At 71.2% G+C, this 56,891-nt stretch carries 47 protein-coding genes and 4 pseudogenes (2 of these 51 running past the window's edge); 26 read left to right on the top strand and 25 right to left on the bottom strand.

All coding sequences use genetic code 11. The features are described from left to right. Together ACWC1K_RS07285 and ACWC1K_RS07280 are read right to left on the bottom strand one after the other, a co-directional pair. On the bottom strand, positions 1-1,472 hold the 5' portion of the coding sequence (locus ACWC1K_RS07285; protein ID WP_450829260.1) for a DUF2264 domain-containing protein. Its footprint begins 235 nt before the window's first position; 1,472 of the gene's 1,707 nt are visible here — the first part of the coding sequence; its start codon is at positions 1,470-1,472; the stop codon falls past the left edge of the window. 92 nt (positions 1,473-1,564) lie between these two features. Next, positions 1,565-1,856: pseudogene (locus ACWC1K_RS07280) on the bottom strand (carbohydrate esterase); the annotation flags it as partial. 181 nt (positions 1,857-2,037) lie between these two features. Here ACWC1K_RS07280 and ACWC1K_RS07275 point away from each other — a divergent pair. Continuing rightward, complete coding sequence (locus ACWC1K_RS07275; protein WP_450829259.1) at positions 2,038-3,714, top strand: rhamnogalacturonan lyase B N-terminal domain-containing protein; 1,677 nt, start codon at positions 2,038-2,040, stop codon at positions 3,712-3,714. Between the two features lie 2 nt (positions 3,715-3,716). Here ACWC1K_RS07275 and ACWC1K_RS07270 read toward each other — a convergent pair whose 3' ends face one another. After that, complete coding sequence (locus tag ACWC1K_RS07270) at positions 3,717-5,129, bottom strand: RICIN domain-containing protein (protein ID WP_450829258.1); 1,413 nt, start codon at positions 5,127-5,129, stop codon at positions 3,717-3,719. A 1-nt stretch (position 5,130) separates the two neighbouring features. Then, on the bottom strand, positions 5,131-6,231 hold the full coding sequence (locus tag ACWC1K_RS07265; RefSeq protein WP_450829257.1) for a glycoside hydrolase family 43 protein: 1,101 nt from the start codon (positions 6,229-6,231) through the stop codon (positions 5,131-5,133). 187 nt (positions 6,232-6,418) lie between these two features. Between ACWC1K_RS07265 and ACWC1K_RS07260 the strand changes: the two genes are divergently transcribed. Next, positions 6,419-8,515 (top strand): autotransporter, encoded by a 2,097-nt coding sequence (locus ACWC1K_RS07260; RefSeq protein WP_450829256.1) that lies wholly within the window; start codon positions 6,419-6,421, stop codon positions 8,513-8,515. A 35-nt stretch (positions 8,516-8,550) separates the two neighbouring features. On the opposite strand, the pseudogene ACWC1K_RS07255 reads toward ACWC1K_RS07260, so the two are convergent. After that, positions 8,551-9,374, bottom strand: a pseudogene (locus tag ACWC1K_RS07255) (APC family permease); the annotation flags it as partial. A gap of 79 nt (positions 9,375-9,453) precedes the next feature. Here ACWC1K_RS07255 and mmuM point away from each other — a divergent pair. Next, positions 9,454-10,377: a homocysteine S-methyltransferase gene (mmuM, locus tag ACWC1K_RS07250; protein ID WP_450829255.1), complete on the top strand. Its 924-nt coding sequence runs from the start codon at positions 9,454-9,456 to the stop codon at positions 10,375-10,377. A 208-nt stretch (positions 10,378-10,585) separates the two neighbouring features. Here the strand turns inward: mmuM and ACWC1K_RS07245 are convergent, their stop codons facing one another. Beyond that, positions 10,586-12,172 (bottom strand): carboxylesterase/lipase family protein, encoded by a 1,587-nt coding sequence (locus ACWC1K_RS07245; RefSeq protein ID WP_450829254.1) that lies wholly within the window; start codon positions 12,170-12,172, stop codon positions 10,586-10,588. A 333-nt stretch (positions 12,173-12,505) separates the two neighbouring features. Between ACWC1K_RS07245 and ACWC1K_RS07240 the strand changes: the two genes are divergently transcribed. The 3 genes from ACWC1K_RS07240 to ACWC1K_RS07230 all read left to right on the top strand — a co-directional run bounded on the left by ACWC1K_RS07240 (position 12,506) and on the right by ACWC1K_RS07230 (position 14,788). Beyond that, a complete protein-coding gene (locus tag ACWC1K_RS07240; protein WP_450829253.1) occupies positions 12,506-13,549 on the top strand; it encodes a LacI family DNA-binding transcriptional regulator in 1,044 nt (347 codons plus the stop codon). Positions 13,550-13,701: 152 nt separating this feature from the next. Then, entirely contained in the window at positions 13,702-14,334 is a 633-nt protein-coding gene (locus ACWC1K_RS07235; protein ID WP_450829252.1) for a VOC family protein, read from the top strand. Positions 14,335-14,386: 52 nt separating this feature from the next. Then, the gene (locus ACWC1K_RS07230; protein WP_450829251.1) at positions 14,387-14,788 is read left to right on the top strand and encodes a VOC family protein; all 402 of its coding nucleotides are present in this window, start codon (positions 14,387-14,389) and stop codon (positions 14,786-14,788) included. On the opposite strand, the gene ACWC1K_RS07225 is transcribed toward ACWC1K_RS07230, so the two are convergent. Both ACWC1K_RS07225 and ACWC1K_RS07220 read right to left on the bottom strand, forming a co-directional pair. After that, positions 14,771-15,457: a DUF6597 domain-containing transcriptional factor gene (locus ACWC1K_RS07225; protein ID WP_450829250.1), complete on the bottom strand. Its 687-nt coding sequence runs from the start codon at positions 15,455-15,457 to the stop codon at positions 14,771-14,773. The genes ACWC1K_RS07230 and ACWC1K_RS07225 overlap by 18 nt on opposite strands. Before the next feature lie 332 nt (positions 15,458-15,789). Next, complete coding sequence (locus tag ACWC1K_RS07220) at positions 15,790-16,764, bottom strand: cupin domain-containing protein (protein WP_450829249.1); 975 nt, start codon at positions 16,762-16,764, stop codon at positions 15,790-15,792. Positions 16,765-16,844: 80 nt separating this feature from the next. On the opposite strand from ACWC1K_RS07220, the pseudogene ACWC1K_RS07215 reads away from it, so the two are divergent. Then, a pseudogene (locus ACWC1K_RS07215) lies at positions 16,845-17,676 on the top strand (NmrA family transcriptional regulator); the annotation flags it as partial. 50 nt (positions 17,677-17,726) lie between these two features. Here the strand turns inward: ACWC1K_RS07215 and ACWC1K_RS07210 are convergent. Next, positions 17,727-18,863: a YihY/virulence factor BrkB family protein gene (locus ACWC1K_RS07210; RefSeq protein WP_450829248.1), complete on the bottom strand. Its 1,137-nt coding sequence runs from the start codon at positions 18,861-18,863 to the stop codon at positions 17,727-17,729. Between the two features lie 529 nt (positions 18,864-19,392). On the opposite strand from ACWC1K_RS07210, the gene ACWC1K_RS07205 reads away from it, so the two are divergent. The 15 genes from ACWC1K_RS07205 (at position 19,393) to ACWC1K_RS07135 (ending at position 34,238) form a co-directional block, all read left to right on the top strand. After that, positions 19,393-21,027, top strand: a complete 1,635-nt coding sequence (locus tag ACWC1K_RS07205; RefSeq protein ID WP_450829247.1) for an acyl-CoA dehydrogenase family protein — start codon at positions 19,393-19,395, stop codon at positions 21,025-21,027. A gap of 294 nt (positions 21,028-21,321) precedes the next feature. Continuing rightward, a complete protein-coding gene (locus ACWC1K_RS07200) occupies positions 21,322-22,611 on the top strand; it encodes a GAF domain-containing protein (RefSeq protein WP_450829246.1) in 1,290 nt (429 codons plus the stop codon). Positions 22,612-22,785: 174 nt separating this feature from the next. Continuing rightward, positions 22,786-24,063, top strand: a complete 1,278-nt coding sequence (locus tag ACWC1K_RS07195) for a hypothetical protein (protein WP_450829245.1) — start codon at positions 22,786-22,788, stop codon at positions 24,061-24,063. Positions 24,064-24,148: 85 nt separating this feature from the next. Beyond that, complete coding sequence (locus tag ACWC1K_RS07190) at positions 24,149-24,721, top strand: GNAT family N-acetyltransferase (protein ID WP_450829244.1); 573 nt, start codon at positions 24,149-24,151, stop codon at positions 24,719-24,721. Between the two features lie 127 nt (positions 24,722-24,848). Continuing rightward, positions 24,849-24,932 (top strand): putative leader peptide, encoded by an 84-nt coding sequence (locus tag ACWC1K_RS07185; protein ID WP_309486338.1) that lies wholly within the window; start codon positions 24,849-24,851, stop codon positions 24,930-24,932. 127 nt (positions 24,933-25,059) lie between these two features. Then, a complete protein-coding gene (locus ACWC1K_RS07180; protein ID WP_450829243.1) occupies positions 25,060-26,757 on the top strand; it encodes a nitrite/sulfite reductase in 1,698 nt (565 codons plus the stop codon). Next, entirely contained in the window at positions 26,754-26,933 is a 180-nt protein-coding gene (locus ACWC1K_RS07175; RefSeq protein WP_099932046.1) for a hypothetical protein, read from the top strand. The genes ACWC1K_RS07180 and ACWC1K_RS07175 overlap by 4 nt, the downstream gene beginning before the upstream one ends. Then, positions 26,930-27,640, top strand: a complete 711-nt coding sequence (locus ACWC1K_RS07170; protein ID WP_450829242.1) for a phosphoadenylyl-sulfate reductase — start codon at positions 26,930-26,932, stop codon at positions 27,638-27,640. The genes ACWC1K_RS07175 and ACWC1K_RS07170 overlap by 4 nt, the downstream gene beginning before the upstream one ends. After that, positions 27,637-28,200 carry an adenylyl-sulfate kinase gene (gene cysC, locus ACWC1K_RS07165; protein WP_450829241.1) on the top strand — a complete coding sequence of 188 codons (564 nt, stop codon included), beginning with the start codon at positions 27,637-27,639 and terminating at the stop codon, positions 28,198-28,200. Before ACWC1K_RS07170 ends, cysC begins: the two co-directional genes overlap by 4 nt. Then, positions 28,197-29,135, top strand: coding sequence for a sulfate adenylyltransferase subunit CysD (cysD, locus tag ACWC1K_RS07160; protein ID WP_450829240.1), 939 nt, complete (start codon positions 28,197-28,199; stop codon positions 29,133-29,135). The genes cysC and cysD overlap by 4 nt, the downstream gene beginning before the upstream one ends. A 2-nt stretch (positions 29,136-29,137) precedes the next feature. Next, positions 29,138-30,466, top strand: coding sequence for a sulfate adenylyltransferase subunit 1 (locus ACWC1K_RS07155; RefSeq protein WP_450829239.1), 1,329 nt, complete (start codon positions 29,138-29,140; stop codon positions 30,464-30,466). 231 nt (positions 30,467-30,697) lie between these two features. Beyond that, positions 30,698-31,810 (top strand): aliphatic sulfonate ABC transporter substrate-binding protein, encoded by a 1,113-nt coding sequence (locus ACWC1K_RS07150; protein WP_450829238.1) that lies wholly within the window; start codon positions 30,698-30,700, stop codon positions 31,808-31,810. 10 nt (positions 31,811-31,820) lie between these two features. Continuing rightward, positions 31,821-32,624 carry an ABC transporter ATP-binding protein gene (locus ACWC1K_RS07145; RefSeq protein WP_450829237.1) on the top strand — a complete coding sequence of 268 codons (804 nt, stop codon included), beginning with the start codon at positions 31,821-31,823 and terminating at the stop codon, positions 32,622-32,624. Beyond that, positions 32,611-33,489, top strand: a complete 879-nt coding sequence (locus ACWC1K_RS07140; RefSeq protein WP_450829236.1) for an ABC transporter permease — start codon at positions 32,611-32,613, stop codon at positions 33,487-33,489. Before ACWC1K_RS07145 ends, ACWC1K_RS07140 begins: the two co-directional genes overlap by 14 nt. Before the next feature lie 5 nt (positions 33,490-33,494). Beyond that, positions 33,495-34,238 carry a sirohydrochlorin chelatase gene (locus ACWC1K_RS07135; RefSeq protein WP_450829235.1) on the top strand — a complete coding sequence of 248 codons (744 nt, stop codon included), beginning with the start codon at positions 33,495-33,497 and terminating at the stop codon, positions 34,236-34,238. A gap of 24 nt (positions 34,239-34,262) precedes the next feature. On the opposite strand, the gene ACWC1K_RS07130 is transcribed toward ACWC1K_RS07135, so the two are convergent. The 5 genes from ACWC1K_RS07130 to ACWC1K_RS07110 form a co-directional block, all read right to left on the bottom strand. Then, positions 34,263-34,733, bottom strand: coding sequence for a hypothetical protein (locus ACWC1K_RS07130; protein WP_450829234.1), 471 nt, complete (start codon positions 34,731-34,733; stop codon positions 34,263-34,265). Between the two features lie 126 nt (positions 34,734-34,859). Continuing rightward, positions 34,860-35,477, bottom strand: coding sequence for a mycothiol-dependent nitroreductase Rv2466c family protein (locus ACWC1K_RS07125; protein ID WP_450829233.1), 618 nt, complete (start codon positions 35,475-35,477; stop codon positions 34,860-34,862). A gap of 55 nt (positions 35,478-35,532) precedes the next feature. Further along, on the bottom strand, positions 35,533-36,129 hold the full coding sequence (locus ACWC1K_RS07120) for a TIGR03086 family metal-binding protein (protein ID WP_450829232.1): 597 nt from the start codon (positions 36,127-36,129) through the stop codon (positions 35,533-35,535). 25 nt (positions 36,130-36,154) lie between these two features. Next, complete coding sequence (locus tag ACWC1K_RS07115; RefSeq protein WP_450829231.1) at positions 36,155-37,180, bottom strand: ketopantoate reductase family protein; 1,026 nt, start codon at positions 37,178-37,180, stop codon at positions 36,155-36,157. 55 nt (positions 37,181-37,235) lie between these two features. Continuing rightward, on the bottom strand, positions 37,236-37,784 hold the full coding sequence (locus tag ACWC1K_RS07110; protein WP_450829230.1) for a DUF1697 domain-containing protein: 549 nt from the start codon (positions 37,782-37,784) through the stop codon (positions 37,236-37,238). Between the two features lie 389 nt (positions 37,785-38,173). Between ACWC1K_RS07110 and ACWC1K_RS07105 the strand changes: the two genes are divergently transcribed. Next, positions 38,174-40,432, top strand: a complete 2,259-nt coding sequence (locus ACWC1K_RS07105; RefSeq protein WP_450829229.1) for an MMPL family transporter — start codon at positions 38,174-38,176, stop codon at positions 40,430-40,432. Between the two features lie 88 nt (positions 40,433-40,520). On the opposite strand, the gene mgt is transcribed toward ACWC1K_RS07105, so the two are convergent. The 5 genes and pseudogenes from mgt to ACWC1K_RS07080 all read right to left on the bottom strand — a co-directional run bounded on the left by mgt (position 40,521) and on the right by ACWC1K_RS07080 (position 45,105). Then, positions 40,521-41,741 carry a macrolide-inactivating glycosyltransferase gene (mgt, locus tag ACWC1K_RS07100; RefSeq protein WP_450829342.1) on the bottom strand — a complete coding sequence of 407 codons (1,221 nt, stop codon included), beginning with the start codon at positions 41,739-41,741 and terminating at the stop codon, positions 40,521-40,523. 21 nt (positions 41,742-41,762) lie between these two features. Beyond that, positions 41,763-41,958: pseudogene (locus ACWC1K_RS07095) on the bottom strand (ErmE/ErmH/ErmO/ErmR family 23S rRNA (adenine(2058)-N(6))-methyltransferase); the annotation flags it as partial. Positions 41,959-42,032: 74 nt separating this feature from the next. Next, on the bottom strand, positions 42,033-43,340 hold the full coding sequence (locus ACWC1K_RS07090) for an ABC transporter substrate-binding protein (RefSeq protein ID WP_450829228.1): 1,308 nt from the start codon (positions 43,338-43,340) through the stop codon (positions 42,033-42,035). Beyond that, positions 43,340-44,173, bottom strand: a complete 834-nt coding sequence (locus ACWC1K_RS07085) for a carbohydrate ABC transporter permease (protein ID WP_450829227.1) — start codon at positions 44,171-44,173, stop codon at positions 43,340-43,342. Before ACWC1K_RS07085 ends, ACWC1K_RS07090 begins: the two co-directional genes overlap by 1 nt. After that, positions 44,170-45,105: a carbohydrate ABC transporter permease gene (locus ACWC1K_RS07080; protein ID WP_450829226.1), complete on the bottom strand. Its 936-nt coding sequence runs from the start codon at positions 45,103-45,105 to the stop codon at positions 44,170-44,172. The genes ACWC1K_RS07085 and ACWC1K_RS07080 overlap by 4 nt, the downstream gene beginning before the upstream one ends. Positions 45,106-45,292: 187 nt before the next feature. Between ACWC1K_RS07080 and ACWC1K_RS07075 the strand changes: the two genes are divergently transcribed. Further along, complete coding sequence (locus tag ACWC1K_RS07075) at positions 45,293-46,165, top strand: phosphotransferase enzyme family protein (protein ID WP_450829225.1); 873 nt, start codon at positions 45,293-45,295, stop codon at positions 46,163-46,165. 130 nt (positions 46,166-46,295) lie between these two features. Here ACWC1K_RS07075 and ACWC1K_RS07070 read toward each other — a convergent pair whose 3' ends face one another. The 4 genes from ACWC1K_RS07070 to ACWC1K_RS07055 form a co-directional block, all read right to left on the bottom strand. Next, complete coding sequence (locus ACWC1K_RS07070) at positions 46,296-47,018, bottom strand: exonuclease domain-containing protein (protein ID WP_450829224.1); 723 nt, start codon at positions 47,016-47,018, stop codon at positions 46,296-46,298. A gap of 102 nt (positions 47,019-47,120) precedes the next feature. Continuing rightward, positions 47,121-48,398 carry an SAV2148 family HEPN domain-containing protein gene (locus ACWC1K_RS07065; protein ID WP_450829341.1) on the bottom strand — a complete coding sequence of 426 codons (1,278 nt, stop codon included), beginning with the start codon at positions 48,396-48,398 and terminating at the stop codon, positions 47,121-47,123. Between the two features lie 80 nt (positions 48,399-48,478). Then, positions 48,479-49,801, bottom strand: a complete 1,323-nt coding sequence (locus ACWC1K_RS07060) for a copper amine oxidase (RefSeq protein WP_450829223.1) — start codon at positions 49,799-49,801, stop codon at positions 48,479-48,481. A gap of 54 nt (positions 49,802-49,855) precedes the next feature. Next, positions 49,856-50,656, bottom strand: a complete 801-nt coding sequence (locus tag ACWC1K_RS07055; protein ID WP_450829222.1) for a Tat pathway signal sequence domain protein — start codon at positions 50,654-50,656, stop codon at positions 49,856-49,858. A 193-nt stretch (positions 50,657-50,849) separates the two neighbouring features. On the opposite strand from ACWC1K_RS07055, the gene glgX reads away from it, so the two are divergent. Then, complete coding sequence (gene glgX / locus ACWC1K_RS07050; RefSeq protein WP_450829221.1) at positions 50,850-52,979, top strand: glycogen debranching protein GlgX; 2,130 nt, start codon at positions 50,850-50,852, stop codon at positions 52,977-52,979. Here the strand turns inward: glgX and ACWC1K_RS07045 are convergent. Then, the gene (locus ACWC1K_RS07045) at positions 52,976-53,416 is read right to left on the bottom strand and encodes a hypothetical protein (protein WP_450829220.1); all 441 of its coding nucleotides are present in this window, start codon (positions 53,414-53,416) and stop codon (positions 52,976-52,978) included. The genes glgX and ACWC1K_RS07045 overlap by 4 nt on opposite strands. A gap of 165 nt (positions 53,417-53,581) precedes the next feature. Between ACWC1K_RS07045 and treY the strand changes: the two genes are divergently transcribed. Continuing rightward, a complete protein-coding gene (treY, locus tag ACWC1K_RS07040) occupies positions 53,582-55,948 on the top strand; it encodes a malto-oligosyltrehalose synthase (protein WP_450829219.1) in 2,367 nt (788 codons plus the stop codon). A 161-nt stretch (positions 55,949-56,109) separates the two neighbouring features. Here the strand turns inward: treY and ACWC1K_RS07035 are convergent, their stop codons facing one another. Further along, positions 56,110-56,891 carry the 3' portion of a LysR family transcriptional regulator gene (locus ACWC1K_RS07035; RefSeq protein WP_450829218.1) on the bottom strand. It continues 133 nt past the right edge of the window, so only the last 782 of its 915 coding nucleotides appear in the window; its start codon lies off the right edge, out of view; the stop codon is at positions 56,110-56,112.

Raw genomic sequence — 56,891 nt, 5'->3', positions numbered from 1 at the left:
AGCGGCGACAACTCGGCGTGCAGGCCCACTTCCGCCGCCCATCCGGTCAGCCGCACGGTCGTCCCGGGCTCCGCCCCCGCCACCAGATGCGCTCGCACCTCCACGGCCCCGCGAGCCAGCACCACGCTGGTCACCCGGGCTCCGCCGCCCGCAGTGTGCCGGGAGGCAACCCACCCTTCCCCCACGCCCAACGGCTCGATGTCCGTCCGGCTCGGATCGCCGCCGAGGATCACGCTGTTGTCGTACGACGACGAGGGCCTGGTCACCGTCGAGTAGGCCAGGCGCGTGTAGTAGGGGTCGTAGCGGACGTCCTCGCTGCCGTGGTTGTGGAGGCGGACGATCCCGTCCGAACGCGTGGACTGCAGAAGCCAGTTGGGAGCCGCGATCGGGGTGAGTGCGTCGGAGCGCTCCGCCGGGCCCGGCTCCTCCGTTGCCGTCCACACCGGATGCTCCGGCGCCAGGAGCAGGCCGAGGAAGCCCTTGCTCGCCCAGTACGGGGAGGCGGGGCCCGAATAGCCTTGCAGGACGGCCTGGTCGGGGCCGTGCCAGCCGAGGGTGAGCAGGCCGCGGGAGTCCATCGCGCCGCGCTCCAGGAAGTACTTCAGGGCCCCCGAGGCCAGCCGGCGCGTCTCGCCCGGCGGCAGCGGAGTGTGTCCCGTCAGTGCGCCCAGCCACAGCGGGGCCGTCGTCGCGAAGCGGTAGGTGAGCGAGCGGCCCTGGTGCATCGGGGAGCCGTCGCCGCCGAACAGGCGGGCGTAATCGTCGAGATGGCGGGAGAGCCTGTTCCCGTACAGGTCGAGCAGGGCGGTGTCCTGCGCCAGCCAGGCGTGCAGCACCGGGTACAGGTGCATCGCCCAGCCGTTGTAGTAGTCGAACTTGCGGCCGTCGCCGTCGGTGTACCAGCCGTCGGCGACGTACCACGCCTCCGTGCGCTCCAGGCCGCGGTCGATCGCCTTGCGGGACGCCTCTGTCTCGTAACCGATTTCGGAGAGGAATCCGCCCACCGTCACCGGGAACAATTCCCAGTTGCAGGGCCAGGCTTCGGCGGTCAGCGCGTCCCCGAGCCAGGCGGCCGCCCGCTGTCGTACGCCGTCGTCGAGGCGGTCCCACAGCAGCGGGCGGGTCAGCCGCAGCGCGAGGGCGATCGACGCCGCCTCGACCAGGGGCTGGCCGCGGTCCTCGATCCGCGGCCAGACGCCCGCGACACCGGCCGCGAGCCCGTCGGCATAGCGCTGCAGCACGGTCTCGTCACGGCGGAAGGCCGCGGCGAGCAGCGTACGGGCGTAGCCCTCCAGGCCGTCGGAGAGCCGGCCGGACCAGCTCGTGCGGTCGCCCGGGAGGTGGTAGAGCGCGCCGCCCTCCGCGGCGTACGGCTCGACCGCGGCCAGCAGGGCGTCCGCGGTCGCCTCCCAGTGGGCACGGGTGTAGCCGGTGTGCGGACTCGCGGTGCGGTCCTCGGCGGGCAGGTGCATCGGTTCTCTTTCAGGAGCTGCGGCGACGGACGAGGGGGACCTGGGGCGCCCCGGTTCCGGTCGAGACGCCCCAGGAGTTCATCGCACCCGCATCAGACCCTCGGGACCAGATGCTGGGCGACAAGTGCGTCGCGGACAAGTCCCGCGTGCACTGTGGCTCCGTGGACGGAGGTGCGCCTTCGTCCTGGCCGTCAGGTCGACGAGTGGCGCGTGCTGCGCCGCGGCGACCGTGCGGATGACAGCAGGATGGTCCACTCCGAGGCCGTTGACCAGCAGTGCGGTGTTGTTGTTCAAAGTGCCGTCCGCATGGAACCAGCGCCGCACGACGGGAGTCACGAGCACCGGTTCGCCGCCCTTCTCCCGTACACCTGCCACCAGTGTTTCACCGTACTCTCGCCGGAGTCCGCGTAGTTGGCCGCTCTCGGCAAGCGCTCTCCAGACCCCCGGCCGATCTCTCAAGATGGCCAACCTCGCGCAGGCGAAAGCCCTTTCGCGAAATCGATTCAACTGTCACCCTCACAACCACTCGCTCCACCCCCACACCGCTTCCGGAGGAGGCACCCCCATGTCCGAAACCGCGAACAGACCGGTCGGCCGCCGTACCTTCGTCCTCGGTTCCGCCGCTGCCGCCGGGACGGCCGCCCTCGCCGGGCCGCTCGCCGCCACGGCGTCGGCCGCGGGCTTCGGCTACTCCGACGACGGGTCGAACTACGTCGTCGACACCGGCGCGAGCCTGGTCTTCAAGGTCAGCAAGACCAACGGCGACCTGACCTCGCTGGTCTACAAGGGCACGGAGTACCAGGGGTACGGAGGCAAGAACTCCCACATCGAGTCCGGTCTCGGCACCTCCACGGTGACGATCAAGCAGTCCGGTCCGACGATCCTGATCTCCGTCGCCCACGGCACCCTCAAGCACTACTACGCGGCCCGCAGCGGCGAGAACAACGTCTACCTGTGGACCAACAAGGCCGACGACTCGGTCAGCGCCACCCGCTACATCGTGCGCGTCAAGGCGGGCATGTTCCTCAACGACGAGCCCGACTCGTACACCTACGCGCCCACCACCATCGAGGCCTCGGACGTGTTCGAGAAGTCCGACGGCCAGACCCGCTCCAAGCACTACGCGAAGCTGCGGGTCATCGACTACGACTACATCGGCTGGTCCACGGGGAGCGTCGGTCTGTACGTGGTCCGCTCCAACCACGAGAAGGCCTCCGGCGGCCCCTTCTACCGCTCCCTCCTGCGCCACCAGAGCGCCGACGGCGGCGGCCTGTACGAGATCCTCTACTACGGCGAGAACCAGACGGAGGCCCAGCGCTTCGGCCTCCAGGGCCCGTACGTCATCGCCTTCACGGACGGCGGCGCACCCTCCCCCGCGCTGTACCACGCGAACCTCACCACCTCCTGGGCGGACTCGCTCGGCATCTCCGGATACGTCGCGGCGAGCGGACGCGGCAAGGTCGCCGGCGTCGGGATCACCGGGCGGAACACCGCGTTCCCGTACACCGTCGGGCTCGCCAACCCGGCCGCGCAGTACTGGGGTCCGGCCCGCTCCTCGGACGGCTACTTCTCCATACCGGGGGTGCTGCCGGGGACGTACACCCTGACCGTCTTCAAGGGTGAACTGGCCGTCCACACGGGCTCGGTGACGGTCACCGCGGGCGGTACGACCGCCCTCAACACCCTCGCGATCCCCTCGTCGAACGACCCCGGCAACGCGAGCGCCATCTGGCGGATCGGGGACTGGAACGGCTCGCCGAGCGGGTTCAAGAACGCGGACCTGATGACGTACGCGCATCCGTCCGACAGCCGGGCCGCGTCCTGGACCGGCAACGTCGTCATCGGCAGCGGGACGGAGACCTCGGCCTTCCCCTGCTACCTCTGGAAGGACGTCAACAGCGGCATCCTCGTCTACTTCAAGCTGACGGCCGCGCAGGCCGCCGCCGCGCACACCCTGCGCATCGGCGTGACGACGGCCTACGCCAACGGACGGCCGCAGATCAGCGTCAACGACTGGACGTCGTCGATCCCGTCGCCGCCCGGCCAGCCGAGCACCCGGTCGCTGACCGTGGGTTCGTACCGGGGCAACAACCACACGTTCACCTACAGCGTTCCGGCGAGTGCCTGGCTCACCGACACCAGCCGGTACAACGTGCTGAAGATCAACGTGGTGAGCGGTTCGGGGACGACGTCCTTCCTCAGTGCGGGTACGTCGATCGACGCGATCGATCTTCTGACCTGACGTCAGGTTCCGCGCGTCCACTGCTGGTTGGTGCCTCCGTTGCAGGTGTACGTGATGATCGCGGCGGAGTTGGCGGTGGACGCGCCGGACACGTCCAGGCACTCGCCGCTCGCGCGGGACGTGACGCTGACAGAGGAGCCGGAGGTGGTCAGTGACCACTGCTGGGTGGCGGCCGAGCCGCTGCAGTTCTCCTGGGTGACCGTGCTCGCGTTCTCCTGCACGCACAGGGAGCTGTTCCTGACCACCAGCTGGTAGTAGCCGCTGCCGAGGGACTTGAACCAGTACTTCTGGTTGGTGCCGCCGTTGCAGTCGTACTGCTTGATCTGGGCGCCCTGCCACAGCGACTGGCTGGTCACGTCGGCGCACCTGCCGCTGTGCCGCGCGATCAGCGTGTTGTACGTGGCGCCGGTGCCGGTGACGGTCCCGGCGGCCGTGTCGACGGTGAGCTCCGGGGACCAGGACAGGGACATCGAGGTGGAGCTCGGGAAGGTCAGCGGCAGCCAGACGTACCGGGAGTCGTTGACGGTGCCGCCGAAGGAGTTGCCCCAGCGGTCGCCCATGTAGAGGTACGAGGTGCCCGAAGTCCCCTGGACGGGAAGGACGTACGCGGTCTGCGAGCCGTAGGCGGTGGAGTCGCCGACGTTCGTCATCGAGGTCCACGGGCCGGAGAGGCTGGTCGCGGTGGCGTACTGCTGCTGGTTGGGGCTCCAGCCGGTGGCGCCCGAAGTCAGCATGAAGTAGACGCCGTCCCGCTTGAACAGGGCCGGGGCCTCGCGGTGGCCGCCCGGCCACGGGTTGGCGACCAGGGAGGCGATCCCGGTGTAGTCGGCGGTGAGCTGGTAGATGTGCAGGTCGTAGTTCTCGTTGGCGGCCGAGACCATGTAGGCCGTGCCGTCGGTGTCGACGAACGTGGTGATGTCCCGGGACATGTACTGGCCGAGCGGCTGGAAGCTGCCCTGGTAGGTGTAGCTCCCGTCGACGGTGTCGGAGACGGCGACGGCCGCGCGGGCCTGGCTGTAGTCGACGCCGTTCTCCTTGTGCATCCACAGGACGAACTTGCCGGTGGTGGCGTTGTAGATGACCTTCGGGCGCTCGATGTAGGCGGTGCCGAGCTCGGCGGCGGACGACTGGGTCAGGACGTGGTTCCTGAACTCCCAGTTCCTCAGGTCGGTGGAGCGGTAGGCGTCCACGTACCTGAAGGTGTTGTCGCTGTTGCGGTCCTCGCCGAACCAGTAGTAGTACGCGCCGACCTTGATGACGCCGCCGCCGTGGGCGTGCACCGGGTTGCCCGAAGTGTCGGTGAACTGGACGCCGTTGGGGACGGTCTGGGCGGCGGCCTGCGCCGGGCCGGCGGCCGCGAGGGCGCCGACCAGGGACAGGCAGAGGGCGAGCAGTACCGCGTAGGCACGTCTCATGTCATGCCCTCTCCTTCGCGGAGCCGGCCACCGAGGCGGCGACCGTGTCGGCCACGGGCACGCCGAAGTGGGGGGTGCCGTCCTGGTTCCAGCCCAGCTTCTGGATCCGGGTGTGGCGGTTGGGGTCGTTCAGGGGGTCGCCGGTGATCTCCTTGTACTGGCGGGCGTGGTAGACGAGGACGTCACTGCGGCCGTCCTCGGCCACCGTGAAGCAGTTGTGGCCGGGGCCGTACTGCTGGGTGGTGTCGTTGCTGGTGAAGACGGGCGTCGGTGACTTGGACCAGTTGGCGGGGTCCATCAGGTCGGCGTTGGCGTCGACGGTCAGCAGGCCCATGCAGTAGTGGTAGTCGGTGGCGCTGGCCGAGTAGGAGAGGAAGAGGCGGCCGCCCCGGGCGAGGACCGCGGGGCCCTCGTTGACCTTGTACCCGACGGTCTCCCAGTCGTACTCCGGGGTGGAGAGCCTGATCTGAGGGCCCGTCAGGGTCCAGGGGTTCGCCATCCTCGACAGCCACAGGGCGGTGTTGTTGTCCATGCCGGGCTCGTGCTGGGCCCAGACGAGATAGCGGGTGCCGCGGTGGCTGAAGGTGGTGGCGTCCAGGGAGAAGGTCTCCCAGGCGGTCTTCACCTGGCCCTTCTCCACCCAGGTCCCCTTGAAGGGGTCGGGGCTCGCGTTCTCCAGGACCCAGATGCGGATGTCCCAGATGCTCTCGGCGGGCGCGGAGGCGAAGTAGATGTACCACTTGCCGCCGATGCGGTGGATCTCCGGCGCCCAGATGTGGGCGCCCATGGCGCCCGTGGCGTGCTTGGTCCAGATGACGGACTCGGGGGCGGTCGCAAGGCCGTTCAGGGTGCGGGAGCGGCGCAGGATGATGCGGTCGTACTCGGGGACGGTGGCCGTGAAGTAGTAGTGGCCGTCGGCGTGGCGGTGGATGTACGGGTCGGCGCGCTGACGGACGAGGGGGTTCACGAACGGGGCCGCCTTCGCTGTCGGCGCGGCGGTGGCCACGGTGGGGGTGGCCGCCAGGGCGCCCGCGGCGAGGGCGGCTCCCTTCAGCATCAGGCGACGGCTGGCTACTTGGGGCAGGTCGTTGTTGCGGCTCATGCGGCTGCCTCTCAGGGGGGACGTTCGAGGTAGCGAACACCATCTGTCATGACGAACGCCGAAAAGGTAAGGGTGCGGAACGAGGAGGTCAACGGGTCTGACGTGACGGGCAGACAGCGCTTTCTCCATTTCGGCCGTACGGCAGCTTTTCTGTTATCGGCGGCCCTCCCCGGCCGTCTCCTCTGACGTGCGCAGCCATACCCCCCACCAGACAGCAGCCGTCGCCGGAGCCCTCGCGGCCGTCGCCGCCCTGCTCTCCACCGCTCCTCCCGCAGCCGCCGCCGGTACCCGCGACGTCACCGCCGAGGTGCTCGCCGACCGGGACGTGACGCTCACCGGCGACGCCGTGGTCACCGTGCCGTCCGGGACGACCAGGTACGACGGGGTGTTCCGCGGCGAGGGCACGCTCACGGTGCGCGGCGGCGGGACGCTGGTCCTCACCAAGGACAGCGACTTCACGCTCCCGAGGTCCCGTCAGCGGCAGGTCGTGCGGACGCAGGGCGGCAACCACCCGTACGTCACCACGGCCGACGCCGACCCGCCCGCCATCACCGTCGAGCGGGGCGCGACCCTGCAGTACGGCGACGGCGGGACGACCGGGCTGATCGGGCACTTCCCCTACAACACCCCGGCGTTCCGGCTCAACCAGGACAACATCCGGGTCGACGGCACGCTGCGGCTGTCGCTGACGAGCGCCTACAACCTGGGCACGATCAGCGGCTCGGGCCTGATCACACAGCCGCGCTTCCTGTGGGGCAGCTGGGCCCTGTCGGGCACCCACTCCTTCTCGGGGGTGATCGACAACGGCACGCAACTGAGCGCCGGCGCGCCGGAGTTCGCCACATCGCTGCCGAACGTGCGCAAGGTCCTCAACCAGGGCACCTGGACCGTGGACACGCCTCTCGGTCAGACCGTCACCATGGGCATGGACTTCTACCAGCGCGAGTACGGCAGTGACATCAACGTCCAGTCCCGGCCCGGCAGCAAGGTGATCCTGACCGGCCAGTACAGCTGGTCGAACCAGGGCGGCGACACCGACCCCTCACTCAGCGACCCGTCCCTGAACTGGACACCCGCGCACAAGAACGTCAACAAGCGCGGCACCAACATCAAGGGCGCGAACGTCCAGTGGGGCGACGGCACGACCCACAAGATCTTCATGCCGGGCACGGCAGAGACCGTTTACATCAACTTGCTCGCGGCGCGCTTCCGTTCGCTGCTCACGTTCGACTACGACGGGCCGGTGACGCTGGGCGCCCCCATCGGCGGCGGCAGGTTCCACGACACGCTGGCCGCGCCCGGCGCCGGGGACATCGTCATCAAGGGGACGAAGGGCAACGACGTGACCTTCGCCGCCGTCCAGTACTACAACGGCTCGACGACGGTCGAGAAGGGCGCGGTGCTGCGACTGGGCAGCGGCAGGCCGGGAGGGGACAGCGGGCTCTACACCAAGGGTGACCTCTACAAGGTGGTCGACAACGGCTCGCTGGTGCTGAACAACACGGGCAAGTCCCTGGCGCTGTCCCGGATCAGCGGCAGCGGATCCCTGACGCAGACCGGGGCCGCCACGGCCACCCTGACGGGAAGCCAGGTGACGTACACCGGCACGACGACGGTCGGGAAGGGCACCCTGGCACTGCGCTCCGGCGCGACCCTCGTCCACAGCAAGGCGATCAGACTCGACTCGACGAGCTCGCGGCTCGACCCCGGACCGTCCGGACTGCGCGTGGCCACCACCCTGACCGGCAAGGGCACCGTGAAGGGGGCCGTGACCAACGACGGTGTCGTGGCGGGCGGGGTCACGGTCTCCGGGAGCTACACACAGAGCGCGAAGGGCGAACTGGTCCTGGGCGCCGCGCCGTTGAAGGTGACGGGATCATCGGTCCGACTGGCCGGAGACCTCGACCTGTCGGCCGCCGGGACGAAACCGGCCCCCGCGATCACCGTCATCGAGCACTCGGGGAGGTCGAGGACCACCGGCGCCTTCAAGGGGCTCAAGGAAGGCACACGCCTGAAGCTCGCCGACACCACGTACCGGATCAGTTACCACGGCGGCGACGGCAATGACGTCACCCTGACCGCGGCCACCGGGAGCCACTCCCCGACCGCCACCCACCCGGACACGGCATCGTCCGGCGTGGCGGCGGGCGGCACCGCGAACAGCGGCCTCGGTTGGTGGCCGTATGTGCTGGCGGCGGGGCTGCTCGTCGGGCTCGTGGTGCCGGCGGTGATGCGCGGGCGCAGCGGCGGGCGGAGGGGTGGACGGCATGCGGCGCACGGTTAGCCGGCGCCTCACCGGCTCACCGGCTCACCGGCTCACCGGCTCACCGGGACAGCGTGGACGCGCTCGCGGGTGCGCTGGGCCGGCCAGTACAACTGCGCGGCGGCCGACAGGAGGTAGGGCACGCAGCCGGTGAACGTCGCGATCAGGACGAGGACGCGGAAGGTGGTGTCCGGGCCCGCCGTGTAGTTCAGGGCGATCAGGAGCGTGCCGAGGAGGGCCACGGCCCAGACCCCGAAGCCGGGCACCCCGCCCTTGCCGACCCTGGGGATCGGTGCCGGGAGGAGGCCGTCGCGGGCGGCGGCGTACGGCATCTGCGCGGCCCTCAGGATCCAGCCGTTGAGGCAGCCGGTGATCGCGTTCACGACGTCGGCGAAGGGGGCGCCCGAAGTCACCAGCCGGTCGTGCGGGACGAGACCGAAGACGGCGACCGTGCCGAGGAGGGGGACGAGGGCGGAGCCCAGGGTGCGGAGGAGGCTCGCCCGGCCCACGGGGCGCTCCGGGTTCTCGACCTCGCCCGCGTGGCCTGCGGCCGACTCGACGCCGAGGAAGCTGTAGAGCAGCAGGGCGGCGGCGAGCGCGCCGGGCGTGCTGTCGCCCGAGGGGTTGAACGGGCCGAAATTGCCGTCGACACCGCCTGGACCGCGCCGACCCAGCGGGTCCCGGCGAAGTTCGCGGCCGCGGGCAGCCGCAGCGCGGCGAGGGCCACGACCGCTTCGGGGGCGTGGTTGCCGTGCAGGGGGACGAGGACGTCGACGTATGCGACGACCGCGGCGGCGAGCGCGGCGATGCTGAGCCAGCACATCGTCCAGTACGACCAGGCCGACACGAACCCGGCGCACGGGCCGACCGCGTCGCGCGGGTCCTCCCACATGCTGGGCAACCTGTTCACGTGATGGACATGAACGGTCGTCACCGGCCCCTTCGGTTAGCGTCTTCCCATGACCAGCGACACCCCGTCCTCCCTAGCCGAGGCCCTCGCCACCGGAACCGTCGTGCTCGACGGCGGCATGTCCAACCAGCTGGAGTCCGCCGGGCACGACCTGAGCGACGAGCTGTGGTCGGCGCGGCTGCTCGCCGAGCGGCCCGAGGCGATCACGGAGGCGCACCTCGCGTACTACGAGGCGGGTGCGGACGTGGCGATCACGTCGAGCTACCAGGCCACGTTCGAGGGGTTCGCGAAGCGCGGGATCGGGCGCGAGAAGGCGGCCGAACTGCTTTCCCTGAGCGTGGAGTTGGCGCGTGAGGCGGCACGGCAGGCGCAGGCCGAGGGGGTCACGCGGCCGCTCTGGGTGGCCGCGTCCGTCGGCCCGTACGGGGCGATGCTCGCGGACGGCTCCGAGTACCGGGGGCGGTACGGGCTGAGCGTCGACGAACTGGAGCGCTTCCACCGGCCCCGGCTGGAGGTGCTGGCCGCCGCCCGTCCCGACGTGCTGGCGCTGGAGACGGTGCCGGATTCCGACGAGGCGGGGGCGTTGCTGCGGGCGGTGCGTGGACTTGGCGTCCCCGCCTGGCTTTCGTACACGGTGGACGGTGATCGCACCCGTGCGGGGCAGTCGCTGGAGGAGGCCTTCGGGCTTGCCGCCGACGTGGACGAAGTGATCGCTGTCGGCGTCAATTGCTGTGCGCCGGAGGATGTCGACGGTGCGGTGCGGACTGCCGTCCGGGTCACTGGCAAACCGGTCGTCGTCTACCCCAACAGTGGGGAGGCCTGGGATGCGGAGGGTCGCACCTGGGCGGGGCGGTCTTCCTTCGCCGCCGAGCAGGTGTCCGGGTGGCGGGGCGCCGGGGCGCGGCTGATCGGTGGTTGCTGCCGGGTGGGGCCGGAGGCCATCGCGGGGATTGCCGGGGCGCTGGGTCGCTGAAGCGTTCGCCTTCTCGCCGTGGGGGTTCTGTGTGTCGCGGCTGCCGCTTGTCTGTGGTTGTTCGCGCCGTTCCCCGCGCCCCTTTCGGGACGCCGGCCCCGGCCCCCGGGAACCGGTTGCCGATGACCAGGAAGAGCCAGGACTGCGCTGCACGAGGCGGGCCTGGACGGACTCGGTGGCGGCAGTCCGGCGGTAGCCGCCCCCATGGTCACTGCCTGCGGACCGAGCCGGGCAGCCGCAGCCGGCGCACGACGGACCGCAGTTCCGTGCCGCGCATGGGCGTACCGTCGACCGGGACCGCTGCGGGCATCGACGGCGGGGTCCTGAGCGCGTCGGCCGTCCACAGGGCGATCTCGGCGTCCCGCGGCCCGTGGACCGTGCGGGGCTCGCCCGCGTCGAAGATCCGCACCGGATGCGTGGCGTCCCAGGGCTCCCAGCCGGGTTTCCCGTCGGCCGCGAACCGCACCCACGCCGCGTGCATGGCGTCGGCCAGTTCCTGGGGCGCGCCCTCACCTGCCAGTTTGCGCGATTCCGGGACATCGCCGGTGTCGAAGACGAACCCGAGCTCCAGGGCGTGGCAGGCACCGAGGTCGGGGAGGCTGGAGGGCCAGCCGAACTCGTACACGTACGAGGTGCCGGGGCGGGCGTCGGCCAGGCGGTGCAGCGGGAGGCGCAGCAGATGGTCGGTGACCATCTGGCCGACGATCTCGGCGGTGCCGGCCTCGGGGTGCAGGGTGCGGTAGCCGCGGGGCACCTCGGTGTTGCAGTGGCAGCGGGCCATGGCTCCGGCGAGGGCGACCGCGCCCAGGTGATCGACGCGTTCCAGGAGGCCGCCGGGGACGAGCCAGAGCCGGTACTCGTCGCTGGTCCAGCCCATCATCAGGTCGACGCCCCGCGCCGCGTCACCCTCGACGAGCGCCTCCAGCGGATCGCGCGGCACCAGGTCGCCGTCGACGACGATCCCGAAGGAGGGGCCGCCGAGCACCGGGCTGCTGAGTTTGCCCACGTCGGCCTGGGTGCGCAGGAGCAGGTCGCGGTCGACCTCGGCGAAGGCCGCGGCGGTGGCGGGGATCTTCAGGCGGGTGGCCATGCGGCGCACCATGCGCCGTACCTTGTCCCGTTCGAACGCCTCGGGCGGCCCGCTCTGCAGGACCGCCCGCCGTACCAGCCCCTGCGCCTGCGGGGCGGCCAGCAGGGCGCCGATGCTGATCGCCCCCGCGGACTGCCCGGCGACGGTGATCCGGTCGGGGTCTCCGCCGAAGGCCCCGATCGACTCGTGCACCCACTGGAGGGCGGCGAGCTGGTCGCGCAGACCGGGGTTGGCGGGGGCGTCCGGGAACAGTCCGTAGCCCTCGACGCCCAGCCGGTAGTTGATCGAGACCAGGACGACGCCGTCCCGGGCGAAGTTCCGTCCGTCGTAGACGGGCACCGCGGAGGATCCCCTGGTCAGGGCGCCGCCGTGCAGCCACACGAGAACGGGGAGCCGGGCCCCGGGGCCCGGCTCCGGCGTCCACACGTTCAGATTGAGGCAGTCGTCACCGGGGACGACCGGGTCGGACAGGTACTTCTCGAAGGCCTCGGAGTACGGCGGCTTCGGCGGCGTCGGCCCGAACGCGCCGGCGTCGCGCACTCCGTCCCAGGGTTCGGGCGGCACGGGCGGCCGGAACCTGCGGGGGCCGAAGGGGGGTGCGGCGTACGGGATGCCCCGGAACACCGCGATGCCGTGCTCGTACCGGCCTCGTACGGCCCCGTACGGTGTGTTCACCACCGGGTCTGCCTGGACTGCTGTCGTCATACGACCATCAGCCTCCTCACCGCGCCACTGCACCGGTAACAACAGAGCACCACAGATCGCTCCGGTATTCCGGTGCAGAGCGCGATTCACCGGCTACCTGGCGTACATCAGGGTGCCGAAGCCGAGCCGGTCCCCGCCGCCGCTGGTGGAGCCGTGGTCACCTCCTCCTCCCCCCGCCGCGTTCGAAGTTTCGAAAGTCTGAAACCGCGTGGACCTGAGAAGTCCGGCCCCTTCCCGACGTGATCGGGTGAACCTAGTGTAGGAAGCGCTTACTGTATCCGCGCTGGTCGAAGCTCTTCATGGCCCTCGGGCGGGCCGGAGAGGTGGTTCCCGATGGTCCGCACGGGGAGTGCGAGCGTGGCGGCCGGGCCGACGCTGGCGGTCGTGGCCCGCGAGGCGGGGGTCTCCGTGCCGACCGCGTCCAAGGTGGTCAACGGCCGGGAGGACGTGGCCCCGGAGACGCGTCGCCGCGTCACCGAGGCCCTGGACCGGCTCGGCTACGTCCGCAGACCCCGGTTCGACGCGGCGAAGGTGCCGGGGCTGGTCGACCTGGTCGTGCACTCGCTGGACAGTTCCTGGTCGGGGGCGGTGCTGCACGGTGCGGAGGCGGCGGCGCACGAGGTGGGTCTCGAGGTGGTCGTCTCGGCAGGACTCACCCGCACCCGTGGCGGACGCCCGGAGCGCGGCTGGCTGGACAAGCTCATCGCACGCGGTTCGTCCGGAGTGCTGTTCAACCTGGCCGAGCTGACGCCCTCGCAGTACGCTTGGCTGGACACCCACCGCATCCCGTACGTCCTGATCGACCCGGTCCTCGAACCGCCGCCGGGCGTGGTGTCGGTGGGCGCGGCGAACCGGCAGGGCGGGGTCGCCGCGACCGAGCACCTGCTCTCCCTCGGCCACGAACGCATCGCCGTCATCGCCGGCCACCAGCGCAAGATGTGCAGCAGCGCCCGGGTCGCCGGGTACCGCTCGGCGCTCGCGTCGGCGGGGGTGCGGCATCGGCCGGAGTACGTCCGGCACGCCGGCTTCGACGAGAGCGTCGCGCATCGGCGCATGCTGGACCTCCTGGACCTGCCCGAGCCGCCGACGGCGGTGTTCGTCTGCTCCGACCACATGGCCCTGGGGGTCTACCAGGCCCTGGCCGCACGGGGGTTGCGGGTGCCGGACGACATGAGCGTGGTGGGCTTCGACGACCTGCCCGAGTCGCGGTGGGTCGCTCCCGCGCTGACGACGATCCGGCAGCCGCTGGCCGAGATGGCGGGGGCGGCGTTGCGCTTGCTTGTGCGGATGATGGCGGGGGATCGCCTGGAGGGGACGCGTACGGAGTTGTCGACGCGACTGGTGGAGCGTTCCAGTACGGCGCGCCCCCGGCGGTAGCGTCACCGTGCGTCGTCGGTTGTCCGCGGCCTCGTCGTGGCCGGTCGCGACCCACGCGGCGGAGCCGCATATCGATGCAGCCCCACGCGCCCTGAAAGCCGCTGCCGCACAGGTGTTCCCTTGTGGTGGCCCTCTGCGTAGCCTCGGCCGGGATGAACGCCATTCCCGTGCATCTGGACCACCTGGTCCTCGCGACCCCCGAACTCGCCGCGACCGTGGCCGACTTCGCTCGACTCACCGGTGTGACGCCTGCACCCGGTGGTGCGCATGTGGGGTTCGGTACCCGCAATTACCTGGTCGCACTGGGCGGTTCCAGCTATCTGGAGATCATCGGGCCCGATCCGGAGCAGGCCGGACCGGAGGGCCCCCGCCCGTTCGACGTCGACCAGCTGGCCTCCGCGCGGACGGTGACCTGGGCGATCAGCCCGCCCGACCTGGACGCGGCGGTCGCGGCGGCGCGGGCGCGGGGATACGACCCCGGTCCGGTGCGCCCGATGAGCCGCCGTCGGCCGGACGGGACGCTGTTGGAATGGCGCCTGACCGATGGCGACACCGCGCATCCGTCCGGTCTCGTCCCCTTCCTGATCGACTGGGGGTCCTCGGCGCACCCGACATCGGGGGCTCTGCCCGCCACTCCCCTGCTCCGGCTGTCGGCCACCGCCCCGGACCCGGGCGAGATACGCCCGCTGCTGTCCGCCGTCGGGGCCGAGCTGGTCGTGACCGAGGGGCCGGTGGGTCTCTCGTTCACGGTGGACACGCCTCGCGGGCCGGTGACCTTCGGCTGAGGGTTCCGATTCCTTCAAGACCGGCCGCCGGGGTGCTGCCTACGGTGACGGCATGACTCCACGATTCGCCGTGGTCGGCCTGGTCGTCTCCGACATGGCCGCCGCGCTCGCCTTCTACCGTCGCCTCGGGCTCGTCTTCCCCGAGGGCTCCGAGGACCAGCCGCACGTCGAGGCCGAACTGCCCGGCGGGCTGACGCTCGCCCTGGATCCCGAGGAGACCGTCCGTTCCTTCCACCCCGCGTATCAGCCACCGGCCGGCGGCGGCCGGGTCTCGCTCGCCTTTAGGTGCGGGTCGCCCGCCGAGGTCGACTCCGTGTACGAGGACCTCGTGGGCGCCGGTTACCACGGCGAACTCAAGCCGTGGGACGCCTTCTGGGGCATGCGGTACGCGGTGGTGCACGACCCGGACGGCAACGGCGTCGACCTGTTCGCGCAGCTACCCGCGGCCGAGTAGCTGCCCGAGCCGCAGCCCCGCCAGCTCCTTCACGTCGCGGGCCAGATGCGCCTGGTCGGCGAACCCGGCCCGGGCGGCCGTCTCCGCGAACGGCACCCCTTCCCGGGCCAGCCCCAGAGCCCGCTGCAGCCGCAGCACCCGGGCCAGCATCTTGGGGCCGTAGCCGAAGGCCGCCAGGGAACGCCGGTGCAACTGGCGGGCGCCCAGGCCGAGTTCGTCGGCGGTGGCCGCGACCGGGCGGCCCTCGCCGAGGGCGGTCACGAGGTGCCGTAGCAGCGGGTCGGGGGGTTCGGTGTCGGCGGCCAGGCGCAGCGCGAGTTCCTCCAGGCCGCTTGCCGGTTCGGCGGCGGCGTTCACGCGGGCGGTGAGGCGGCGGACCTCCGCGGTCGGCCGCAGTTCGCTGAGCGCCACGCGTCGGTCGCGCAGCTCGTGCGCGGGCACGCCCAGCAGGGCGGGCGCGGTGCCGGGGGAGAAGCGGACGCCCACCCACACTCCGGGCTCGCCCGCGGTGACGTACGCATGCGTGTCGGGCCCCGCGACCAGCAGCCGGCCCCGGTGCCACAGCAGGTCCATGCAGCCGTCGGGCAGCACGCGGCCGGCTCCCGCCTCGGACGGGGTGTTCGTCCACACGACGGCCCCGGTCAGCCGGGACGCCCTCTCCGTGTACACGCACGGAAGGCTACGCCGTCCGCGTCCGAACGTCCTGCGGGCTCACGCCGTACGCCCGCTTGAAGCGCGCTGCCCTGGCCGCTAGCCGGGCGATCGCCCCCAGCACGCGTCCGGCGCCCACCCGACCACCCCGGTCAGCCGGGACACCCCTCCGTGCACACGCACGGAACGCTACGCCGTCCGCGTCCGAACGTCCTGCGGGCTCACGCCGTACACCCGCTTGAAGCGCGCTGCCCTGGCCGCCAGCCGGGCGATCGCCCCCAGCACGCGTCCGGCGCCCACCCGACCACCCCGGTCAGCCGGGACACCCCTCCGCGCACACGCACGGAACGCTACGCCGTCCGCATCCGATGCTCCTGCGGGCTCACGCCGTACACCCGCTTGAAGGCGCTGGACAGTGCGAAGGCGCTGCCGTAGCCGACCTGGCGGGCGATGGCCTCCAGGGTGTCGTCGGTGTCGCGCAGCCGGTCGGCGGCCAGGGCCAGGCGCCGGCCGGTCAGGTACGTCATCGGGGCCTCGCCCACGAGGCCGGTGAAGCGGCGGGCCAGGGCGGCCCGGGAGACTCCCGCCTTGGCCGCGAGCGAGGCCACCGTCCAGGGGTGGGCCGGATCGTCGTGGAGCAGGCGCACGACCCGCCCCACTACGGGGTCCGCCAGCGCCCGGTACCAGGCCGGTGCCGCCGCCTCCGGGCGGGCGAACCAGGCCCTGAGCGCCGCGATGACCAGCAGGTCGAGGAGGCGGTCCAGGACGACCTCCTGGCCCGGCTCGTCCCGCACGATCTCCTCCATGAGGAGCGGGGTGAGCGGGCAGTCCCACACCTCGGGCGTGAGGGACAGCAGCGGCGGGAGTGCGTCCAGCAGGCGCCCGCCGACCTCGCCGTGCCAGAGATAGGTGCCGATCAGCATCACGGCCGACCCGTCGAGCCGGTCGCCCCAGGTGCGCACGCCGAGGTCCATGACACCGTTGAGGGAACGCCCGTCGGGGTAGCGGCACTCGGCACCCGGCAGGATCAGCGCCTGCGGTTCGGTCTCGGGGTCGTCGGCACAGGTGTACGGGTCCGGGCCGCGCGCGATGGCGAGATCGCCGGGCCGCAGCAGCACCCTCCCCCAGCCTTCGGCCGGGGGGACCCCCATCTCGCTTCGCTCGCCCGCGTCCGGCGTGATCCACGCCTCGCCGCGGACCATCAGCATGACGCTGAGCGGGGCGCGGTCCTCGATCCGTACGCACCAGGGCGGTTCGAAACACGCCCGGATCATGAAGGCGCCCCGCGCGCGGGGCCCGTCGAGGAGACCTGCAAGGGGGTCCATGCCCTGAGCGTAGACGTCCGCACAGGGGAATGAGCCGTTCGGCGATGGGGTCTTGGGGCGTACGGCCCTTGACTGGAGGCATGGCTGAGAACGCAGCGAACACGCGGAACACGACAGTCGTGGTGACCAATGCCTCGGGGCGCACCGGGAGCCGCGTGGCACAGGCGGCGCGGGCGGCGGGGCTCGCGGTGCGGGCCGCCTCCCGCGCCCACGGTTTCCACTGGGAGGACCCGACGACCTGGGCGAAGACCCTGCGGGGCGCCGACGCGGCGTACCTGGTGCACCCGTCCGACGTCGGCGCCCCCGCGGCGGCCGAGAGCGTCGGGGCACTCGCCCGGGAGGTGGTCGGGCTCCGGGGGCGGCGGCTGGTGCTGCTGTCGGCGCGCGGCGAGCGCAGGCCCTGGCGACCGAGGAGGCGCTGAAGGCTTCGGGTGCGGACTGGACGGTGGTACGGGCCGCGTGGTTCGCGCAGCACTTCAGCGAGGGGCCGCTGGTGGAGGAGTTACGCAGGGGGAGCTGGCGTTTCCGGCCGGTGAGGTGCGGGAGCCGTTCGTCGATGTGCGGGACATCGCCGACGTGGTCGCTGTCGCGTTGACGGCCGGGGAGCGGTATGCCGGGCGGACGATGGAGTTGACCGGGCCGCGGCTGCTGTCCTTCCGTGAGGCGGTCGGGGAGATCTCCGCGGCGATCGGTACGACGGTTTCCTGTACGCCGGTGCCTGCGCGGGCTTACGGCGAGGCGCTGACCGGGTTCGGCGTGCCGGCCGAGGAGGGGGAATTCCTGGTGGGGGTGTTCGAGGGGCTGCTTGATGGGCGCAACGCGTATCTCACGGACGGGGTCCGGCAGGTGTGGGGGCCGGCGCCCCGGGACTTCGGGGAATGCGTGAGGGAGGCCGCGGCGGGGGCTTGGAAGGTTTGGCGGGGAGCGCCCTTGGGGTGCGGTCCGCGGCCCTTTCGGGCGCTTCAGGAACCGTCCGGTTTGTGGTGCGGGTGGGTGCTCTTCACATGCGTTCGCAGGCGGGACGTCACGTCCTCCGGCGGCAGGAAGCGGGACCAGCGTTCCGGGAACTCGGAGGGCATGTCCGGATCGGCCGGGTCGGTTTCGTGGCCGGCGGCCGCGCGGGCCACGTGTTCGGCCAGCTGCACCTCGCGCAGCCGCTCGTTCGCGGCACGGGCGGCGGCGGTCGCGGCGGCCGGCCAGACCCGGTCGATCGCGGCGTTGACCGCGGCCCCGACCAGGACGGCGAACGCGGACACACCGATCCACAGCAGTACGGCGACGGGCGCGGCGAGCGAGCCGTAGATGGTGGGGCCCTCGACCGTGCTGGTCAGGTAGATGCGCAGCAGGAAGCTGCCGAGCACCCACATCGCGAGGGCGACCAGGGCGCCGGGCACGTCCTCGATCCACGGGGAGCGGACGGGCACGGACACGTGGTACAGCGTGGTCAGGAACGCGATCGACAGGACGATGACGACAGGCCAGTACAGGACCTGTACGACGGTCGTCGACCACGGCACGACGTTCACCACCGCGTCCGGCCCGGCCACCATCAGCGGCAGCGCGACCGAGCCGATCAGCAGGGCCACGATGAACAGCGCGAAGGACAGCAAGCGGGTCTTGACGATGCCGCGGACACCGTCGAGGCCGTACATCACGGTGATCGTGTCGATGAAGACGTTCACCGCGCGGGAGCCCGACCACAGGGCGAACAGGAAGCCGATGGAGATGACGTCGGGCCGGCCGCCCTTCATGACGTCGTGCAGGATCGGCTGCGCGATCTCCGAGACGCCCTTGTCGGACAGGACGGTGCGGGACGCCTCCAGGATGTTGTTCTCCAGGCTCGCGATGGAGTGCGCGCCGGTCCAGTCGTCGACGTAGCCGAGCAGGCCGATCAGGCTCAGCAGCAGGGGCGGCACGGACAGCAGCGTGAAGAACGCGGCCTCGGCCGCGAGGCCCAGGATGCGGTACTCCATGCACGAGTTGACGGTGTCCTTGAGCAGCAGCCAGGCAGTCCTGCGCTTCGAGACGTTCCGATAGAGGGCACGTGCCCGGTGGAGACGCCCGGAGGGGCTCTGCGGCGATTCACTTGCTGACTGCACGTCCTAACGGTATCCGCCGCGGCCGAGTGCACTCATCCCCCGGGCCCCGGCGCACGGTGTGCCGGGAGGGCCGGCCGGCGGACGCGCCGGATCCGGCACCGGCGGCGATGGCCCGGCCGGCCTGAATCTCCAGCGCCCCCGCCGCCCCTGCCCGTCCCGTCCCAGGGGCTCCGCCCCTTCGCCCCCGCCAGGGGGCTCCGCCCCCCTGGACCCCCGATCGGCCTGAACGGCCTCGTCCTCAGACGCCGGACGGGCTGAAAGAAGCCGACCCGCGCCGGAATCCCGCCCCGGGGCCAGCCCAGGCGGGTGGCCCCGGGGCACTGAAAGAGAGTCCCCGCCCCGCGAACATCAGCCCCTCCGGCGTTCGAAGAGCGGGGGTACGGCAGTGCACGGTACGCAGTCCCCGCCGGGGTCGAAGGGGCAGAGCCCCTGGGGACGGGACGGGTAGGGGCGGCGGGGGCGAGTAGCGACCGGCCCGCGGTCGAGGACCGTGCGTGACCGCCGCCCCGCCCCGGGGTACTTTCGCCGCATGGCAGGCACCACGCACACCGTGACCAACCAGCCCCCGCCCCTGACCGACTACGACCTCTTCGGCGCCGACCGTGCCCTCACCGCGGCCGTCGAACGGCACCTGGACCCCGAGCTGCTCGACGAGGCGCGCGGCGACCTGACCGCCCTCGGCCGGGCCTCCGGTTCGGCGCAGCTTCAGGAGTGGGCGGTCCAGGCCAACGAGAACCCGCCCCGGCTGCGCACCCACGACCGCCACGGCCACCGTATCGACGAGGTCGACTTCCACCCCGCGTGGCACCGCCTGCTCGGCAAGGGTGTCGCGGCGGGGCTGACGGCGGCCTGGGTCCGGCCCGGCGGCCATGTCCGCAGAGCCGCCGCGTTCCTGGTGTGGACGCAGGTCGAGGCCGGGAACCTCTGCCCCCTGTCGATGACCCACGCGGCCGTCCCCGCCCTGCGCACCGACCCGGCCCTGGCCGCCGAGTGGGAGCCGCGGCTCACGTCCATGGTCTACGACCGGGAGCTGCGGCCCGCCCGCCTCAAGGCCGGGGCGCTGTTCGGGATGGGCATGACGGAGAAGCAGGGCGGCAGTGACGTACGCGCCAATACGACGACTGCACGGCCCCTCACCGAGGAGGGAACATACGAGCTCACCGGGCACAAGTGGTTCTGCTCGGCCCCGATGTCCGACGGATTTCTGGTGCTCGCCCAGGCTCCGGAAGGGCTCACCTGCTTCCTCGTGCCCCGCGTCCTGGAGGACGGCTCCCGCAACGTCTTTCTGATCCAGCGGCTCAAGGACAAGCTCGGCAACCGCTCCAACGCCTCCGCCGAGGTCGAGTTCGACGGCACCTGGGCCCGCCGGGTCGGCGAGGAGGGGCGCGGGGTGCGGACCATCATCGACATGGTGGCGGCGACCCGGCTGGACTGCGTGCTGGGCTCGGCGGGTCTGATGCGGCAGGCGGTCGCGCAGGCCGTGCACCACTGCACCTACCGGGAGGCGTTCGGCGCGAAGCTGGTCGACAAGCCGCTGATGCGCAACGTCCTGGCCGACCTCGCGCTGGAGTCGGAGGCGGCGACCACGCTCGCGCTGCGTCTCGCCGCCGCCTACGACGACGGAAGCGAGCAGGAGCGCGCGCTGCTGCGGATCGCCGTGCCGGCCGCCAAGTACTGGGTGACCAAGCGCTGTGCGCCGGTCGCGGTCGAGGCCGCCGAGTGCCTGGGCGGCAACGGGTACGTCGAGGAGTCGGGGCTGCCCCGGCTGGTGCGCGAGTCGCCGCTCAACTCGATCTGGGAGGGCGCGGGCAATGTGCAGGCGCTGGACGTGCTGCGCGCCCTGCGGCGCGAGCCGCAGGCCCTCAACGCCTACCTCCAGGAGGTCGGCAGGGCCCGCGGCGCCGACCACCGCCTGGACGGCGCGATCAAGGACCTGCTGACCGAGCTGGCCGACCTGGACGGGATCGAGGGTCGGGCCCGGCGGCTGACGGAGCGGCTCGCGCTGGTGCTCCAGGGTTCGCTGCTCGTCCGGTTCGCCCCGCCGGAGATCGCCGATGCCTTCTGCGCCGCACGGCTGGGCGGCGACGCGGGCGCGGCCTTCGGCACGCTGCCCCACACGCTGGACCTGGCGTCGGTGGTCGAGCGGGCCCGACCGGTGTCCTGACCTGGGCTCATGTCGTACGGGGGTGGTGCTGCGCCGACACGGCACCACCCCCGCCCAACCAGGCCCGTTCGAGGCCACGAACGCCGCTCGGGACGGCGTTGCTCAATATTCAATCAAGCAGGAGCCGGTCCACCAGGGTTGCAAGGGGTTGCAACTTGTTGCTGTCTGCGGCTGGACTGGGCCCGTCCGCCGGGAACGGACGGCACTATGGACGGACAGTACGGACGACTCCGGCTCCGTGGCCGAATCGCAACGGGAAACCGGTTGTCCCGAGCCCTTGTTCCGGGAGGCCCCGTGGTGCACCCGCCGACGGACGTTGCGCAGCTCGCCGTGGTCGACACGGCACGCGCGGCGCGGGTACTCAGCGAGGTCCGCGCCGCCAGGCTCTCCGGGCAGCGCACCGCCGTCGCGCCGCGCCCGGTGATCGAGCAGTCCTGGGGGCGCATGCTGCGCAGTGGCATCGACCCCGAACGCGACCAGCGCTCCGGGCTGCTGCCCTCCGACGAGGTGCGGCGGCGCCGGGAGAGCACGACGCTGCGGCACGTCCTGCCGGTGCTGCGGGAAGGGCTGCTGTCGGTCGCGGACGTCGCCCACCACATCATGGTGGTCGCCGACGCGGACGGCCGGGTGCTGTGGCGCGAGGGCAGCCCGGCCGTGCTGCGCAAGGCGGACGGGCTCGGCTTCGAACTGGGCGCCGACTGGCGGGAGGACGTCGTCGGCACGAACGGCATCGGCACCCCGGCGGTGGTGCGCCGGCCCGTGCAGGTCTTCGCCTCCGAGCACTTCGTGCGCTCGCAGACCTCCTGGACCTGTACCGGCGCGCCCCTCACCGACCCGCGCGACGGCCGGCTGATCGGTGTCGTGGACGTCAGCGGACCGCTGGAGACGATGCACCCGGCCACGCTCGCCTGGGTGGACTCGGTGGCCAAGCTGGCCGAGGCCCGGCTGCGCGAGCTGCATCTGACCTCGCTGGAGCGGCTGCGCGCGGTGGCCGCGCCGGTGCTGGCCCGGGTGGGCGGCCGGGCCGTGGCGGTGGACCGGGACGGCTGGACCGCGGCGGTGACCGGGATGCCGTACACCGGCCGGATCGTCCTGCCCAAGTCGCTGACAGCGGGCCGTCGGTGGCTGCCGCCGCTCGGGCTGTGCTCGGTGGAGCCGCTGGCCGAGGGCTGGCTGATCCGGGCCACGGACGAGCCGGTGCCGCGCGGCGCCACGCGGATCGTGCTGGACCTGACGCAGTCGCGCCGCTGGTCGGTCACGGTGTCCGGGTCCGCGGGCTCCTGGAGCCATGAACTCAGCCCCCGGCACGCCGAATTGCTGTATCTGCTCGCCCTGCACCGCGGCGGCAGCAGCGCGGCGGGCCTGGCCGAGGAGATGTTCGGGGACCCGGCCCGTACGGTGACGGTGCGCGCCGAGATGTCCCGAGTACGGCGCTATCTCGGCGGGTTGCTGGAGCACCGGCCGTACCGCTTCGCGGAGGACGCGGAGGTGGAGCTGCTCCTGCCGGCCGACCCGCACGATCTGCTGCCGCAGTCGACGGCACCGGCGGTGGCCAACGCACGGCAGCCGGCCGACATGCCCTGAGCGTGTCCGACACATACCCCTCAGTGACCACACGGCCGTATCTTCCGCATATTTGCACGGTCTTCGTGCCCTACCGCCCCGGACTGCCGTAGCATCCCTCTACGGGCCACCCCACCTGCTCCTTTGGTCAACACACGGACCAATGGCCGCAGTTGGCCCGCCTCGGGAGGACGTATGAAGCAACGTGGCCGACACCGCAGGCAGAAGCGGGGCCGCGCGCTGCGCGCCTTCCTCGCCGGTACCGCCCTCGCACTCACCGCCGCCGCCACCATGATCAGCGCCTCGCAGGCCACGGTCGGTGACCGGCCCGGAGCCCTGAAGGCGCTCGCCGCTTCCGAGCGGACGACCGGGCTGCGGCTCCAGGAGCGGCTGGTTCCGCGCAGCACCCTCGACCGGCTCGCCGCCGCCATGGGCAGGCCCGTCGGCGTGAGCACCGTCCTCGACGACGCCGACCACTCCCTGCTCGGCGCCGCCGACTGTACGACCGGCGAGCGCACGGCGCTGCCCGTGGCGCCCGCGGCCACCCGCGCGTACTGCTGGGACGCCGCCGACACCCGCGGCTGGCGGGCCGGCGCGGTCACCACCTCCGGGGACGCGGACGACGACGGCCACTGGGGCGAGCACCGCGTGATCCTCTCCGGCTGGACCCACCAGGCGGGCAGGTCGGCGAAGCCGGGCCTCGCCCGGGTCGCCTTCGTCGACGCGAGCGACCCCGACCGCCTCACCTACGCCTGGGCGACCCTCGCCGTCCCCGTCGACGGCGGCCGCGACTACCGCGGGCTCACCTCCCCCGTCTCCGGCATGGTCTGGTACCAGGGCAAGCTCCTGGTGACCGCCGCCGACGGCCTGTACGTGTACGACATGCACCGCATCCAGCGGGCCACCGTCGACAGCGGCGCGGTCGGCAGGGTGCGCGGCGGCTGGGCGGCGTACGGCGCGCGGTACGTCCTGCCGGCCGTCGGCTCGTACCGGCTCACCGGTGGGAGCGCCGCCCGCCCGGCGGCGATCTCGCTCGACCGCAGCACCGCCCCCGACAGCCTCGTGGCGAGCGAGTGGGTCCCCGCGGACAGCGGCCGGCACACCCGGCTGTGGCGTTACGCGTTCAGCAGCGACCCGATCCGCGCCGGCCTGCTGGCCACCGACGCCGCGGGACGCGCGACCGCGACCGAGGCGTACGAGACGAAGACGGCCGGCGTCGGCGGGGTCCTGTCGTACGGGTCACAGTGGTACCTGGCCCGCGCGGCGGACACCGCGGACGGCCACGGCACCCTGTGGCGGCAGAACGCGCGCGACGCGAAGGCCACGCGGTGCGGCTCGGACGGGACGAACCGCTGCTGGACCGGACCCTCCGGGTCCCTCTCCTATTGGGAGGAGACCGGTGAGGTGTGGTCGCAGGCCGGGCGGATGTTGTATGCGTTGCCGCTGAGGTCGATCGATGGGGCCCTGGGCTAGTCGGGCCGGGTTGTCGTTCGTCTGCGGCCGCGTCGCGGCTGGTCGCGATCGACAGATCTGTGGGCCGGATGATTCCCTGACCGGCATGACCAACATTCCCGTGACCACCTGGTCCCTGGAGCAGACCGCGCCGACCGATCTGCTTCCGGCCGCCGCGCCGGAAGGGGACGTGCGGATCGTTCGTTCCGAGGTGCCCTCGCCCGAGTTCAGCCGGTTCCTGTACGCGTCCGTCGGCGGCGACATCCGCTGGATCGACCGGCTGGGCTGGACGTATGCGCGGTGGCAGGAGCACCTGGACCGGCCGGGTGTGGAGACATGGGTTGCGTACGACCGGGGAACGCCGGCGGGATACGTCGAACTGGACCCGCAGGACGACGGGGTCGTGGAGATCGTCTACTTCGGTCTGGTGCCGGCCTTCCGGGGGCGGCGGATCGGCGGGCACCTGCTGTCGTACGGCGCCGCCCGCGCCTGGGACCTCGCGGAGCGCTGGCCCGGACTGGCGCAGACGAAGCGGGTCTGGCTGCATACGTGCAGCCTGGACGGGGAGCACGCCATGGACAACTATCTGCGCCGGGGCTTCAGGCTCTTCGACACCAAGGTCGAGGAGCAGGCGGAGGTGGCCGCGCCGGGCCCGTGGCCTGAGGCATACCGCGCCTGACCTGCACGGACAAGACCGGCCGCAGCCAATGTGATCGACGACACCCTTGTCCCACATTTCGGGACAAGGATGTCCGCATCTTGGACGAAGCTGGACTGTGTCCAGATTGCCATGACACGCTTCCGTCATGTCTGGAACTGGAATTGCCTTGGTGAGTCGGCGGCACGTCGACCTCGGCCGCATGTCCAGCGCCATCTGTCCGGCGAGCTGACAGCTCCAGCGAAGCCCGACACCTCCTGACATTCCCTCTCCACCTGCGCAAAGACGCGCACGTATGCCCATGCGCCCGTACGCGCAGGTAAGAGCCGCTTTCCGCCTGTCCCGAAGGACGTAGAACCATGGCCGCCACCCCGCAGAACCCTGCTGCCGCAACGCCCCGCCGCAAGGTGAGCCGTCACCGCGGCGAGGGTCAGTGGGCCGCGGGACACCACACCCCGCTGAACGGCAACGAGCAGTTCAAGAAGGACGACGACGGTCTCAATGTGCGGACACGCATTGAGACGATCTACTCCAAGCGCGGCTTCGACTCCATCGACCCCAACGACCTGCGCGGACGTATGCGCTGGTGGGGCCTGTACACCCAGCGCAAGCCCGGGATCGACGGCGGCAAGACCGCCATCCTGGAGCCGGAGGAGCTGGACGACAAGTACTTCATGCTGCGGGTGCGGATCGACGGCGGACGCCTCACCACCCAGCAGCTGCGCGTGATCGGCGAGATCTCGCAGGAGTTCGCGCGCGGCAGCGCGGACATCACCGACCGGCAGAACATCCAGCTGCACTGGATCCGCATCGAGGACGTCCCGGAGATCTGGAACCGCCTGGAGGCGGTCGGGCTGTCCACGACCGAGGCCTGCGGTGACACTCCGCGCGTGATCATCGGCTCACCCGTCGCCGGCATCGCCGAGGACGAGATCATCGACGGCACCTGGGCGATCGACGAGATCCACGAGCGGTACATCGGCAGCAAGGAGTTCTCCAACCTGCCGCGCAAGTTCAAGACGGCGATCTCCGGCTCCCCGCTGCTGGACGTGGTCCACGAGATCAACGACATCGCGTTCGTCGGTGTCGAGCACCCCGAGCACGGCCCCGGCTTCGACCTGTGGGTCGGCGGCGGCCTGTCCACCAACCCCAAGCTGGGCGTCCGGCTCGGCGCCTGGGTGCCGCTGGAGGAGGTCCCGGAGGTGTGGGCCGGTGTGGTCGGCATCTTCCGCGACTGGGGCTACCGGCGGCTGCGCACCCGCGCCCGTCTGAAGTTCCTGGTCGCCGACTGGGGCCCGGAGAAGTTCCGCCAGGTCCTGGAGGACGACTACCTGAAGCGCAAGCTGGTCGACGGTCCCGCGCCCGCCGAGCCCTCGGGCCGCTGGCGTGACCACGTCGGAGTGCACAGGCAGAAGGACGGCCGCTACTACGTCGGTTTCGCCCCGCGCGTCGGCCGCGTCGACGGCGCCACCCTCACGAAGATCGCCGAGGCCGCCGAGGCCCATGGCTCGGGCCGGGTGCGGACGACCGTGGAGCAGAAGATGATCGTGCTCGACGTCGAGGAGGCTCAGGTCGAGCCGCTGGTCGAGGCCCTGGAGGCGCTGGACCTGACGGCCAAGCCGTCCCCCTTCCGGCGCGGCACCATGGCCTGCACCGGTATCGAGTACTGCAAGCTGGCCATCGTCGAGACCAAGCAGCGCGGTTCGTCCCTGATCGACGAACTGGAGCGCCGCATCCCGGAGTTCGACGAGCCCATCACCATCAACATCAACGGCTGCCCGAACGCCTGCGCCCGTATCCAGGTGGCGGACATCGGTCTCAAGGGCCAGCTCGTCCTCAACGACCAGGGCGAGCAGGTCGAGGGCTACCAGGTGCACCTCGGCGGTGCGCTGGGCCTGGAGCCCGGGTTCGGCCGCAAGGTCCGCGGCCTGAAGGTCACGTCCGAGGAGCTGCCCGACTACGTCGAGCGTGTCCTCAAGCGGTTCCAGGCCGAGCGTGAGGACGGCGAGCGGTTCGCCGCCTGGGCCTCCCGCGCGTCCGAGGAGGCACTGTCGTGAGCGAGCGGGCCGCCCCCTTCTACTGCCCCTACTGCGGCGACGAGGACCTGCGTCCGTCCGAGCAGGGCCATGGCGCGTGGGAATGCGCTGCGTGCAACCGGGCTTTTCAGCTGAAGTTCCTCGGGCTGCTCGCCCGGGGCCTTCAGCACTCCGAAGCAGGGGGAGACGACATATGACCGCAATTCAGGAGGAGAAGGCGACCGAGGACCTGAAGGCGCTCGCCGAGCAGGCCGGCCGTGATCTGGAGGACGCCTCCGCGCTGGAGATCCTCCAGTGGGCGGCCGAGACCTTCGGCAGGCGTTTCTGCGTGACCTCGTCCATGGAGGACGCGGTGGTCGCCCACCTCGCCTCGCGCGCCATGCCCGGCGTGGACGTGGTGTTCCTCGACACCGGCTACCACTTCCCGGAGACCATCGGCACCCGCGACGCGGTCGAGGCCGTGATGGACGTCAACGTCATCACGCTGACCCCGCGTCAGACGGTCGCCGAGCAGGACGCGGAGTACGGCCCGAAGCTGCACGACCGCGACCCCGACCTGTGCTGCAAGCTGCGCAAGGTCCAGCCGCTGGAGCAGGGCCTGCAGAACTACGTGGCCTGGGCGACCGGTCTGCGCCGCGACGAGTCCCCGACCCGGGCGAACACCCCGGTCGTCGGCTGGGACGAGAAGCGCCGGAAGGTCAAGATCTCCCCGATCGCCCGCTGGACCCAGGACGACGTGGACGCCTACGTCGCCGAACACGGCGTACTGACCAACCCGCTGCTGATGGACGGCTACGCGTCCGTCGGCTGCGCCCCCTGCACCCGCCGCGTCCTGGAGGGCGAGGACGCGCGCGCGGGCCGCTGGGCGGGCAGCGCCAAGACCGAGTGCGGGCTGCACGGATGACGACGACGATTCAGGAGACGAACGTGACGACCGGAGCCACCGTCTGGCTCACGGGTCTGCCGAGTGCCGGCAAGACCACCATCGCGTACGAGCTGGCCGGCCGCCTGCGCGCGGAGGGCCACCTCGTCGAGGTGCTCGACGGTGACGAGATCCGCGAGTTCATCTCGGCGGGCCTCGGCTTCAGCCGCGAGGACCGGCACACCAACGTGCAGCGCATCGGCTTCCTCGCCGAACTGCTCGCCCGCAACGGCGTCAAGGCGCTCGTCCCGGTGATCGCGCCCTACGCGGACAGCCGCGAGGCGGTGCGCAAGCGCCACCAGGAGGGCGGGGCGCCGTACATCGAGGTGCATGTGGCGACCCCGGTCGAGGTGTGCTCCGTACGTGATGTGAAGGGTCTGTACGCCAAGCAGGCGGCGGGCGAGCTGTCCGGGCTCACCGGGGTGGACGACCCCTACGAGGAGCCCGAGACGCCCGATCTGCGCATCGAGTCGCAGCACCAGACCGTCCAGGAGTCCGCGGCCGCGGTCCACGCGCTGCTCACCGAGAGGGGACTGGCATGACGACGACCGTCGCTGCGGTCGAGGAGGGCACGGCCTCCCCGTACGCCCTCTCGCACCTGGACGCCCTCGAGTCCGAGGCGGTGCACATCTTCCGCGAGGTGGCGGGCGAGTTCGAACGGCCGGTGATCCTGTTCTCCGGCGGCAAGGACTCCATCGTCATGCTGCACCTGGCGCTGAAGGCCTTCGCGCCGGCCGCGGTGCCCTTCTCGCTGCTGCACGTGGACACCGGGCACAACTTCCCCGAGGTCCTGGAGTACCGCGACCGGACGGTGGCACAGCACGGCCTGCGCCTGCATGTGGCCTCCGTGCAGGACTACATCGACCGTGGGGTGCTCAAGGAGCGCCCGGACGGGACCCGCAACCCGCTGCAGACGCTGCCGCTGACGGAGAAGATCCAGGCGGAGAAGTTCGACGCGGTCTTCGGCGGCGGACGCCGCGACGAGGAGAAGGCCCGGGCCAAGGAGCGGGTGTTCTCCCTGCGGGACGAGTTCTCGCAGTGGGACCCGCGCCGCCAGCGCCCCGAGCTGTGGAACCTGTACAACGGCCGGCACGCGCCCGGCGAGCACGTCCGCGTCTTCCCGCTGTCCAACTGGACCGAGCTGGACGTGTGGCAGTACATCGCCCGCGAGGGCATCGAGCTGCCGGAGATCTACTTCGCGCACGAGCGTGAGGTGTTCGCCCGCAACGGCATGTGGCTGACCGCGGGCGAGTGGGGCGGGCCCAAGGACGGCGAGACCGTCGAGAAGCGGCTCGTCCGGTACCGGACCGTCGGCGACATGTCCTGCACGGGTGCCGTCGACTCGGACGCCGTGACGCTGGAGCAGGTCATCACGGAGATCGCCGCCTCCCGGCTCACCGAGCGCGGTGCCACCCGCGCCGACGACAAGATGTCCGAGGCCGCGATGGAAGACCGTAAGCGCGAGGGGTACTTCTAGGCATGAGCACCACCACGGAACTCACCGAGACGACCCTTCTGCGGTTCGCGACCGCCGGTTCGGTCGACGACGGCAAGTCCACCCTCGTCGGGCGGCTGCTGCACGACTCCAAGTCGGTGCTCGTCGACCAGCTGGAGGCCGTCGAGCGCGTCTCCGCGAGCCGCGGCCAGGAGGCCCCCGACCTCGCGCTGCTGACGGACGGTCTGCGCGCCGAGCGCGAGCAGGGCATCACGATCGACGTGGCCTACCGCTACTTCGCCACGCCCCGGCGGCGGTTCATCCTCGCCGACACGCCCGGCCATGTGCAGTACACCCGCAACATGGTGACGGGTGCCTCCACGGCCGAGCTGACGGTGGTCCTGGTCGACGCGCGCAACGGCGTCGTCGAGCAGACCCGCCGGCACGCCGCGATCGCCGCGCTCCTGCGTGTCCCGCACGTCGTCCTCGCCGTCAACAAGATGGACCTGGTCGACTACAAGGAGCCGGTCTTCGCCGCGATCGCCGAGGAGTTCACGGCGTACGCGACCGAGCTCGGCGTCCCCGAGGTCACCGCGATCCCGATCTCGGCGCTCGCCGGTGACAACGTGGTGGAGCCGTCCGCCAACATGGACTGGTACGGCGGCCCGACGGTGCTCGAACACCTGGAGACGGTTCCGGTCACACACGACCTGAGCCACTGCCACGCGCGCCTTCCCGTGCAGTACGTGATCCGCCCGCAGACCGCGGAGCACCCGGACTACCGGGGCTACGCGGGCCAGATCGCCGCGGGTTCCTTCCACGTCGGCGAGGCCGTCACGGTGCTCCCCTCGGGCCGTGCCTCACGCATCGCCGGCATCGACCTGCTCGGTGAGCCGGTCGACGTCGCCTGGACCACCCAGTCGGTGACGATCCTCCTGGAGGACGACATCGACATCTCGCGCGGCGACCTGATCGTGCCCAGCAAGGACGCCCCGGCGACCACGCAGGACATCGAGGCGACCGTCTGCCATGTCGCCGACCAGGCGCTGACCGTCAACCACCGGGTGCTGCTCAAGCACGGCACCCGCACGGTCAAGGCGATCGTCAAGGACATCCCGTCCCGTCTCACGCTCGACGACCTGTCCCTGCACCCGCACCCGGGACAGCTCGTCGCCAACGACATCGGCCGCGTGAAGATCCGCACGGCGGAACCGCTGCCGGTGGACTCCTACGCCGACTCGCGCCGCACCGGCTCGTTCATCCTGATCGACCCGAACGACGGCACCACGCTCACCGCGGGCATGGTCGGCGAGTCGTTCGCGTCCCCGGAGCCGGTCAAGGACGAGTCCGAAGACGACGGTTGGGACTTCTGACATGAACTCTCCCGACTACTACTCCACGTTCGCGAAGGAGGGCGGCCGCGTCGGCAGCGGCGACCTCGGCAGCGGGCAGGGCGGAGTGGCGCGATGTGTGCGTTGACGTACGCGCACTGCCTGCGCGCCCCGTCCCCCCACCCGCCGTCCCGGAAGCGACGAAGACCTGCCGACCTCCCGGCCACGACCTGAAAGACCGTGACCGCCGGGCCTCCGAGAGGAACACCTCCCGTGCCTGTCAACCGCTCAACGTTCCTTCGCCGCGGCGTAGCCGTGGTAGCCGCACTTCCGCTCCTCACGCTCGCCGCTTGCAGCTACGGGTCGAAGTCCACGAGTGACAACTCCAAGGAGAAGGTCGCCGCAGGGTCGTCGAAGATCGACGGTCTCGACTCCGTCAAGATCGGCTACTTCGGCAACCTGACCCACGGCACCGCGCTCGTCGCCCGTCAGCAGGGCCTCTTCCAGAAGGAGCTGGGCGCCACCAAGGCGGGCTACCAGATCTTCAACGCCGGCCCCTCGGAGATCGAGGCCCTCAACTCGGGCTCCATCGACATCGGTTGGATCGGCCCGTCCCCGGCGATCAACGGATACGTCAAGTCCAACGGCAAGGGCCTGAAGATCATCGGCGGTTCGGCCTCCGGCGGCGTGAAGCTCGTCGTGAACCCGAAGAAGATCAAGTCCCTGAAGGACGTCAAGGGCAAGAAGATCGCGACCCCGCAGCTCGGCAACACCCAGGACGTGGCGTTCCTCAACTGGGTCGCCGACCAGGGCTGGAAGGTCGACGCGAACACCGGCAAGGGCGATGTGTCGGTGGTCCGCACCGACAACAAGATCACCCCGGACGCCTACAAGTCCGGCGCCATCGACGGCGCCTGGGTGCCGGAGCCGACCGCGTCCAAGCTGGTCGCGGAGGGTGGCAAGGTGCTGCTCGACGAGGCGTCGCTGTGGCCGGACAAGAAGTTCGTGATCACGAACATCGTCGTGCGACAGGCCTTCCTCAAGCAGCACCCAAAGGCCGTGGAGGCCGTCCTGAAGGCCTCGGTCGAGGCCAACAAGTGGATCAACGCCAACCCCGACAAGGCGAAGGCGGTGGCGAACCAGCGGCTGGAGGCCGACTCCGGCAAGGCCCTCAAGCCGAACGTCCTGGACCCGGCCTGGAAGTCGATCCAGTTCACCAACGACCCGCTGGCCTCCACCCTCAACACCGAGGCGGAGCACGCCGTCAAGGCCGGTCTGCTGGAGAGCCCCAGCCTGAAGGGCATCTACGACCTCACGATCCTCAACAAGGTCCTCAAGGCCGAGGGCGAGAGCACGGTGGACGACGCCGGTCTCGGCGCCAGCTGATACCCGCCCGATGAGTTCCCAGGAGGTGACGACCATGGCAACGACCCTCGCCAAGGCCGCCGAGACCGTGGAGTACGCGGCTCGCCTTGAGCACGTCTCGAAGTCCTTCGCAGGACCGGGCGGGCAGCAGCTCGTCCTGGACGACATCAGCCTCGATGTCGCGCCCGGCGAGTTCGTCACCCTCCTGGGGGCCTCGGGCTGCGGCAAGTCCACCCTGCTGAACCTGGTGGCGGGGTTGGACAAGCCGACCGTCGGTTCCATCGCGACCGACGGCCGCCCCGCCCTGATGTTCCAGGAGCACGCCCTCTTCCCGTGGCTGACCGCGGGCAAGAACATCGAACTCGCCCTCAGGCTCAGGGGAGTTCCGAAGAACGAACGACGTGACAGGACCGAGCACCTGCTCGAACTCGTCCGGCTGAAGGGCGCATACGGGAAGCGCGTCCACGAGCTGTCCGGCGGTATGCGCCAGCGCGTGGCACTGGCGCGGGCGCTCGCCCAGGAGAGCAACCTGCTGCTGATGGACGAGCCGTTCGCGGCCCTCGACGCCATCACCCGGGACGTGCTGCACGACGAGCTGACCCGGATCTGGGCGGAGACGGGGGTGTCCGTCCTGTTCGTCACGCACAACGTGCGTGAGGCGGTACGGCTCGCGCAGCGCGTCGTCCTGCTGTCGTCGCGCCCGGGCCGGATCGCGCGCGAGTGGGCGGTCGACATTCCGCAGCCGCGGCGCATCGAGGACGCCCCCGTGGCCGAACTGTCCCTTGAGATCACCGATGTACTGCGTGGGGAGATCCGCCGTCATGGCCAGCACTGAGACGACGCCGGCCCAGGACGCCGGAAGCGTCGAGGCGGGCCTCGACGCGCTGGAGACCACGGCCACCGGCCGGACGCCTTTCAGCCAAACCTTCAAGAACAAGATCCTGCCGCCCATCCTGGCCATCGCGGTGGTGCTGGTGGCCTGGACGCTCCTCTACCCGGTCGTCGACGACCCGTCGAAGCTGCCCTCCCCCGGCGATGTGTGGGCCGAGGTCGAGGACCAGTGGCTCAAGGGGACCCTGCTCGACTACATCTGGGGCAGCGTCTCCCGCGGTCTGCTCGGCTTCCTGCTCGCGCTGGCCATCGGTACACCGCTCGGCCTTGTGGTGGCGCGGGTGAAGTTCGTGCGCGCGGCGATCGGGCCGATCCTCTCCGGCCTGCAGTCGCTGCCCTCGGTCGCCTGGGTCGCGCCTGCGGTGATCTGGCTGGGCCTGAACAACTCCGTGATGTTCACGGTGATCCTGCTCGGCGCCGTTCCTTCGATCGCCAACGGTCTGGTGTCGGGCGTCGACCAGGTGCCCCCGCTGTTCCTGCGCGCGGGTCGCACCCTGGGCGCGACGGGACTGCGTGGCACCTGGCACATCGTGATGCCGGCGGCGCTGCCCGGCTATGTGGCCGGTCTGAAGCAGGGCTGGGCGTTCTCCTGGCGTTCGCTGATGGCCGCCGAGATCATCGCCCAGTCGCCGGACATGGGCATGGGTCTGGGCCAGCTGCTGGAAGTGGGCCGTACGAACAGCAGCATGGCGACGGTCTTCCTCGCGATCCTGCTCATCCTGTTCGTCGGCATAGCCATCGACCTGCTGATCTTCAGCCCGCTGGAGCGGTGGGTGCTGCGCAGCCGCGGTCTGCTGGTGAAGAGCTGAGTCCCATGCCCCCTTCGAAGCCCGTTCTCCTCGTCATCGCCCACGGCAGCCGCGATCCGCGGCACGCCGCGACGGTGCACGCCCTTGTCCGCCGGGTGCGCTCGCTGCGCCCGGACGTACGGGTGGAGACGGGCTTCCTGGACTTCAACATCCCGTCGGTGCACGGGGTGCTGGAGTCGTTGGCGGCGGAGGGCGTCCATGACGTCGTGGCCCTTCCCCTTCTGCTGACCCGCGCCTTCCACGCGAAGGCGGACATCCCCGCCGTCCTGCGGGACGCGCCGCGGCGGCTGCGGATCCGCCAGGCGGAGGTGCTCGGCCCCTCGCCGCTGCTCCTGTCCGCCCTCGAACGGCGTTTGTACGAGGCCGGATTGACGCCCGGCGACAAGTCCTCGACCGGGGTCGTACTGGCCTCGGCGGGGTCCACCGACCCGGAGGCGATCGCAGTGATCGCAGAAATCGCGCGGGAGTGGCGGCACACCGGTTGGTGCGCCGTGCGGCCTGCGTTCGCCTCCGCATCCCTGCCCCGTACCGAGGACGCGGTGCGGGAACTGAGGGCACTGGGCTGCGAGCGCGTCGCGGTCGCCCCGTACGTCCTGGCCCCCGGCTTCCTGCCGGACCGCATCGCGCGGGGCGCGGCTGAGGCGGACGTACTCGCCGAGGTGCTCGGCCCGGCACCGGAGGTGGCGCAGGTGCTGCTGGAGCGGTACGACGAGGCGCGCAGGCCGGTACTGGCGGCTGTCGGCGCCTAGGCCGTTTCCTCAGACCGTCGCCCATCATCTGTCGTCGCTCTTCACCGAGCTGGGGGTCAGCGGCCGGACGGAGGCCGTGGTCCTGGCCCGGGAGCAGGGGTTGGGCGGCAGCCCGTGGGAGGGTGGTGGGCCCCGGTGTGGCTGTGGGCTCTTCTCGCGCTGCTCGGCGGAGCCTCGGCCGGTCCGCTGTGGTTCGCCGCCGTCCTCGTCGGACCAGGGGGTGATCCGGGCCGTGACGGTCGGCGTCTGCCTGGCGGCTTCCTGCTGCGCGGTCACCGTCCGTCGTCCGGTCTCCGTCGCCGCCCGGCGGCTTGCCGTCTCGGCGGCGGGGCTGCTGCCCGCTCCGCTCGTGCTCGCCGCGGGGGCACACGCCGCGGCCGTGGCCCTGGCCGTCTTCGCGTCGACGGTGACCGTGCCGCCGGCCGCCCTTCGTGTCGTGGAGCAGCGTCCGTTCTGTCGGCTGCCGCGCTGGGCGGAGGCCACGGTCGTCGGCACGGGGGGCGACCTGGGCGGCGGCCGCGCCGGCGGGCGCACAGGCCCTGACCGCGAGGTGCGCCGGCACCTGGGTGCTGTTCGAGGTCACCTCCGGGGACGACCGGCGTCACCCTTGTCCATCCGGGACTAGTCGAAGGACAGCCCGCCCGTGCGGGTGCGCTTCAGCTCGAAGAAGTCCGGGTCGGTCGCCAGCACCCGGAAGCTGTCGAAGAGTTCGGCCGCTCGCGCACCCCGCGGAATCGCCCGCAGTACCGGACCGAACCACACCGTTCCATCGACATGGATGGTCGGCGTGCCCACATAGCCGCCCGATTCCGGCTCGGTGCCCGCCTCATGGCTGCGGCGTACGGCCTCGTCGTACGACGGGTCGTGCGCGGCGGACGCGAGATCCGCGGGAAGGCCGAGTTCGGCGAGGGAGTCGGTGATCACCGCGTCGAAGTCCTCGACCTTCCGCTCGTGGATCCGGGTGCCGAATGCCGTGTACAGGTCGCGCAGGACCTTCTCGCCGTGCCGCTCGGCTGCGGCCACCGCGACCCGTACCGGGCCGATCGACTTGTCGACCAGCTCCCGGTACCAGTCCGGGAGTTCGTTGCCGAGGTTGTGCAGGTAGAGGCTCATCGCATGGAACCGGAGGTCGAGCGGGCGTTCGCGCTCGACCTCCAGGAGCCAGCGGGAGGTGATCCAGGCGAAGGGGCAGGCGGGGTCGAACCAGAAGTCGACTCGGGTCGGCGAGGTGATCGTCATGGGGTCGACGGTAGTGGCCGAGTGGTGCAGTGTCCCGGCCCAATCCGATGCCTTTTCAGTGACCCAATTCGGGGTCCCGGCCACTGGCGGCGAGCGCCCGGTCGAACACCGGGGCGCCGTCCGGCACCGGCACCGGGTCGGCGAAGCCGTCGTACTGCCGGTAGAGCTCGCCGTGCTTCTCGACCACGCCGAGGACGAAGCGGGCCGCCTCGTCCGAGACGTGGAAGTGTTGGCCGGTGGCGGTGGCGACGTCCCAGCCGTGCACCGCCATCTCCTTGATGACCATCGAGGCGATCTCGGCAGCGGGCATCTTCGCCATGCCCAGGTCGACCTCGCCCTCCCACACCGCGGGGTCGGCCCAGGCCGCGACGGCGCGGTCCAGCTGGGCGGCGTAGGCCGCGGGCCAGTCGGCGTCCGCGGTGAAGTCCCGGGCGGTCAGCTCCTCGGGGAGCTGTCTGCGCAGGGCGCGGTGCTCCAGGCCGTGCGAGGTGTAGAGCACCCAGTGGTTGACCAGGGCACGGACGTCCCAGTCGGGGCAGTGGGTGGGGCTGCCGAGCCGGTCCGCCGGGACGCCGCGCGCCACACGCGCCGCCTCGGCGGCACACTCGGTCATGTACGTGTGCAGGTGCTTCGGGTCGTCGTCGTACGTCATGCACCCCACGTTAGGAGGGGGCCGCTCAGGGCTCTTGAACAAACGCGACAGCCTCGTCGGCGAGGCGGACGAGGTCCTCGACCGGCATGGATCCGGGGGTACGGTGCTCGCGCGCGAAGGTGTTGGCGAGGTGCTGGAGAAGCTCGTTGAGCGGGGTCGGTACGCCGTGCAGGCGCCCCAGCAGGGCGATCTCGCCGTTGAGGTGGTCGGCCTCGATGGTGCCGGTGCCGCGGGTGAGGGACTGCCAGGAGGAGCCGCCGCCGCGCGGAGCGCCGTCGAGGGGGACCAGATCGACCTTGTGGCCGCGAGCCGCCTTCTGCTCCTCGGTGCTCGCGTACGCGATCCCGGCGGCGTCGAGCACGGCCTCGCCCTCGGCGCGCACGCGCGCGTACAGCGCCGCGGCCTCGTCACCGGCGATCGGCCCGGCGACCGCCTCCAGCGCGTTGCCCAGGTTGGAGAGCAGCTTGGCGTACTGCCAGCGCGCCACGTCCGGCACGACCGGCGCCTCGACGTACCCCGTCTTCTCCAGGTCGGCGGCGACCCGCCGTACCGTCTCGTCGGTGCCGCGGGGAAAGCGGCCCAGGTGCAGGATGCCGGTGAGCGGGGCTCCTGCGGCGGAGACGACGCCCGGTTCGACGAACGTCGAGGGCAGCCAGACGCAGACGCCGTACACCCGCCGGAAGACCCGCAGGCCGAGCCGCCGGCCCTCCACCCCGTTCTGCGCGCAGAACAACGGCAGCCGCTCGGCCGCGGTGCCGCCGCCGGCGACCGGCGCCGGGCCCCAGGCCTGGAGCGCGCCCACGGTGTCCTGCGTCTTCACGGCGAGGACGAGCACGTCGTCGGCCCTCAACTCGCCCAGCTCGTCCGGCCCTTCGACGGTCGGCAGCCGGTAGGTGTACTCACCGTCCGGCACCTTCAGCCGCAGCCCGCCGTCCCGCAGCGCCGCGTGGTGCGCACCCCGCGCGACCAGAACCACCTCGTGCCCCGCACCCGCGAGCCGCCCGCCGACCGCACCGCCGACGGCTCCCGCTCCGATGATGATGTAACGCATGGGAGGAGCCTCGCACAGTCGTGTGTACGTGCCATGAAGGGCCGGGATTTGCAGGTCACTCCCCCGTGAGCTCCACCAGCTTCACCACGGTGTTCCAGTTGCGGCTCGTGGCGATCACACCTTTGTTGATACGGGGTTTGGCGAGGTGGACGGCGAGCCGGGAGCGGCCGAGGCCGTCCGGCGCGTACAGGTACAGGGCGCGGTCGCCGAGGCGGAACTCCTCCGGGAGGTAGGCCTCCCGGTCGATCTCCGCGAACCGTTCGGCGTCGACCGGGGCGGAGAAGTAGGTGACGTGGAGCTGCTTGGGCTCCAGTTCGGCGGCCGGGAACGGGCAGGCCTCGGCGATCGCCCTGAGGTAGGCGTGGTCGCGCACGATCACGTCGACGGCGAAGCCGAAGTGCTTCTGGATGGCCTGCGCGAGTTCGGCCGCCAGGGACTCCTCGTCGCCGTGACCGGACGCGAAGACGGCCTGGCCGCTCTGCAGATGGGTGCGTACGCCGTCGTAGCCGAGGCCGTCCATCAGCTGACGCAGTTCGGCCATCGGGAGCTTCTTCTTGCCGCCCACGTTGATCCCGCGCAGCAGCGCCGCATACGTCGTCGTCATGGCGCACACCATAAAGCGGCCGTCGTGCCCCGTGGGGGTGGGCACGACGGCCGCCGCGTCCGCACGGGCGGACTGCCCGAAACTCTGTCCGAAGCCGGGGCTCCGGATCAACAGATACACGCACCTGTGACTTGTTCAACAAGGTTTCGCAATAACAAAGAGGAGCGATGCCGACGGGCCGGACACCCCGATCTTCATCCCCGAGAAGTCCCGATAGATGTAAGGGGCCGAAATCCTCCCCAGCGGTGAGACGCCGGGGTCCGAGGGGAGGACCCGTGCCCGCCGCACTTCACCGGGCAGCACGACGAGACGTGCTTATCGCGCCCATACCTTCGAAGCGGAAGGTGATGGCAGGGGGCTGTCACCGCAGACGAGGGGGCAAGCCCGTCATGGGGAACGGAGATTCGCGGGTGCGGGGCATAGCCGCCCGGGCCGGTGGCTGGAGCGCCCGGCACCGATGGGCTGCCGTCGGCATCTGGGTGCTGTTCGTCGTCCTGGCGATGGGGCTCGGTTCGGCCGCCGGCCGGGTCGACGTCAAGGAGAGCGAACAGCTCAAGGGCGAGACACACACCGCCGCCAAGATCATCGAGGATGCGGGGATCGAGGAACCGGCCGGCGAGACGATTCTGATCCAGGCGAAGGACGGAAGCGTCAGGGCCACGGACGCCGAGTTCAAGGCGGCTGTGGGCGCGGTCGTGAAGGCGGTCGACGGGACCGGCGAGGTCACGGACGTGAAGTCGCCGTACACCACGAACACGATCTCCAAGGACGGGCACAGCGCGCTGGTGCAGTTCGACATGCGCGGCGACCCCGAGACCGCGTACGAGCGCGTGGAGCCGGTGCTGAAGGCCGTCGCGGGGGTGCAGAAGGACCACGAGACGCTGCGGATCGAGGAGATCGGCAGCGCCAGCATGAACAAGACGTTCAAGGACGCGTTCGGCGACGACTTCAAGAAGGCCGAGCTGTCCGCGGTGCCGGTGGCGCTCGGCATTCTGCTCATCGCCTTCGGCGCGCTGGTGGCCGCGCTGCTGCCGGTGGCGCTCGCGATCACCGCGATCATGGCGACGATGGGTCTGATGGGTGTCGTCAGCCATGTGATGCCGATGAGCGACACCGCCAACTCCGTGATGCTGCTGGTCGGTCTGGCGGTCGGTGTCGACTACTGCCTGTTCTATCTGCGCCGTGAGCGCGAGGAGCGCGCCGCCGGACGGGACGCGCAGACGGCCCTGCGGATCGCCGCCGCCACCAGCGGCCGGGCGATCGTCGTCTCCGGCATCACCGTGTGCGTGGCGATGGCGGGCATGCTGTTCACCGGGCTCGTCACGTTCCAGGGGATGGGTCTGGCCTCGCTGATGGTCGTGGCGGTCGCCATGGTCGGGTCGGTGACGGTGCTGCCGGCGCTGCTCTCGCTGCTGGGCGAGCGGGTCGAGAAGGGCAGGATTCCCTTCCTGCGCAAGGCGATGGAGCGCCGGGCCGCCCGCACGGGCGGGGAGAGCCGGTTCTGGACGGCGGTCCTGCGCGGTGTGCTCGCCAAGCCGCTGGTCTCCGTACTCGTCGCGGCCGGTGCGCTGCTGGCCGTCGCGGCTCCGGCGCTCGGCATGAAGACGCAGAACCTCACGCTGGACCAGGAGTTCGGCGACTCGTTGCCGATCGTGCAGACGTACAACCGGGTCAACGACGCCTTCCCGGGCGGCTCCGAGCCGGCCGAGGTCGTCGTCAAGGCCAAGGACATCAACGCGCCGGAGGTGAAGTCCGCGCTCGCCGACTTCAAGGCGCGGGCGATCAGTTCGGGCGCCTCGCGCGGCCCGGTCCAGATCACCCTGCACGACGCGCAGAACATCGCCTACGTCTACGTCCCCCTCGTCGGCGGGTCCGACCTGGACAAGGCGGGCGCGAGCCTGGAGAAGCTGCGGGACGAGGTACGGCCCGCCACGCTCGGCAAGCTGGACGGCGTGCAGGCGCCGATCACCGGACAGGTGGCCGGTTCCAAGGACTTCAACGACCAGCTCGGCGGCGCCGTCGTCCCGGTCTTCGCGTTCGTCGTGGTCTTCGCCTTCGCGCTGATGCTGCTGTCGTTCCGCTCGCTGACCGTCGCGATCACCTCGATCGTGCTCAACCTCCTTTCCGTGGGCGCCGCTTACGGCATCCTCGTCGCCGTCTTCCAGCACGGCTGGGGCGCCTCCCTGGTCGGCGCGGAGGGCGTCGGCGCGATCATCACCTGGCTGCCGCTGTTCCTCTTCGTGATCCTGTTCGGCCTGTCGATGGACTACCACGTGTTCGTGGTCTCGCGGATCCGCGAGGCGCGGATGCGGGGGCGCACGACGAGGGACGCGATCCAGCACGGCGTGGTCACCACGGCAGGTGTCGTCACCAGCGCCGCGGTCATCATGGTCGCCGTGTTCGCGATCTTCGGGACGCTGTCCATGCAGTCCATGAAGCAGATGGGTGTCGGCCTCGCGGCCGCGGTGCTCATCGACGCGACGATCATCCGGGGTGTACTGCTCCCGGCGGTGATGGCGCTGCTGGGCGAGCGCAACTGGTACCTGCCGAAGTGGCTGGACCGGCTGCCCGACCTGACACACGACGAGTCGGCCGAGGTCATCACGCACTCGGTGCGGCGCGACGAGGGGGAGCGACTGGGCGTCTGAAGGGCCTGAGCCCCCACAGGGGTTGCCCCCCACCGACCAAGGGCCCGCCGGCCACAGGGGAGCCGGCGGGCCCTCGTCATGCCGGGAACTACCTCAATCCGGCGGGCAGTTCGGCCTCGATCAGGTCGGCCGCCCGCCGGGTTCCCCCTTCCTTCGCCATGCCGGCCTGGATCTCCTTGAGGCGGCGGGCGACCTCGGGGTCCTCGACGAGAGCGAGGGCGGTCCTGCGCAGGGTCTCGGCGGTGGCTTCGTCCGTGGGGACGCGGCGGGCGACTCCCAGGGCCTGGAGCATGTCCGCGTTGCCGAACTGGTCGACGGCCTGCGGTACGGCGATCATCGGTGTGGCGGTGGCCAGCCCCTCCTGGCTGCCGCCCGCCCCGGCGTGCGTGACGAACAGGTCGGCCTGCCGGAGGACCGCCAACTGCGGGACCCAGGAACGCACTTCCACGTTCGCTGGCACGGTCCCGAGCGCCTCGGGGTCCACACGCCTGCCGATCTGCAGGACGAGGTGCCAGCCGGGCAGGCCGCCGAACGCCTCGACACACTCCCGGTAGAAGCCGGGCCGGTCGGTGAAGGTCGAGCCCAGCGACACCAGCACCACCTTCTCGGCGCCGGCCGGCCGCTGCCAGTCGCCCTCCGTGGTGCGGTCGCCCTGGCAGGCGCCGACGAAGGTGTACACGCTCTCGTCCACCCGGTCGGCGTTGGGCTGAAGCGCCTTGGGGATCAGGACGAGTGAGCGGTCGGGGCGGCCCACGAAGTCGTCCGGGTGCCGGGTGATTCCGTTCTCCTCCAGCCAGGCCCGGAAGCGCGCGTAGTACGCCCGGCCGCGCTCGGTCCGCCTGGGCTCCGCCCACATGGGCTCGGCGACCTCCTCCTCGTAGCCCTCCCAGGCGACGAGGTTCGGCGAGAGCGAGATCGCGGGGACGCCCCAGCGGCGGGCGAGGACGCGGCCCGGATAGGCCGTGATGTCGTGCAGCACGAGGTCCGGCGCGTCCCCGTCGTACGCCTCGGCCAGCTGCGGCAGGGCCTGGATCGCGTCGGCGAGGAACAGCTCGACGTGGTCCAGCAGTTCACTCCCCCATGCCGCCGGGTCCGCGTCGGGCCCCGGCAGCGTGGACTTCCACAGCTTCGGTTCGGCGCCGGTCTCGGCGACCTTCTCCGCCAACGCCGGCGGGATCGCATACGTGACGCGATGCCCGCGGGCGACGAGCTCGCGGATCACCTCCAGGCTGGGGTTCACATGGCCGTGGGCGGCGACGGAGAACATCGCGATGTGGGCGGGACGGGGTGGGGGCGTCTGGGTAGGCATGTCCTCGAAGCTAGACGAGACGATACGTCTCGTCCAATCATTTGGAAGGAGGTGTGGAGCGAGCCGCCCGCCGACGCCCGAGAAACCCAGCCCGACGAGGCGGCGCCAGCTGTCGTACGCGGGTTCGAGCAGTGGGGTGCGACGCCGTTCGATGCGTACGATCCCGGCGTCGACGCAAGAAGGGCACGTTCCCGGCGACGGAGAACGGGGTGCGTGGGGACGCGCGGCGAGGACCTTCTGCGAGAACGCGCGGCAACCGGCTTTCCGTGGCGGCCGTACGGCCGCCCGCTCTCAGCGCTGGTAGCGGGCGAGCACCAGGTTGCCGTCCTTCTCCAGCCGCCTGCGCAGTTCACCGAGGCCGATCGCCCCGCTGTAGTACTCCTGGAACGCGGGGGTCGCCACCTTGTCCTTCCACTCGGGGTAGCCGCGGACGGACTGGGCGGGCGCCGAGCGGAGGTGGGCGGCCAGGGCGGTGCCGGTCGCCCAGCCGTCCTTGGCCGTGTGCAGGGCGGGGTCCTTGAGCGCCTGGGTGCCCGTCGGCAGCATCCAGTCCCCCAGCGCCAGCCGCACCATGTTCCTCGGCCGGAGCAGGTAGTCGACGAACTCGACGGCCTCCTTCTTGTGCGGGCTGTCCGCGGCGATGGACAGGGTCTGCGGGCTGACACCCTGCGTGAGTCCGTCGGCGCCGGCCGGCGCGGGCAGCACCTGCCAGTCGAAGCCCTTCGGTGCCTGCTGCACGATCTGCTGGCGGTAGGAGAAGCCGAGCGGCACCATCGCGTACCTGCCGCCGAAGAAGCCGGGCAGGGTGTCCGAACCGCCGCTGCCCAGGGTGGTGGGCGAGGCGCTGCGGTCGGTGTTCGCCTGATCGTGAATCGTGCGCGGCACCACCCGGTCGGCCGGCTCGAAGCGGACCGTGACCTTGCCGTCCGGGCCCCGGTGGAAGAGCTGACCGCCCGTCGACAGGGACAGGTTGAGGGTGGCGGACACGGGCTCCTTGAGCGGCCAGGCCACGCCGTACTTGCCGTTGCCGCTCAGCCGCTTCGTCACCCGCTGGAACTCCGTCCAGCTCCACGGCCGTTCGGGCGTCGGTATCCGTACGCCCGACTTCTTCAGCAGGCCCGCGTTGGCGATGAGGACGCGCGGCTCCTGGAGGAAGGGCACGCCGTAGACGCCGTCGCCGAAGGTCGACGTCTGCCAGCTCCGCTGCGGGATGTCCGATTTCAGGCGCGGGGGCAACAGGTCGGTCAGATCCGCGAGATAGCCGCCGTAGGCGAAGTCCGCGAGGTCGTCCGAGGCGTCGTGGATGATGTCGGGCGCCTCACCGCCCTCGAAGGAGGTGAGCAGCTGGTCATGGACGCTGTCCCAACTCCCCTGCACATACTCGACCTTGACGTGCGGATGGCTCGCGTTCCACTCCTTCACCAGCTCCTTGTTGGCCTCGACGGACTCCTGCTGCCAGGCCAGGGACTGGAAGCGGAGCGTGATCCGTCCGCTCGCCGTGTCTCCGCTCCCGCCGCCCGTACAGGCGGCCAGCAGCAGCGCGAGGACGAGGGCAAGTACCCCGCCCGCGTGGCCCGTGAATTTGGTGGTGCCGCGCATCAGTTCTTCACCGCCCCGGTGAGCATGCCGCCCGTGATCCGCCGCTGGATGACCGCGAAGACGACCAGGGAGGGAAGGGTCGCGAGGAACGCGGCCGCCGCCAGCGGGCCGAGATCCGCCACGCTCTCCGCGCCGATGAAATGGCTGAGCACCACCGGCAGGGTCTGTCTGTCCGGCGTCTTCAGCAGGACCAGTGCGAAGAAGAACTCGTTCCACGCGGTGACGAACGCGAACAGTCCCGTCGCCGCGATCCCGGGCGCGAGCAGCGGTGCCACCACCGACACCAGCGTCCGTACCCGCCCGGCCCCGTCGACCGCCGCCGCCTCCTCGACCTCCGCCGGTACCGCCCGGACATACCCGGCCAGCATCCACAGCGCGAACGGCAGCGCCCATACGACGTACACCAGAGTCAGCCCGGCCAGAGAGTTGATCAGGTGCAGGCTCTTCAGCACGAGGAACAGCGGGATGATCACCAGGACCAGCGGGAACGCCTGGCTGACGACGACCCATCCGGTGGCCGCCCGGGTCAGCGGGGTGCGGTGCCGGGCCATGACATACGCCAGCGGGGTCGCGATCAGTACGGCGATCACCGCCGCCCCCGCCGCCGCGAGCAGGGAGTTGAGCGCGGCGTGCAGCAGTGGCTGCTCGTCGAAGGCCTGCCGGAAGTTGCCCAGGGTGGGGTGCCGGGGGATCCAGGTGGGGTGCAGACTCCCCAGCTCGCGCGGCGACTTGAAGGCCGTGGAGACCAGCCAGAGGAAGGGGAAGGCGAGGAAGAGCAGATATGCGAGCAGGGCCGCGTACTGGCCGACGCGGGTGCCGGTCCTGGTCCTCATGTGTCGTCCCCTCCCCTGAGCCGGCCGGCCAGGAAGACGGCGAGGAGCACCGAGACCAACGCGACCATGACGCATCCCATCGCCGCCGCATACCCGAACTGCCCGTAGCGGAAGGCCTCTTCGTACGCGAACAGCATGGGCAGCCGGGTGCGGCCGCCGGGCCCGCCGTTGGTCAGCACGTAGACGAGGGCGAAGGAGTTGAAGTTCCAGATCAGGTTGAGGGCGGTGATGGCGAGGGCGACCGGTCTGAGGGCGGGCCAGGTGACCGTGCAAAAGCGCCGCCAGGCGCCCGCCCCGTCGACCGCCGCCGCCTCGTGCAGTTCCCGCGGGGTGTTCTGCAGTCCGGCCAGCAGCGCGACGGTGGTCTGCGGCATGCCCGCCCAGACGCCGACCACGATCACCGCGGGCAGGGCGGACCCGAGGCCGCTGAGCCAGTCCCGCCCGTCGCCGAGCCCGAGGTCGCGCAGGGTCTCGTTGAGGACACCCGCGTCCGGGTTGTAGACCAGCCGCCACATGATGCCGACCACGACCTCGGGCATGGCCCACGGGACGATCGCGAGGGCGCGGGCGAGCCATCTCAGCCGCAGGTCCTGGTTGAGCAGCAGGGCGAGGCCCAGCGCGAGCAGGAACTGCGGCACGGTCACGCCGACCGCCCAGACCAGCCCGATGCGGAACGACTCCCAGAACAGCGTGTCGTGCAGCAGGTCCTGGAAATTGAGACCGCCGATCCACTGGGTGGACCGGGTGCGGCCGGACTGGGCGTCGGTGAAGGCAAGCAGGATCCCGTAGAGCAGTGGTCCGACGCTCAGCACCAGGATCGGGATCAGCGCGGGCAGCACCAGGAACCAGGCCCCGCGGTCGGGGAGCCGACGGTCCCCGGCGGTGCGTGGCGCGCCCCGCGCCGACCGCCTCGTCGCGGTCACCAGTGTCACGTGATCGGCTCCTTTGCGCGGCTCGTGACGTTCGGACCCGGCGGGCCTGAGTCATGGTCGTGAAGGGCGTATGCACCGTCAAGGCCGTACGCACACGGTCCGACCTGTGCGAATGCGAGACTGGGCCGGTGGGTGGCGCGATCTCGACGCCGTTCACCGATGCATACGCGGACGTGGGAGGAAGGCGATGGACGAGTCACGGGCGCGCGGGGTACTGGCCGCGGCGCGGGTGCTGCCCGGCCCGGCGCGGGACGCACGGCTGCTCGCCCTGGGCGAGAACGCGGTGTTCGCCTCCGGCGACCTGGTCGTCAAGGTGGGCCGTGACGCCGAACTCCTGGACCGGGCGCGCCGTGAGCTGGACATCGCGCTGTGGCTCGCCGAGGCGGGGGTGCCCGCGGTGCGGGCGGCGGAGCCCAAGCCACTGCTGGTCGAGGGTCACCCGGTGACGGTGTGGCACCGGATCCCGGATGCCGTACGGCCGGCCGAGCCCCGGGATTTGGCCGAATTGCTGCGGGTCGTCCACGCACTGCCCACTCCCCCTGTCGATGCCTTCGAGCTGCCGCCCCGCGAGCTGCTGGGCGGTGTGGAACGCTGGCTGCGGCTCGCGGGCGAGGCGATCGACCCCGCGGACGCGGCGTATCTGCGTGAGCGGCGCGACGGGTTCGCCGCGGCAGCCGCGGCACTTACTCCGCATCTGCCGCCGGGCCCCATCCACGGCGATGCGCTGCCCCGCAATGTGCATGTCGGGCCGGACGGCCCCGTTCTGGTGGACCTGGAGACCTTCTCGGCCGATCTGCGCGAGCACGATCTGGTGGTGATGGCGCTCTCGCGTGACCGCTATGGCATGCCTGCCGAGGCCTACGACTCCTTCATCGAGGCGTACGGGTGGGATGTGCGGGAGTGGGACGGCTGCGGTGTGTTGCGCGGGGCGCGTGAGACGGCGAGTTGTGCGTGGGTTGCGCAGCAGGCCGCGACCAATCCCGCCGCTCTGGCCGAGTTCGAGCGGCGGGTGGCGTCGTTGCGGGACGGGGACGAGTCTGTGCGGTGGTATTCGTTCTGAGCGCCTGTTGATTGGGGGCTTGTTGCTGTCGCGCGGCTGCAGGTTCGATGTGGCTGGTCGCGCCCGCGCGGCGGAGCCGCAAATCGACACAGCCCCCCGCCCCTTAGGGGGCACCCCCGAACCCGGCGGTTCAGACCGGCTCGTCCGCCGGCTCCCGCAGTGGCCACGTCCCGTCGACCACCGCTGTGGCGTCACCCTTGCGGCGCAGGAAACTCTGGAAGTCCGCCGCCCATTCCGCATACCACTCGATCTGGCGGCGATGCAGTTCCGCCGGGCCGAGGGCTGCGATCTTGGGGTGGCGGGTGGCTATGGCGCAGGCCAGGCCGGCTGCGGCGAGGGCGTCGGCGGAGGCGTTGTGGGCGGCGTCCAGGGTGACGCCGTATTCCGTGCAGACCGCTTCGAGGTTGCGCTTGCCACGGCGGTAGCGGTCGACCCAGCGGTCGATCGTGTACGGGTCGATGACCGGGGCGGGGTCGAGGCCTCCCAGGCGGTCGCGGAGGGACGGCAGGCCGTAGCGTCGCAGTTCCGCGGAGAGGAGGCTCAGGTCGAAGGCCGCGTTGTAGGCGACGACCGGGACGCCCGTCTTCCAGTAGGTCGCCAGGACGTCCGCGATGGCGTTCGCCACCTCGTCGGCCGGGCGGCCCTGAGCCGCCGCGCGTTCGTTGCTGATGCCGTGCACCGCCACGGCGTCCGCCGGGATCTCCACGCCCGGATCCGCCAGCCACTCCCGCTGCCCTATGGGCTGTCCGTCCCTGACCTCGATCACGGCCCCCGTGACGATGCGCGCCTCGCGCGGATCGGTCCCGGTCGTCTCCAGGTCGAAGCCGATCAGCAGCTCCCGGTGCCAGCCCATGCGTGGCCCCCCTTCTTGGTGGTGCTTTCCCCCAGTGGTCTCCACCTTCCCATGGGCCACTGACAATCCGAGGACCGCATTCCGCTTGGCCTCGGCGACAGTTCAGGACACAGGTCGCGAATCCGCCCAGGACGTTTCGAACTCCTCGCGGTATGTCGGGAAGAGCCCGCTCTCGACTCCCTTGCCCATGTCGTCCGGCTTCACCACCCGGCTGCCGTTGCGCAGCACCAGCACCGGAGCCTCCATGCCGCGCGAACGCCGCAGATAGGACTGCACCACGGCGACGCCGTCCGAGCCGTCGCCGTCGACGAGGTAGGCCGTGAAGCGCGGGGTCTCGTCGTAGACCTGGATCTCGAAGGCGGCCGGGTCGCGCAGCCTGGAGCGGACGCGGCGCATGTGCAGGATGTTCATCTCGACCGCTCGGCTCAACTCACCGCGTTTCATGCCGAGTTCCCGCTCGCGTCGTTTGACGGCGCTGGAGGCCGGGTTGAGGAACAGCAGCCGGACCCGGCACCCCGCCTCGGCCAGGCGCACCAGCCGGCGTCCGGAGAAGTTCTGCACGAGCAGGTTGAGGCCGATGCCGACGGCGTCGAGGCGGCGGGCGCCGCCGAAGATGTCCTCGGCCGGGAACTGGCGCAGCAGCCGCACCCGGTCGGGGTGCACGGCGACCACGTCCGCGAACCGGTCGCCGACCAGTTCCTCCACCGCGTCCACGGGCAGCCGGCGGGCCGACGGCACGTCCCCGGCCGCACCGAGGACGTCCAGCAGCCTCGCCGAGGCCCGCTCCGCCTGGTTCAGGACGGCCTCGGACAGGGCCCGGTTGCGGGAGACGACGTTGCGGGTGACCTCGAGCTCGTCCAGGGCGAGTTCGACGTCACGGCGGTCGTCGACGTACGGCTCGAAGCAGGGCCAGTGCTGCACCATCAGCTCGCGCAGCTGGGGCAGGGTGAGGAAGCTGAGCACGTTGTCGTCGGCCGGGTCGAGCAGATAGCCCTTGCGGCGGCTGACCTCGCGTACGGCGACCGCGCGCTGCACCCATTCCTGGCCGGCCGGCCCGGCCGCGGCGACCACCCAGTCGTCGCCGTGGACGGGTTCGTAGATGGGCCGCAGAACAGCGGCCACGACCGCGCGCAGCCGCTGTTCGACGAGATTCAGCCAGATGTAGGCCCGGCCGGCTCGCTGGGCGCGCGTACGCACCTCGCGCCAGGCGTCGGCATCCCAGTCCAGCTCCGGCCCGATGGAACTCGTCGCCATCGGCCGGGCCAGGGACACCGTGCCGGGCGGGACATCTGTGGAGTTCCCCTCGTGACCCTCGTCACCAGGGGGCAACTCCAGCCCTCCCGACCCCACCCGCGCACCGCCTTCCGCTCCCCCGAGCATCCCCGTGTCAACGATCAAGGAAGGGTACTCCGGGAGCAGTCAGCGGTGCAGCCGGATGGACAGGTCGATTCTCAACTGCCTTAGTGCCAGTGCCCGTTCTGAGCGGCCAGGGCGGCCGGAGTGAGCGGATTCATAGCCGTGACGTCGCGCGGGGCGATGGAGAAGCCCTGCCAGTGGACCGGCATCGGCTGCTGGTCCTCGTCCCGGGCTATGTGGTGGAAGCCCACGTTCACCCAGACGATGGGGTGGGTGAGGGTCTGCCCGTTGATCCACTTGTCGACGGACTTGCCGTGCCCGGCACCGCAGTTGAGCGGGTTGCCGCTGGCGTACTGCTCGCACTTGTTGTACTCGGTGAAGTACACGTCGTGGCTGGTGAAGCTGCGGCCCGGGTACTTCGCGGTGGGGCCCTGGACGATCTCGTACGAGCGCGGGTGGTCGTCCTTGTTCTTGCCGGCCGTGCTGACCACGCGCCACCAGCGCATGTCCTTGGCGTCGCCCGCGAGTTCCTTGGTGACCTTGGTGAGGGTCGTCTTGTTGGTCGGCGCCTGCTGGCTGCCCACCGGGGCACTGACCTTCGAGTCGTACTGCTCGACCTTGGTCTTGGACGAGCCGTCCAGGCCGAAGTCGAGCCGCCAGAAGATGTTGTGGCTGTGGCTGGTGGCGTAGGCCTTGGCGCCCTTGCCGATGGGCCAGCCGCGGCCGTCACCCGCGTCGTAGTCGTCGGGCGAGAGGCTGCCGGTGGCGCCGGCGTTCATGCTCATCGTGCCGTCGTCCTGGAAGCGCCACTCGGTGATGTACTCGTACCAGCCGACCTTGTTGACCGTGTAGAGGAGCAGGTCCTTGCCCTGCGCCTGGTAGGTCTTGTTGGCGTCGGACAGCAGGTGGTAGGCGTGGCCGCGGGAACGGGTCGTGGCGCACAGGCCCTTGACGTCCGAGGAGTCCGAGTAGAAGGGCGTCGCGACCTTGACGGTCTTGATGGTGCCGCCCGGGCATTCGTCGGGGGTGAGGTTCAGCAGGCCGTCGCCGAAGTTGTAGTCCGTGACGTCGTTGTACTCGACGCTGCCGTCGTCGTACGGAACGTCTATCTGGGCGAGTTTGGCGCTGTTGAGGACCTTGATCGGCTGGGACTCGCCGGGCGGCTGGTAGGAGATGTCGTCCAGGATGACCCCGGACCTGCTCTCGAAGCGCCAGCACATCCGCCAGGTGGTGCCGGTGGAGAGCTTCTGTTCGATCTGGTAGGCCGCGCTGCACTGGGGGGCCGCGGCGGCGGCCGCCTCCTTGTGGTCGGCGAAGGCCGGTGCCGCTGCCGTGCCGCCGAGGGCGAGCCCGACCGCGAGCGGGCCCACCAGGGCCCGCCTGCGCAGCGCGCTGCGGCGGGCACGGCTGTCTCTGTTGACGTGCATGACGAGGTGACTCCCTCACAGGAGAAGCAGGTGTGAAAAGTGAACGGACCCGGCTCAGCCGAGCTTGACGACCTTGCGGGCGCTCAGGTCGATCACGAAGTCCCGGGTGTCGATCCAGGCACCGTTCTTGACCTTCGGGAAGAGCCGGGTGCAGCGGTGTTCACCGCACTTGCCGAGCTCGGCGGGCCGCACGCCCGGGGTCGCCCGGAACACCATGCTGGTGAGCGTCAGCTGGTCCGGGGAGGTGAGCTCCTTGCCCGTGGCGTCCTTGTAGTCCGCCTTCAGGCCCGCGCCCAGCGGGTCCGCGATCAGCAGCCGGGCCGCCTCGGTCTGCTCGGCGATGCCGAGCGGCGGCTGGACGTCGTGCTGGGTGCTCGTCTCCTCGACCTTGCCGGTGTCCAGGTTGACGGTCTTGGTGACGACGCTGTCGCTGCGGTAGTCGTAGAACGTCACGTCCGCGCGCCGGGGCGCGTGCGCGGTGTCCGGCTGGTCGGTGTCCGGCTCGGTGAGCTCCACGGTGAGGCGCTGCGGGCCGCGGGCCCCCTTGACGTTCTCACCGGAGTTCAGCAGTTGCGGGCTCAGCGCGATCTTCTCGACGCGCTTCGTCTCGTCGTCGGTCAGCGGGTCGAGACCCTTGCCCTTCTCGCCCTCGGCCGGGGCCTGCTCGACGACGCCCGGAGCGGGCGTGCCGTTCGCCTGGGCCGCCTGCCCGGCCTGCCCTGCCCTGGCCCCTCCCGAATCGTCGGCCCCCGCCGTCCCCGGCAGCGTGATCCCGACCATCACGGCAGTTCCGGCCACCGCTATGGCCGCACCGGCCACCACCTTGCCCAGATGGCGGTGCACTATCTTGCGCACATTTGCCCCCTACTCCCCCTTCATCCCCGGGAGTACTTTTCTGCCCCACTGATTGGCATACGGCGTTGCCATACGGCGTATGCACAGGTCGCCCGGTAAGAGGGACGTAAGTCATAGGTGGTTCCATCACTTTCGGGGACACTCGACGCCAAGGCGCCCCCTGGGGCTCGCTCCACCTGAAAGAGTCGTGTCCATGCAGGTCTGGCCTGGCGAGGCGTATCCCCTCGGTGCCACGTACGACGGCGCCGGCACCAATTTCGCGGTCTTCACGGAGGCCGCGGACCGAGTAGAGCTGTGTCTGCTGCACGACGACGGCTCGGAGACGGCGGTGGAACTGCGCGAGAGCGACGCATTCGTACGGCACGCGTACGTGCCCGGCATCATGCCGGGACAGCGTTACGGCTTCCGTGTGCACGGCCCGTACGCCCCCGAGCGCGGCCTGCGCTGCAACTCGGCGAAGCTGCTGCTCGACCCGTACGCGCGCGCGATCAGCGGTTCCATCCGCTGGGGCGAGGAGGTCTACGGCTACCACTTCGACGCGCCCGACCGGCGCAACGACCTGGACTCGGCGCCGCACACGATGACGTCCGTGGTGGTCAACCCGTACTTCGACTGGGGCGACGACCGGCGGCCGCGGCGCGGATATCACGAGACGGTGATCTACGAGGCCCATGTCAAGGGCCTCACCATGCGGCACCCGGGGCTGCCCGAGGAGCTGCGCGGCACCTACGCGGCGCTCGCGCATCCGGTGATCATCGAGCATCTGGTGGAGCTCGGCGTGACCACGCTGGAGCTGATGCCGGTGCACCAGTTCGTCAATGACCACCGGCTGGTCGACATGGGCCTGAACAACTACTGGGGCTACAACACGATCGGTTTCTTCGCCCCGCACAACGCGTACGCCTCCTGGGGCGACCGCGGCCAGCAGGTCCTGGAGTTCAAGTCGGCGGTCCGGGCGCTGCACGAAGCGGGCATCGAGGTCATTCTGGATGTGGTCTACAACCACACGGCCGAGGGCAACCATCTGGGGCCGACACTGTCCTTCAAAGGCATCGACAACCCGCAGTATTACCGGCTCACCGAGGACCCGCGCTACTACATGGACACCACGGGCACCGGGAACTCGCTGCTCATGCGGTCACCGCACGTCCTCCAGCTGATCATGGACTCGTTGCGCTACTGGGTCACCGAGATGCACGTCGACGGCTTCCGCTTCGACCTGGCGGCGACCCTGGCCCGGCAGTTCCACGAGGTGGACCGGCTGTCGTCGTTCTTCGACCTGGTGCAGCAGGACCCGGTGGTCTCCCAGGTGAAGCTGATCGCCGAGCCGTGGGACGTCGGCGAGGGCGGCTACCAGGTGGGCAACTTCCCGCCGCTGTGGACCGAGTGGAACGGCAAGTACCGCGACACGGTACGGGACCTGTGGCGCGGCGAGCAGCGCGCGCTCGCGGAGTTCGCGTCCCGGCTGACCGGCTCCTCGGACCTCTACCAGGACGACGGGCGCCGCCCGCTCGCCTCGATCAACTTCGTCACCTGCCACGACGGTTTCACCCTGCACGACCTCGTCTCCTACAACCAGAAGCACAACAAGGCCAACGGCGAGGACAACCGGGACGGGGAGAGCCACAACCGGTCCTGGAACTGCGGGGAGGAGGGCGAGACCGACAACGCCGAGGTGCTGAAGCTGCGGGCGCGCCAGATGCGGAACTTCGTCGCCACGCTGATGCTCTCCCAGGGCGTGCCGATGATCAGCCACGGCGACGAGTTCGCGCGCACCCAGCGCGGCAACAACAACGCGTACTGCCAGGACAACGAGCTGGCCTGGGTGAAATGGGCGGATCCGGACGCGGAGGAGGACGGGGCCGACAGCGAGCTGCTGGCGTTCACACGCGCGATGGTGTGGCTGCGCAAGGACCATCCGGTCTTCCGCCGGCGCCGCTTCTTCCACGGGCGGCCGGTGGAGGGCACCCACGACGAGCTGTCGGACATCGCCTGGTTCACGCCGGAGGGCAAGGAGATGACCCAGCGGGACTGGGACTCGGCGCCGGCCTCGGCACTGACGGTGTTCCTGAACGGCAACGCGATCTCCGAGCCGGGTACGCGCGGAGAGCGCATCACCGACGACTCGTTCCTGCTGATGTTCAACGCCTCGCCGAAAACGCTGGACTTCGTGGTGCCCGTCAACCACGGCCGCCAGTGGGAGGTGGTGGTCGACACCGCCCGCTCGGACGGAGTGCCACCGCACACCGGCCCGAAGGTGCAGGCGGGCGACCGGCTGACGCTGGTGGACCGGAGCCTGACGGTGCTGCAGCGGCCGGTCTAAGGCCTGTCGTCCGCGGGGCCTACGACTCGGCGAGGCGGCCGGTGACGGCGACACGCTCCTTGGAGGGCGAGGGCGGCGCGGCGGGGGGGGCGGACGGACCGGGGCATGCGGGAGCGCGCGACGCTGCGGGCCCGACGGCCGCGCCGCCCTCGCCGTCGCGTGCCGTGCGAAGCCGCTGCCGCGCGTACGGCGGCCAGGCCGACCAGGGCCGGGCCCGGGGCGAGGGAGATCTCGTCGAGGGTGCTCTCGAAGGAGACCGGCGGGCCGGCGCCACAGGGGCCGATCAGCGGCACGGTCGCGCCCGCCGCCCCGAGGAGCGGCGGCAGCGCGACGGACAGACCTGCGAGGGACCCGGCGACGAGTGCGGGGGGCGCGGCGGCGTTGGCGAGCGAGAAGGCGAGCACGACCGTCCGCCGCCGTGCCGGTCGGCGAGCCATTCCCCGCCGGCGGACCGCGGGTAACCTGCCCGGCCGCCGGCCCCGCGGCGGCCTGCGAACCGCTGGTGCGGGCGAACCGGATCGTGGCCGTCGGCAGCCACGCGTGCGTGCACCCGTGCAGGGGACGATGACACGAAGGGCGGCAGGGCGGGTACGTAGGTTTGCATGACACCTGAGCGACCCGATCCCCCGGTGCCCACGGCCACCTACCGGCTCCAGCTGCAGCCCGAGTTCCCGTTCGCGGCCGCGGCGGCCGCCGTGCCGTATCTGGCCTCGCTCGGCGTCTCGCACCTGCACCTGTCCCCCGTCCTGGAGGCCGTACCGGGCTCGGCGCACGGCTACGACGTCGTGGACCACGCGCGCGTGCGTGAGGAACTGGGCGGCGAGGAAGGGCTGCGCACGCTGGCGCGCACCGCGCGGGAGCACGGTCTCGGCCTGGTGGTGGACATCGTGCCGAACCACATGGCGATGGCTCCGCGCCACAACCGCGCGCTGTGGGAGGTGCTGCGGGAGGGTCCCAAGTCGCCGTACGCGCGCTGGTTCGACATCGACTGGGAGGCGCAGGGCGGCCAGGTGCTGCTGCCGGTGCTGGGCGGCCCGCTCGGCTCGGTCATCGGTGAGCTGCGGGTCGACGGTGACGTGCTGCGCTACTACGACCATGTGTTCCCGCTGCGCGAGGGCACCGGGGAGCTGCCGCTGCCGCAGCTCCTGGACGCGCAGTGGTACCGGCCGGTGTGGTGGCGGCTGGCCCGCACCGAGCTCAACTACCGGCGTTTCTTCAGCATTTCGGAGCTCATCGGGGTGCGGGTCGAGGACCCGGAGGTGTTCGAGGCCACACATGCGAAGATCCTTCAGCTGCTGCACGAGGGTGTGCTCGACGGACTGCGGGTGGACCACCCCGACGGGCTCGCCGACCCCGACGCGTATCTGCGGCGGCTGCACGAGGCGACCGGCGGCCGCTGGACGGTCGTGGAGAAGATCCTGTCGGACGGAGAGGCCCTGCCGGCCTCCTGGCCCGTCGCGGGCACCACCGGCTACGACGCCCTGCGGCACATCGACGGCCTGTTCACCGATCCGGCCGGGTTCGGGGAACTCCTCGGCCAGTACCGGCGCTTCGCGGCCCCGCAGACCGACCGCGGCGGCGAGTGGGCCGCGACGGTACGGCGGGCGGCGTACAAGGTGCTCACGCACGAGCTGGCCGCCGAGATCGACCGGCTGACCCGGGTGGCGAGCAGACTGTGCGCCGCCGCACCGGACCCCGCGCTGCGCGACCGCGCTCCCTGGGCGCTGCGTACGGCGCTGCAGGAACTGCTGGTCCGTCTGGAGGTCTACCGGCCGTACGCCCCCGGGGACGCGGCCCGTGTGGTCACCGAGGAGGCCGCCGCCGAGGCCAAGCGGGCCTTCGTCGTCCCGGAGGAGTCCGGCGCGGTCGACGTCGTACGGGATCTGGTCCTCGGGCGTCATGGCGACGGGCCCGCCCACCCCGACCACACGGAGTTCCGGGCGCGGTTCGCGCAGACCGCGTCCGCGCTGCGGGCCAAGTCCGTGGAGGACACGGCGTTCTACCGCTATGTGCCGCTGCTGTCGGCGAACGAGGTGGGCGGCAACCCGGGGAGCCCGGCGGTGTCCCCGGAGGACTTCCACGCCTACTGCGCGCGCGTGCAGCGCGACTGGCCCGCGACCGGGACGGTCGTGTCGACGCACGACACGAAGCGCAGTGCCGACGTACGGGCGGCGCTGGCCCTGCTCACCGAGTGCCCGCAGCGCTGGGCGGACGTGCTGGCGGAGGTGACGCGCGCGGGAGAGGTCGTGCCGGACGCGCAGGTGGCGTGGGCGGCGTGGCAGACGGTGTTCGGGCTCGGTGCGGCGGCCGAGGAGCGTGTTCAGCAGGCCCTGTTGAAGCATGTGCGCGAGGCGGGGCTGCTGACGAGCTGGACGGAGCAGGAGCCCGCGTACGAGGAGGCGGTGGCGGCGTTCGTCTCGGCGGGCCCGTGCGGGGCCCCTGGCGAGCACGTGGTGGCTCTCCGCCGTGCGCTGGAGCCCCACATCCGGGCGAACGTGCTGGGCACCGCCCTGGTCCAGCTGACGATGCCGGGCGTGCCGGACGTCTACCAGGGCACCGAGGGCGAGTACCTGGCGCTGGTGGACCCGGACAACCGGCGTCCGGTGCGGTTCCCGCCCTCCGCGGACCCCGGCGAGAAGGGTCTGGTGACCGCGGCGGCGCTGCGGCTTCGCGCGCGGCGGCCCGGCGCCTTCGGGGACGCGGCGACGTACGCGCCGCTGACCGCCGAGGGGCCGGCTGCGGGCCACTGCGTGGCGTTCGCGCGCTCCGGAGAGGTCGTCACCGCCGTGACACGGCTGTCGCTGCGGCTGGCGGATGCGGGGGGCTGGCGGGACACCGTGCTGCCGCTGCCGGACGGGCGCTGGTCCGATGTGCTGTCTCCCGAGCGGGAGTTCGAGGGGCACGCGCGCGTGGGGGAGCTTTTCGAGCCGCTGCCGGTGGTGCTGCTGGAGCGGGTGGCCGCGGACTGAGCGGTCCGCGGGCTGCGTGGCGTTGCGGCTCCGCCGCGGGGGTGCGACGGGCCTTCAGCCGTCTGCCGCGCCGTCGTGGCTGATCGCGCCCACGCGGCGGAGCCGCACATGGACACAGCCCCGCGCCCCTTCGGGGCGCTGCCGATCCCGGCGGGCTTTGCTCAGCCTGCTCGGTCCGTCAGGGAGGATGTTCCCGGCGTCGGCCATGACGATCTGAGGAGGTCTACGAAGGCCTCTGCTGCGCCGGTGGGCGGCACGCGCGCGAAGACGGTCATCGGGCGCCTCCAGGACGGGGCGTGCGAGAGGACCGCGCAGTCCTCGCCGACCGCTCCACGGACGATGTGCGAGGGTGCGACGCAGACGCCGACTCCTGCCGCGGCCATCCGTACGGCCGTCGACGTGTGCTCGGTCCACACGGCGGTGCGCGGCGCGAAGCCGGACAGTCCGCAGGCCCAGTCGAGGAAGCGTTCGCCGTGCACGACGGGTTCCATGGCGCAGCGGATCCACCGGCGGTCGGCGAGTTCGGGCAGGGTCACCGTCGTACGGCCGGCGAAGCGGTCGTCGAAGGGGACCACGAGGACGGCCTCCTCCTCGCCGACGGGCACGACGGTGCCCGGCCGGCCGGCGGGTGCGGGGCCGACGGCGAGGTCCGCGGTGCCGCGCTCGACCTCCTCCTCCAGGGCCTGGGAGGTGGCGTACTCGTGCAGGTGAAGCAGCACATGGGGGTGGGCGGCGCGCCAGCGGGCGAACACGTCCGGCAGGACGCCCACCGCCACGGAGTGGACGGCGGCGATGTGCAGTTCGCCGCCCTCGGCACCGGCGGCGGCACGGGCCGCGCGGCGGGCCTGGGCGGCGCTGCGGACGGCACGCTCGGCGTGCGGACGGTAGGCGCGGCCCATCGGTGTGAGGCGCACTCCGCGCGGCATGCGCTCCAGAAGGGCGC

This window comes from Streptomyces sp. NPDC001492 (genome assembly GCF_053597275.1).
This window is presented reverse-complemented; position numbering and strand designations above follow the sequence as displayed.

Excerpts from the sequence above, each read along its gene's own strand:
- ACWC1K_RS07155 (WP_450829239.1), top strand. The coding sequence starts at position 29,138 with ATGAGCACCACCACGGAACTCACCGAGACGACCCTTCTGCGGTTCGCG.
- ACWC1K_RS07075 (WP_450829225.1), top strand. The coding sequence starts at position 45,293 with ATGGACGAGTCACGGGCGCGCGGGGTACTGGCCGCGGCGCGGGTGCTG.
- ACWC1K_RS07115 (WP_450829231.1), bottom strand. The coding sequence starts at position 37,180 with ATGCGTTACATCATCATCGGAGCGGGAGCCGTCGGCGGTGCGGTCGGC.
- ACWC1K_RS07120 (WP_450829232.1), bottom strand. The coding sequence starts at position 36,129 with ATGACGTACGACGACGACCCGAAGCACCTGCACACGTACATGACCGAG.
- ACWC1K_RS07220 (WP_450829249.1), bottom strand. The coding sequence starts at position 16,764 with ATGGACCCCCTTGCAGGTCTCCTCGACGGGCCCCGCGCGCGGGGCGCC.
- ACWC1K_RS07245 (WP_450829254.1), bottom strand. The coding sequence starts at position 12,172 with ATGACGACAGCAGTCCAGGCAGACCCGGTGGTGAACACACCGTACGGG.
- ACWC1K_RS07240 (WP_450829253.1), top strand. The coding sequence starts at position 12,506 with ATGGTCCGCACGGGGAGTGCGAGCGTGGCGGCCGGGCCGACGCTGGCG.
- glgX (WP_450829221.1), top strand. The coding sequence starts at position 50,850 with ATGCAGGTCTGGCCTGGCGAGGCGTATCCCCTCGGTGCCACGTACGAC.
- ACWC1K_RS07060 (WP_450829223.1), bottom strand. The coding sequence starts at position 49,801 with ATGCACGTCAACAGAGACAGCCGTGCCCGCCGCAGCGCGCTGCGCAGG.
- ACWC1K_RS07230 (WP_450829251.1), top strand. The coding sequence starts at position 14,387 with ATGACTCCACGATTCGCCGTGGTCGGCCTGGTCGTCTCCGACATGGCC.
- ACWC1K_RS07065 (WP_450829341.1), bottom strand. The coding sequence starts at position 48,398 with ATGCTCGGGGGAGCGGAAGGCGGTGCGCGGGTGGGGTCGGGAGGGCTG.
- ACWC1K_RS07170 (WP_450829242.1), top strand. The coding sequence starts at position 26,930 with ATGACCGCAATTCAGGAGGAGAAGGCGACCGAGGACCTGAAGGCGCTC.
- ACWC1K_RS07085 (WP_450829227.1), bottom strand. The coding sequence starts at position 44,173 with ATGAGGACCAGGACCGGCACCCGCGTCGGCCAGTACGCGGCCCTGCTC.
- ACWC1K_RS07135 (WP_450829235.1), top strand. The coding sequence starts at position 33,495 with ATGCCCCCTTCGAAGCCCGTTCTCCTCGTCATCGCCCACGGCAGCCGC.
- ACWC1K_RS07180 (WP_450829243.1), top strand. The coding sequence starts at position 25,060 with ATGGCCGCCACCCCGCAGAACCCTGCTGCCGCAACGCCCCGCCGCAAG.
- ACWC1K_RS07110 (WP_450829230.1), bottom strand. The coding sequence starts at position 37,784 with ATGACGACGACGTATGCGGCGCTGCTGCGCGGGATCAACGTGGGCGGC.
- ACWC1K_RS07265 (WP_450829257.1), bottom strand. The coding sequence starts at position 6,231 with ATGAGCCGCAACAACGACCTGCCCCAAGTAGCCAGCCGTCGCCTGATG.
- ACWC1K_RS07070 (WP_450829224.1), bottom strand. The coding sequence starts at position 47,018 with ATGGGCTGGCACCGGGAGCTGCTGATCGGCTTCGACCTGGAGACGACC.
- ACWC1K_RS07185 (WP_309486338.1), top strand. The coding sequence starts at position 24,849 with ATGTCTGGAACTGGAATTGCCTTGGTGAGTCGGCGGCACGTCGACCTC.
- treY (WP_450829219.1), top strand. The coding sequence starts at position 53,582 with ATGACACCTGAGCGACCCGATCCCCCGGTGCCCACGGCCACCTACCGG.
- ACWC1K_RS07195 (WP_450829245.1), top strand. The coding sequence starts at position 22,786 with ATGAAGCAACGTGGCCGACACCGCAGGCAGAAGCGGGGCCGCGCGCTG.
- ACWC1K_RS07125 (WP_450829233.1), bottom strand. The coding sequence starts at position 35,477 with ATGACGATCACCTCGCCGACCCGAGTCGACTTCTGGTTCGACCCCGCC.
- mgt (WP_450829342.1), bottom strand. The coding sequence starts at position 41,741 with ATGCCTACCCAGACGCCCCCACCCCGTCCCGCCCACATCGCGATGTTC.
- cysC (WP_450829241.1), top strand. The coding sequence starts at position 27,637 with ATGACGACGACGATTCAGGAGACGAACGTGACGACCGGAGCCACCGTC.
- ACWC1K_RS07235 (WP_450829252.1), top strand. The coding sequence starts at position 13,702 with ATGAACGCCATTCCCGTGCATCTGGACCACCTGGTCCTCGCGACCCCC.
- ACWC1K_RS07270 (WP_450829258.1), bottom strand. The coding sequence starts at position 5,129 with ATGAGACGTGCCTACGCGGTACTGCTCGCCCTCTGCCTGTCCCTGGTC.
- ACWC1K_RS07105 (WP_450829229.1), top strand. The coding sequence starts at position 38,174 with ATGGGGAACGGAGATTCGCGGGTGCGGGGCATAGCCGCCCGGGCCGGT.
- ACWC1K_RS07090 (WP_450829228.1), bottom strand. The coding sequence starts at position 43,340 with ATGCGCGGCACCACCAAATTCACGGGCCACGCGGGCGGGGTACTTGCC.
- ACWC1K_RS07190 (WP_450829244.1), top strand. The coding sequence starts at position 24,149 with ATGACCAACATTCCCGTGACCACCTGGTCCCTGGAGCAGACCGCGCCG.
- ACWC1K_RS07275 (WP_450829259.1), top strand. The coding sequence starts at position 2,038 with ATGTCCGAAACCGCGAACAGACCGGTCGGCCGCCGTACCTTCGTCCTC.
- ACWC1K_RS07205 (WP_450829247.1), top strand. The coding sequence starts at position 19,393 with ATGGCAGGCACCACGCACACCGTGACCAACCAGCCCCCGCCCCTGACC.
- ACWC1K_RS07140 (WP_450829236.1), top strand. The coding sequence starts at position 32,611 with ATGGCCAGCACTGAGACGACGCCGGCCCAGGACGCCGGAAGCGTCGAG.
- cysD (WP_450829240.1), top strand. The coding sequence starts at position 28,197 with ATGACGACGACCGTCGCTGCGGTCGAGGAGGGCACGGCCTCCCCGTAC.
- mmuM (WP_450829255.1), top strand. The coding sequence starts at position 9,454 with ATGACCAGCGACACCCCGTCCTCCCTAGCCGAGGCCCTCGCCACCGGA.
- ACWC1K_RS07145 (WP_450829237.1), top strand. The coding sequence starts at position 31,821 with ATGAGTTCCCAGGAGGTGACGACCATGGCAACGACCCTCGCCAAGGCC.
- ACWC1K_RS07045 (WP_450829220.1), bottom strand. The coding sequence starts at position 53,416 with ATGGCTCGCCGACCGGCACGGCGGCGGACGGTCGTGCTCGCCTTCTCG.